This window comes from Bacillus niameyensis (assembly GCF_001375535.1).
GTDB lineage: Bacteria > Bacillota > Bacilli > Bacillales > Bacillaceae_C > Lederbergia > Lederbergia niameyensis.
In genome coordinates this window covers 1,968,530-2,026,200 of record NZ_LN831197.1, presented here as the reverse complement: position 1 = coordinate 2,026,200, position 57,671 = coordinate 1,968,530, and the positions used below count along the sequence as shown (strand labels likewise).

Annotated in this window: 44 protein-coding genes, 3 rRNA genes, 1 pseudogene and 1 riboswitch (1 of these 49 cut by a window edge); of the genes and pseudogenes, 36 read left to right on the top strand and 12 right to left on the bottom strand. The window is 38.1% G+C overall.

The window, feature by feature from the left end; translation table 11 throughout:
- Both BN1243_RS09665 and BN1243_RS09660 read left to right on the top strand, forming a co-directional pair.
- Window positions 1–489: the 3' portion of a sigma-70 family RNA polymerase sigma factor gene (locus tag BN1243_RS09665; RefSeq protein ID WP_062106329.1), read on the top strand. It extends 33 nt beyond the left edge of the window; 489 of the gene's 522 nt are visible here — the last part of the coding sequence; its start codon lies beyond the left edge, outside the window; its stop codon occupies window positions 487–489.
- Window positions 482–1,804, top strand: a complete 1,323-nt coding sequence (locus tag BN1243_RS09660; protein WP_062106327.1) for a DUF4179 domain-containing protein — start codon at window positions 482–484, stop codon at window positions 1,802–1,804. The genes BN1243_RS09665 and BN1243_RS09660 overlap by 8 nt, the downstream gene beginning before the upstream one ends.
- A gap of 514 nt (window positions 1,805–2,318) precedes the next feature.
- On the opposite strand, the gene BN1243_RS09655 is transcribed toward BN1243_RS09660, so the two are convergent.
- The gene (locus BN1243_RS09655) at window positions 2,319–5,420 is read right to left on the bottom strand and encodes a hybrid sensor histidine kinase/response regulator (protein WP_084781871.1); all 3,102 of its coding nucleotides are present in this window, start codon (window positions 5,418–5,420) and stop codon (window positions 2,319–2,321) included.
- 159 nt (window positions 5,421–5,579) lie between these two features.
- Window positions 5,580–5,741 (bottom strand): small, acid-soluble spore protein L, encoded by a 162-nt coding sequence (gene sspL, locus BN1243_RS09650; RefSeq protein ID WP_062106325.1) that lies wholly within the window; start codon window positions 5,739–5,741, stop codon window positions 5,580–5,582.
- Between the two features lie 166 nt (window positions 5,742–5,907).
- Here sspL and BN1243_RS09645 point away from each other — a divergent pair, with 166 nt between their 5' ends.
- Window positions 5,908–6,363 carry a GNAT family N-acetyltransferase gene (locus tag BN1243_RS09645; RefSeq protein WP_062106323.1) on the top strand — a complete coding sequence of 152 codons (456 nt, stop codon included), beginning with the start codon at window positions 5,908–5,910 and terminating at the stop codon, window positions 6,361–6,363.
- Window positions 6,364–6,550: 187 nt separating this feature from the next.
- Window positions 6,551–8,548 (top strand): bifunctional diguanylate cyclase/phosphodiesterase, encoded by a 1,998-nt coding sequence (locus BN1243_RS09640; RefSeq protein WP_062106321.1) that lies wholly within the window; start codon window positions 6,551–6,553, stop codon window positions 8,546–8,548.
- 58 nt (window positions 8,549–8,606) lie between these two features.
- Here the strand turns inward: BN1243_RS09640 and BN1243_RS09635 are convergent, their stop codons facing one another.
- Window positions 8,607–10,340, bottom strand: coding sequence for a hypothetical protein (locus tag BN1243_RS09635; RefSeq protein ID WP_154669833.1), 1,734 nt, complete (start codon window positions 10,338–10,340; stop codon window positions 8,607–8,609).
- Window positions 10,341–10,581: 241 nt separating this feature from the next.
- Between BN1243_RS09635 and BN1243_RS09630 the strand changes: the two genes are divergently transcribed.
- A complete protein-coding gene (locus BN1243_RS09630; protein WP_062106313.1) occupies window positions 10,582–10,815 on the top strand; it encodes a YkuS family protein in 234 nt (77 codons plus the stop codon).
- 36 nt (window positions 10,816–10,851) lie between these two features.
- Here the strand turns inward: BN1243_RS09630 and BN1243_RS09625 are convergent, their stop codons facing one another.
- Window positions 10,852–11,199, bottom strand: coding sequence for a winged helix-turn-helix transcriptional regulator (locus tag BN1243_RS09625; RefSeq protein WP_062106310.1), 348 nt, complete (start codon window positions 11,197–11,199; stop codon window positions 10,852–10,854).
- Between the two features lie 129 nt (window positions 11,200–11,328).
- Between BN1243_RS09625 and BN1243_RS09620 the strand changes: the two genes are divergently transcribed.
- Window positions 11,329–12,387 carry an LLM class flavin-dependent oxidoreductase gene (locus BN1243_RS09620; protein WP_062106308.1) on the top strand — a complete coding sequence of 353 codons (1,059 nt, stop codon included), beginning with the start codon at window positions 11,329–11,331 and terminating at the stop codon, window positions 12,385–12,387.
- Window positions 12,388–12,401: 14 nt separating this feature from the next.
- A complete protein-coding gene (locus BN1243_RS09615; RefSeq protein WP_062106305.1) occupies window positions 12,402–12,968 on the top strand; it encodes an NADPH-dependent FMN reductase in 567 nt (188 codons plus the stop codon).
- A gap of 148 nt (window positions 12,969–13,116) precedes the next feature.
- On the opposite strand, the gene BN1243_RS09610 is transcribed toward BN1243_RS09615, so the two are convergent.
- The gene (locus tag BN1243_RS09610; protein WP_062106303.1) at window positions 13,117–14,244 is read right to left on the bottom strand and encodes a 5-methyltetrahydropteroyltriglutamate--homocysteine S-methyltransferase; all 1,128 of its coding nucleotides are present in this window, start codon (window positions 14,242–14,244) and stop codon (window positions 13,117–13,119) included.
- Between the two features lie 78 nt (window positions 14,245–14,322).
- A riboswitch (SAM riboswitch) is annotated at window positions 14,323–14,421 on the bottom strand.
- A gap of 237 nt (window positions 14,422–14,658) precedes the next feature.
- A complete protein-coding gene (locus BN1243_RS09605; RefSeq protein WP_062106301.1) occupies window positions 14,659–15,210 on the bottom strand; it encodes a DUF420 domain-containing protein in 552 nt (183 codons plus the stop codon).
- Between the two features lie 402 nt (window positions 15,211–15,612).
- On the opposite strand from BN1243_RS09605, the gene wrbA reads away from it, so the two are divergent.
- Window positions 15,613–16,218: an NAD(P)H:quinone oxidoreductase gene (gene wrbA, locus BN1243_RS09600; protein WP_062106299.1), complete on the top strand. Its 606-nt coding sequence runs from the start codon at window positions 15,613–15,615 to the stop codon at window positions 16,216–16,218.
- A 217-nt stretch (window positions 16,219–16,435) separates the two neighbouring features.
- Window positions 16,436–16,729 (top strand): HesB/YadR/YfhF family protein, encoded by a 294-nt coding sequence (locus BN1243_RS09595; protein ID WP_062106297.1) that lies wholly within the window; start codon window positions 16,436–16,438, stop codon window positions 16,727–16,729.
- Window positions 16,730–16,856: 127 nt separating this feature from the next.
- Here BN1243_RS09595 and BN1243_RS09590 read toward each other — a convergent pair whose 3' ends face one another.
- On the bottom strand, window positions 16,857–17,351 hold the full coding sequence (locus BN1243_RS09590; protein ID WP_062106295.1) for a flavin reductase family protein: 495 nt from the start codon (window positions 17,349–17,351) through the stop codon (window positions 16,857–16,859).
- Between the two features lie 310 nt (window positions 17,352–17,661).
- Here BN1243_RS09590 and BN1243_RS09585 point away from each other — a divergent pair, with 310 nt between their 5' ends.
- Window positions 17,662–17,889 (top strand): hypothetical protein, encoded by a 228-nt coding sequence (locus BN1243_RS09585; protein ID WP_062106293.1) that lies wholly within the window; start codon window positions 17,662–17,664, stop codon window positions 17,887–17,889.
- A gap of 20 nt (window positions 17,890–17,909) precedes the next feature.
- On the opposite strand, the gene BN1243_RS22930 is transcribed toward BN1243_RS09585, so the two are convergent.
- A complete protein-coding gene (locus tag BN1243_RS22930) occupies window positions 17,910–19,646 on the bottom strand; it encodes an ABC transporter ATP-binding protein (RefSeq protein ID WP_062106291.1) in 1,737 nt (578 codons plus the stop codon).
- A 138-nt stretch (window positions 19,647–19,784) separates the two neighbouring features.
- Here BN1243_RS22930 and BN1243_RS09575 point away from each other — a divergent pair, with 138 nt between their 5' ends.
- The 6 genes from BN1243_RS09575 to BN1243_RS09550 all read left to right on the top strand — a co-directional run bounded on the left by BN1243_RS09575 (window position 19,785) and on the right by BN1243_RS09550 (window position 28,181).
- Window positions 19,785–21,224 carry an ABC transporter permease gene (locus BN1243_RS09575; protein WP_062106289.1) on the top strand — a complete coding sequence of 480 codons (1,440 nt, stop codon included), beginning with the start codon at window positions 19,785–19,787 and terminating at the stop codon, window positions 21,222–21,224.
- Window positions 21,225–21,240: 16 nt separating this feature from the next.
- Window positions 21,241–22,752 (top strand): ABC transporter permease, encoded by a 1,512-nt coding sequence (locus BN1243_RS09570; RefSeq protein ID WP_230200158.1) that lies wholly within the window; start codon window positions 21,241–21,243, stop codon window positions 22,750–22,752.
- A 22-nt stretch (window positions 22,753–22,774) separates the two neighbouring features.
- Entirely contained in the window at window positions 22,775–24,592 is a 1,818-nt protein-coding gene (locus BN1243_RS09565) for an ABC transporter substrate-binding protein (RefSeq protein ID WP_062106287.1), read from the top strand.
- 128 nt (window positions 24,593–24,720) lie between these two features.
- Window positions 24,721–25,539, top strand: a complete 819-nt coding sequence (locus tag BN1243_RS09560) for a histidinol-phosphatase (RefSeq protein ID WP_062106285.1) — start codon at window positions 24,721–24,723, stop codon at window positions 25,537–25,539.
- A 50-nt stretch (window positions 25,540–25,589) separates the two neighbouring features.
- On the top strand, window positions 25,590–26,519 hold the full coding sequence (locus tag BN1243_RS09555; protein ID WP_062106283.1) for an alpha/beta hydrolase: 930 nt from the start codon (window positions 25,590–25,592) through the stop codon (window positions 26,517–26,519).
- 153 nt (window positions 26,520–26,672) lie between these two features.
- A complete protein-coding gene (locus BN1243_RS09550) occupies window positions 26,673–28,181 on the top strand; it encodes a PAS domain-containing sensor histidine kinase (RefSeq protein ID WP_230200312.1) in 1,509 nt (502 codons plus the stop codon).
- A 59-nt stretch (window positions 28,182–28,240) separates the two neighbouring features.
- On the opposite strand, the gene BN1243_RS22855 is transcribed toward BN1243_RS09550, so the two are convergent.
- The 3 genes and pseudogenes from BN1243_RS22855 to BN1243_RS09540 form a co-directional block, all read right to left on the bottom strand.
- Window positions 28,241–28,369: a hypothetical protein gene (locus BN1243_RS22855; RefSeq protein WP_268258069.1), complete on the bottom strand. Its 129-nt coding sequence runs from the start codon at window positions 28,367–28,369 to the stop codon at window positions 28,241–28,243.
- A 19-nt stretch (window positions 28,370–28,388) separates the two neighbouring features.
- Window positions 28,389–28,646: pseudogene (locus tag BN1243_RS09545) on the bottom strand (aconitate hydratase); the annotation flags it as partial.
- A gap of 146 nt (window positions 28,647–28,792) precedes the next feature.
- Window positions 28,793–29,638, bottom strand: a complete 846-nt coding sequence (locus BN1243_RS09540; RefSeq protein WP_062106276.1) for an MBL fold metallo-hydrolase — start codon at window positions 29,636–29,638, stop codon at window positions 28,793–28,795.
- A gap of 252 nt (window positions 29,639–29,890) precedes the next feature.
- Here BN1243_RS09540 and BN1243_RS09535 point away from each other — a divergent pair, with 252 nt between their 5' ends.
- Window positions 29,891–30,073, top strand: a complete 183-nt coding sequence (locus tag BN1243_RS09535; RefSeq protein WP_062106274.1) for a hypothetical protein — start codon at window positions 29,891–29,893, stop codon at window positions 30,071–30,073.
- A gap of 69 nt (window positions 30,074–30,142) precedes the next feature.
- Here the strand turns inward: BN1243_RS09535 and BN1243_RS21695 are convergent, their stop codons facing one another.
- Window positions 30,143–30,250 (bottom strand): YjcZ family sporulation protein, encoded by a 108-nt coding sequence (locus BN1243_RS21695; RefSeq protein ID WP_084781870.1) that lies wholly within the window; start codon window positions 30,248–30,250, stop codon window positions 30,143–30,145.
- Window positions 30,251–30,436: 186 nt separating this feature from the next.
- Between BN1243_RS21695 and BN1243_RS22075 the strand changes: the two genes are divergently transcribed.
- The 19 genes from BN1243_RS22075 to rrf all read left to right on the top strand — a co-directional run bounded on the left by BN1243_RS22075 (window position 30,437) and on the right by rrf (window position 57,671).
- Complete coding sequence (locus tag BN1243_RS22075; RefSeq protein ID WP_154669832.1) at window positions 30,437–30,601, top strand: hypothetical protein; 165 nt, start codon at window positions 30,437–30,439, stop codon at window positions 30,599–30,601.
- A gap of 147 nt (window positions 30,602–30,748) precedes the next feature.
- Window positions 30,749–32,809: a catalase gene (locus tag BN1243_RS09530; RefSeq protein WP_062106272.1), complete on the top strand. Its 2,061-nt coding sequence runs from the start codon at window positions 30,749–30,751 to the stop codon at window positions 32,807–32,809.
- Between the two features lie 259 nt (window positions 32,810–33,068).
- Window positions 33,069–33,953: a glycoside hydrolase domain-containing protein gene (locus tag BN1243_RS09525; protein ID WP_062106270.1), complete on the top strand. Its 885-nt coding sequence runs from the start codon at window positions 33,069–33,071 to the stop codon at window positions 33,951–33,953.
- A gap of 97 nt (window positions 33,954–34,050) precedes the next feature.
- Window positions 34,051–34,782, top strand: a complete 732-nt coding sequence (locus BN1243_RS09520; protein WP_062106268.1) for a YqjF family protein — start codon at window positions 34,051–34,053, stop codon at window positions 34,780–34,782.
- A 107-nt stretch (window positions 34,783–34,889) separates the two neighbouring features.
- Window positions 34,890–38,018 (top strand): beta-galactosidase, LacZ type, encoded by a 3,129-nt coding sequence (locus tag BN1243_RS09515; RefSeq protein WP_062106266.1) that lies wholly within the window; start codon window positions 34,890–34,892, stop codon window positions 38,016–38,018.
- A gap of 2,018 nt (window positions 38,019–40,036) precedes the next feature.
- Window positions 40,037–40,600, top strand: a complete 564-nt coding sequence (locus tag BN1243_RS09510; RefSeq protein ID WP_062106264.1) for a cysteine hydrolase family protein — start codon at window positions 40,037–40,039, stop codon at window positions 40,598–40,600.
- Between the two features lie 13 nt (window positions 40,601–40,613).
- Complete coding sequence (locus BN1243_RS09505) at window positions 40,614–42,077, top strand: nicotinate phosphoribosyltransferase (RefSeq protein ID WP_062106262.1); 1,464 nt, start codon at window positions 40,614–40,616, stop codon at window positions 42,075–42,077.
- 15 nt (window positions 42,078–42,092) lie between these two features.
- Complete coding sequence (gene nadE / locus BN1243_RS09500) at window positions 42,093–42,920, top strand: ammonia-dependent NAD(+) synthetase (RefSeq protein ID WP_062106260.1); 828 nt, start codon at window positions 42,093–42,095, stop codon at window positions 42,918–42,920.
- Window positions 42,921–43,096: 176 nt separating this feature from the next.
- On the top strand, window positions 43,097–44,041 hold the full coding sequence (locus BN1243_RS09495; RefSeq protein WP_062110538.1) for an AAA family ATPase: 945 nt from the start codon (window positions 43,097–43,099) through the stop codon (window positions 44,039–44,041).
- On the top strand, window positions 44,038–45,252 hold the full coding sequence (locus BN1243_RS09490; RefSeq protein ID WP_062106259.1) for a DUF58 domain-containing protein: 1,215 nt from the start codon (window positions 44,038–44,040) through the stop codon (window positions 45,250–45,252). The genes BN1243_RS09495 and BN1243_RS09490 overlap by 4 nt, the downstream gene beginning before the upstream one ends.
- On the top strand, window positions 45,249–47,459 hold the full coding sequence (locus BN1243_RS09485) for a transglutaminase TgpA family protein (RefSeq protein WP_062106257.1): 2,211 nt from the start codon (window positions 45,249–45,251) through the stop codon (window positions 47,457–47,459). Before BN1243_RS09490 ends, BN1243_RS09485 begins: the two co-directional genes overlap by 4 nt.
- Window positions 47,460–47,674: 215 nt before the next feature.
- Entirely contained in the window at window positions 47,675–49,228 is a 1,554-nt protein-coding gene (gene guaA, locus BN1243_RS09480) for a glutamine-hydrolyzing GMP synthase (RefSeq protein WP_062106255.1), read from the top strand.
- Between the two features lie 520 nt (window positions 49,229–49,748).
- Entirely contained in the window at window positions 49,749–50,372 is a 624-nt protein-coding gene (locus BN1243_RS09475; RefSeq protein WP_062106253.1) for a TetR/AcrR family transcriptional regulator, read from the top strand.
- Between the two features lie 58 nt (window positions 50,373–50,430).
- On the top strand, window positions 50,431–51,390 hold the full coding sequence (locus BN1243_RS09470; protein ID WP_062106250.1) for an alpha/beta fold hydrolase: 960 nt from the start codon (window positions 50,431–50,433) through the stop codon (window positions 51,388–51,390).
- 9 nt (window positions 51,391–51,399) lie between these two features.
- Complete coding sequence (locus tag BN1243_RS22070) at window positions 51,400–51,540, top strand: hypothetical protein (protein WP_230200157.1); 141 nt, start codon at window positions 51,400–51,402, stop codon at window positions 51,538–51,540.
- A gap of 149 nt (window positions 51,541–51,689) precedes the next feature.
- Window positions 51,690–51,956: a hypothetical protein gene (locus BN1243_RS09465; RefSeq protein ID WP_230200156.1), complete on the top strand. Its 267-nt coding sequence runs from the start codon at window positions 51,690–51,692 to the stop codon at window positions 51,954–51,956.
- A 530-nt stretch (window positions 51,957–52,486) separates the two neighbouring features.
- Window positions 52,487–54,034: ribosomal RNA gene (locus BN1243_RS09460) — 16S ribosomal RNA — on the top strand.
- Between the two features lie 437 nt (window positions 54,035–54,471).
- Window positions 54,472–57,425 (top strand): 23S ribosomal RNA (locus BN1243_RS09455).
- A gap of 130 nt (window positions 57,426–57,555) precedes the next feature.
- Window positions 57,556–57,671: ribosomal RNA gene (gene rrf, locus BN1243_RS09450) — 5S ribosomal RNA — on the top strand.
- The 16S, 23S and 5S rRNA genes sit together here, the layout of an rRNA operon.

The following is a 57,671-nucleotide window of genomic DNA, read 5'->3' as shown; positions in this document are numbered from 1 at the left end:
AAGGGGAATGACGAAGCCTTTTTAATAATTATGAATGAATACAAAGTGGATTTATTTAAAACAGCCCTCGCTTTTTTAAAAAATGAGGGTGACGCACTAGAAGCTATTCAAGAAGTGACATTTCGCGCCTATAAAAATATCCGCAAATTAAGAAATGCTCAATATATTAAAACGTGGTTGTTTCGAATTATGATTAATTATTGCAATGATCAACTTAAAATAAAGAAACTTCATGTGTTCGCTGAAGACGAAATCGAAAATATTGCTTTTTCAGAATACTACGATGAGCTTGAAATAAAGGATGCGATGTTAAAACTAGATGAACGATCTCGTGAATTATTAACGCTGAAATACTTTAACGATATGAAGATAAAAGAAATTGCCGAAGCAATGCAATGCCCAGAAGGTTCGATAAAAACATGGTTGCATAAAGCACTGAAGCAATTAAGAGTCATATTGGATGAGGAAGGAGCGGATTCACGTGTTTGAAAAGGAAGAGAAGAAACTAACTGATTTTCGAAAAAAATATGAAGATGTATCGATTCCAGTGGAAGCATTAGATTTGGCGATTATGAATGGGTTCAAAAAGGCAAAGCATACAAAAAAGACTCGTTTTAAAAAATGGGGCTATGCCTGTGTAGCGACTTTTATTTTTTTTGGTGCCTTTTTTACAACGATACGAATTTCGCCCGCATTTGCATCTTACATTGCATCTATTCCGGGGATGGAAGGAATCGTTGAGTTAATTAGTCATGATAAAGGAAAGCTCGCTGCCATTTCAAATGAGTATTATCAAGAAGTTGGCGTTTCAGAAAAAAAGAATGGCGTTCAGCTCACAATAGATGGAGCGATTGCGGACGAAAATGGGATTGTTTTGTTTTATTCTTTAAAACCAGAAAAAAAATATGAATGGATGGGGATCGATAAAGTTAATTTAAAAAATTTGGATGGAGAGGAATTAAATCAAGCCTCTTTGAGTTATGGTCCCCCTTTTATTCCCGAAAATAGCTCGACTTACAATGGGATGATTGAATATTTCTTTAAGGAGCCTTATGACGCGCAAGATTTTCAGCTTGATTTAACTTTAGAAGCAGACGGTTACTCTCAGGAGCTTAGTATGCCTTTTAGTCTGAAAGAAAATATAAAGGCAGCAAAGCAGCTTCCTATTAACAAGGATGTAACGATGGAAGGCCAAAAAGTCACTTTTATCCGAGCTGAAATCTATCCGCTGAGAACAGCACTCCATATCAAGAGGGATCCAAATAACACAAAGAAAATACTAAATTTTGATGATTTACGCCTAGTTGATGAGAATGGCGAAATATGGAGTAAAATTAGCAATGGAATATCGGGTTCACGTATTTCTGATGATGAGGAAATCGTTTATTTACAAAGCAATTATTTTAACGAACCTAAGGAACTTTATTTAGAATTTAACAAAATCCAAGCCATCGATAAGGATGAGGCCGAGTTGGTCGTTGATATAGAGAGGGAAAGAATTATTAAACAGCCAAAAGGAAACTCCATCAATCCTCAAGTGTCGGTTTCCGGAAATGACTTGATTTTTTCGATGAGAACAAAAGAAGAGTTTTCATACTTTATGTTCAATACACCGAAAGATCGTGAGGGCAATGATTTGGATTCATATGCTTTTTCTACTAGCAATATAGGAGATGAGGATAATCCAACATATGAACAGCGGATTAATATTCAAAATCTTCATTCAGTGAAAGGCCCGATCTCCTTTGAACTTTCCTTTTACCCTTCATGGATAGTAGGCTCTGAAAAAATTAAAATTAAATAGACAAGGATTTTTAAGTTAAGGTGATAGAACCTTAAAAACTAATATAGACGCAAAGTAGCTTGAGGAATGAAAAAGGATATTCGGGCTAAGGGCTATTAAGTAAAATTTATAGAAACTAAAATGAGTCTGTAACATAACTAAAATTACTTCTTTATACGCGAACATTACACTAATATAGCGGAGGAAATATACGCAGACTCCTCGAAAATGCTATCGCATTTCCTTCGTGAGATGTGGATTCGAAGAAGCTTAATCTGGGTCCTGCGGGAAGTGGGAGATCGGTGAGACCCCACAGGGCGTTAGCCCAAGGAGGCTCACCACTCCCCCGCGGAAAGCGAAGTATATTTCCGGAGCGGGTAAATCCACACTCTACAATATTGTTCGGATTTATCGTGGGTGAAAAACTTTTGTCCCAATCTGCTATTCTCCATTTTTATTAGAATCTTTCATGCTCTTGTGACTTCCGAGCATGTTACAAGAAGGCTAGTAAAATCCGCTTTTAGTAATTTCTGCCTTATTTTGGAATCCTAAAACTTACAGTCGTTCCTTGATCAAGTTGACTGTTGATAATTAATTCAGTCCCAAAGAGTTGTTTTAACCGCCTGTGAGTATTTCGAATTCCAACTTGACTAGCGTAAGAATTACTTAAGATTTGATTAATTTGACTTTCTTCCATCCCCACCCCATCATCGATAATCGCTATTTCATAATGCGTAACATCTTCCACAATCCGAATGCAGATTGTTCCTCCTCCTACCTTTTGAAGTACTCCATGGTTAATCGCATTTTCTACAAGAGTTTGGATAGATAATGGAGGAATTTGGATGTTTATTTGTTCCGGAATATCCCATTTCACTTTTAACCTATCAGCAAATCGAACTTTCTCAATATATAAATAAGATTGTACTAGTTTAAGTTCGTGATCAAAAGGGACGAGTGTTTGAACATTTTGGATATCAAAACTTCTTCGTAAATAATGTCCAAATTCCTCCAGTAACTTAGACATCTGTTCTGGATCTATTTCACTAAGAGATGCGATCATATTTAATGTATTAAAGAGAAAGTGCGGTTTAATTTGTGCTTGAAGCCACGCTGCTTCCATCCCTAGTTGGTCTTTCACTGCTTGTTTTAAATCAGTTAATGCTTTTACGCGAGCTTGTAACTCAAGGGCATCGACTGGTTTGGACACGTAGTCATTGGCACCTGATTGAAAACCGGTATAAATATCCTCTAATTGATTTCTTGCTGTCAACAGCAAAATTGGTAGCTCAGACAATGTAAATTGCTGACGAATCTTCACCGCTAGTTCATACCCTGACATGTTAGGCATCATGACGTCAGAAATGACTAAATCCCAATCACCAGTTTGAATAGAGGCAAGGGCTTCTTTCGCGCTAGAGGCAGTCGCAATTTCATGAGCATTCCTTAATATTTGACTTAGGATTTTACGGTTGACAGGGTCATCATCTACAATTAAAATTTTGGACCGTTGAATATGAGAATTTACCGTTTCTTGATCCGTTAAGACAGGCTTCATTTCAAAGAGAGAGCTGTCATTCCTTTCCGCTGTAGCAGCTGCTTCATTTTCACCTTTAGGTTCGCTTGCTAAAGGTAGAGTGAAGGAAAATGTGGAGCCTTCGCCAAGTTTCGATTCCACTGAAATTTCCCCTCCGTGTAACTCCACAAGTTGTTTGCAAATCGAGAGACCTAAACCAATTCCGGTCCCAACAGAGGTTATCCCAGAATCTTCTTGCTCGTATGGAAGGAAAATTCTTTTCAACATTTTCTCGCTCATACCAATTCCAGTATCTTTTATAGAAATAATAGCCTCGCCATTTTTTTGTTCAGCACTAATAGCAATAGATCCTGCATGTGTAAACTTGATCGCATTATGGAGCAAATTGTACACAATTTGAATAAGGCGATTTTGATCTGCATAAACCAGTGGAAAGGAAGTTGGAATATCGACCTGAAATTGTACATTATTTTTGTCCTGCATTACGGAGAGCATATCATGAACACCAAATAGGATACTAGGAAGTTTTAGTCCCTTTCTGTTTAGCTGAATATAGTTTTCTTGTAATTTAGTAATATCAAGAAGATCATTTAATATAAAGTTCATTTGCTGTCCGATCCGCACGAGCAACTGTAGATCATCTTTATTTTTTGCGGTTAACAATTGACGATTTTCGAGTAGCAATGTTTGAGCAATACCAATCATTCCTTGTAACGGATTCCGTAATTCATGAGAAGTATTAGCCAAAAATTCATTTTTCTTTTGATCTGCTTTTTGCAGTTTCTTCGTTTGCTCTTCATTTTGCTGAACAATTTCCATATGGCGATTTAACAAGAGCAAGGCGATCATCATAATGGAAATAATAAAATCAAAAGGATAATAGGGGATATTTGTTAAGTTGGCGTTCCCCGCCGTTCCCCATAACATGTTTAGCGTATAACTTGTGATAAATAATAATATAAAAATGGCTCCAGAATGTCCTTTTCGAACAGCCTTAAACGTTTGTGTAAATAAGAAGTAAAATGCACTGAAATATACTATCATCATCCCGAAGGCTAAAAAGTAATAATATTGATAAGGAACAACCAGATAGGCAATAGATAAACTCGTATAAAGAATGAGAAATACTGAAAAAGACTTAGTTTTAGCTTGGAAATAGGCTTTTATAAATTGCATGAGAGCAAATAAGGTACTGATGAAAATCAATGACAATAATCTATGGTACCATTCATAACTAATGGGCAAAGCTACGATCATATCATCATCTATTAAATTAGTAAAAGCAGCTAAAACTAGCATTAAACCGTAATAAAAGAGTTCTTTTCGATATCTGCCTTTACCAAACCAAAACAAACCAAAGGCGTATATACCATGGAATAGGTAGATAACGAAAATAACCGTTTGCAATGTTAAGGACTGATGAGCTTCTTTATTAATGGCATGTTCTGTCCCAATCTTAATAGATTTTACGATACCGCCCTCATGAGGAGTTTCATGATTTGATACATGAATTGACAGCTCGACCTCATGGCTGTCTGGATGAAATAAGACCGCTATCGGTCTCTGTTTTGCTTCTGTACCACTAGAATCTTCAACAGCTTGGCCAGACTCGGCAATAAGTTTTCCGTTTATAAAAATATTGGCTGCAGTTGCGATTTCCTGAATACGAAATCCATAAAGAGATCTATCGTTTTCAGGAAGGATAATTTTTAAACGATAGGTACCGTATCCTAATGCCTGTTTTTGATTATCTGGTTCCAATATTCCCTTCCAATTTCCAGGAATATCAGTATAGACTTTCTCTATACTGTCTACTTTTCTATTATCTTCTAATAGAAAAGTATTTGGGTAAAACTCCCATTCCCCATCAAGCGGGATAGTCATTTTATCATCAAATTCCCAAGTGCTTAAATTGAGAATACCGTCCTTTGCTATAGGGTGTTCGGGAAGTTGATAATAGAGAATCCATCCAATCCGAAAACTAGTTAATAAAATTGTAAACAGGGTAATAATAAGAAAAATTCTCTTTTTCGAAAGTATCTTATTCGTATTCAACATACAATCAATCCCTTGAGTATTCTTTAGGTTTATCATACTCATTTGGTATGTAAATTGTAAGAGCCTAAATGGAAAATCTGAGGGAGTGAATGACTTTTACTTGAACTAGTAGTCATCGATTCATTCATCTAAAAGAAATAGCAGGGATCCATACAAATCCCCACAATTTCTATTTCCAAAATTAATAAATCCAAGTGCTAACTACTTTGTATTTTTCTTTTTAGCTGCGTTTTCTAATTTTGTTTTAGGTTGCTCGGCAGCAAATTCTGTATCGGCGTATCCTTGAGGATTGACACTTGGAGCTTGTTGCCCTCTATTCGATGAATCTGTTTTAGCACGTGGATTTCTTTTTTGCCTACTCATTTCATTTCACCTCACAGTAGATTTCAAAAGGTATTATGACCAAAAAGATGAAAACTACTCGCGGCCTTTCGAACTTATTTTATTTAAAAAATCTATCAATCTTGCAGAAGGCTATTAAGAAGATTATGATAATAGGGAATACAAATATAAAAGAGGAGAAATGACCATGAGTGACATGCTTGTCCCACTTTATAATTTGCCAGCACGCTCCCCATACAATAATGATAGCGTTACCATTCGGAGAGCACTTGCTCCAGAGAAACAAGTTGTGATTGATTGGGTAAAAGAAAAATTCAATCAGCGCTGGGCCGATGAATGTGAGGTTGCTTTTTCTCGTCAACCTGTATCCTGCTTTATCGCTATTGAAGAAGGGAAAATGATTGGATTTGCTTGTTATGAATCCACTTGCCGCAATTTCTTTGGACCAACTGGAGTAGACGAATTGGCCCGTGGAAAGGGAGTAGGTACCGAATTGCTACTAGAATGTATGGAGGCCATGTATGCAGAAGGTTATGCCTATGCAATAATTGGCGGGGCTGGTCCTAAAGAATTTTATGAAAAAACAATTGGTGCGATTGAAATTCCCGGATCCAAGCCAGGTATATATAAAGGAATGCTTTAATAATATTTTATTTGTTCAAAATAGCCTTGACTACAATAGTCAAGGCTATTTTGAATATTGGTCATAACTTGGAAACATTCTCTGATATCGGTCATATACATGAGAAAATTACATATACCTTGATCTCGAAGAATAGTATAATAAAATCGTTACACCATGATAAACACATCGGAGCGAGATTAAATATATGGTAGGAACTTATAATATTTATATTGTGTTACTCTCTGTCTTAATTGCTATTCTTTCCTCTTATTCCGCATTGAATATTGCTGCAAAGATTTCTTATGCAAGAAGGAAAGTTAAATTCTTTTGGCTTTTATCAGGTTCACTTGTTATGGGGAGTGGCGTTTGGTCGATGCATTTTATTGGGATGCTAGCAATCCATAGTCATATACAAATGAAGTACGATGTCCTTCTTACTATCGTTTCTATGTTAGTGAGCGTTGTTTCGTCCTTTATTGCTTTTTACTTAACAATGCAAAATATAATAAAACCATATAAAGTGGCTGTTGGAGGATTTGTTCTAGGCAGTGGCATTCTTCTCATGCACTATATCGGAATGGATGCCATGACGACTGTAGATATATCTTATTCTTGGGGCTTCTTTCTTCTTTCAGTAGCAATTGCCTATTTTGCTTCCTACGCAGCTTTACTATTGTTTATTCGCTTTAGAATGCAACAATCGTCTAGTTGGTTAAAGTGGTTATCAGCGATCATAATGGGCTTTGCTATTTGTGGGATGCATTATACGGGAATGGAGGCAGCTACATTCCATAGTATGGACATTGTAAATCACTCTAAGGCTTCCAATCATTTTCTTCTTTACGGAGTCACCGTTACCATTTGTTTTATTTTATTTATCTCATGGTTTGTAATGTTTTTGGAACGTCATTTACTTGAAAATATGGCTTTTCAAGATTCTATAACGAGGCTGCCTAACCGAAATGCGATGAATCGTTTTTTCGATAACTACCTTGGGGATGAGCAGATTGGGGTTATGTACATAGATTTAGATCATTTTAAAATTGTCAATGATACGTTAGGCCATGATATGGGAGACTTACTCGTTCATAAAGTAGGAATTCGTCTTAGACGATTTATTCAGAAGGATCAACAAGTTTTTCGAATAGGAGGCGATGAATTCCTACTTATTGTAAAACAATGTGACGAGAAAAGGGCTAAGCAATTAGCGAAAGAAGTTTTACAGCAACTGACTGAAATCTTTTATATTCATGGAAATGAATTGTTTGTCACCGCAAGCATCGGAATTAGTATAGGATGTTTACGGTCCGAGCGGTCGCACCTTCTAAAGAAAGCTGATACAGCGATGTATAAGGCAAAAAGTTTAGGGAAGAATCAATTTTTTGTTTATGATGAACAGATTGGTCAAACAGAACTGCGACGAATGGAAATAGAAAGGGACTTACAATTTGCCTTAGATAATCAGCAATTTTACCTCGTTTATCAACCGAAATGGAATGTCGGTAAAAATAGCTTGCATGGGTTTGAGGCATTGATTAGGTGGGAACACCCGCGTTTAGGATATATACCTCCAGGCGAATTTATTCCGATTGCGGAAGAAACAGGTATTATCGTTCCTATTACAAAGTGGGTTATGGAAGAAGTTTGCCGACAATCTAAACTATGGCAGCAAGAAGGTTTAGTTCAACCAATTTCTGTTAATATCTCAATCCGACTATTTCAAATAGATAATTTGGCTGAGAAGGTGCGCTCCATATTAGATCAAGAAAAATTAGATGCACAGTTATTGGAGTTGGAAATAACCGAGTCGATGCTTTTTACTGATTTGAATCAGGTATTTAATCAACTTAAAAGTATTCGCGCGTTAGGTGTGAAAGTATCTTTAGATGATTTTGGTTCTGGTTATTCTTCAATCGGTTTACTTGACCGTATTCCGATTGATACATTGAAATTAGACAGGCTGTTTACTAATGATTTAGATACTTCAAGTAAACGTGCAATTATCAATGCCATTATTTTAATGGCTGAAGAGCTTAATTTAGAAGTTGTTGCGGAAGGAATTGAAAATAAAGAACAGGTCGATTTTCTCTATCAACTTGGTTGTCGAGTTATTCAAGGCTACTATTATGGAAAACCAATGAAGGTAAAAGAAGTGAAAAGTTGGTTAAATGGGATTATTGATGATGAAGCTGTATTTACGTAAATTTGCTAAAAAGACAAAAAGTCGCCTTCAATGAAATGGCGACTTTTTGTATACAATATTATTCTTGATCACTATTAGGTAGTACTTTCTGTTTAATTCCAGCTAGTTTCTGCGTATTATCTGGTTTTGCTGCATTGATCGCATAGAGAGATTTTATGGATTCACCGTCTTGCTCAGACCCAGAAACAGCAATTAATTCGCGATTATCAAGGAATCCTTTTATTTGTTCGACCAATTGATTTAGCATTTCATCAGACTTATACATGCTTAAAATATAACGAGCACTGCTAAGAGTGTTTGTTCCAGATCGCGCTTGCGTGCTTGTTAATAGTTCAGTTACTAAAAACCAGCTACTATATGACGTTCTGACAACTGTATTTTCACTACGAACCGAGTCTGTAATTGCCATACCAACTGACAGCTTGGACTCTGAATAAGTTCCTTCTCCTTGAAATTGGATTAGGTAGCTCTTAAAAAGCATTTCTCCCCAATATAGATGCGCTAAAGTCAGCAGTGAAATCCCAATAATACTTAGAATTCCTGGGAAGAAGATAAGATTGAAAATAGCATGGATACTGAATCCATCATTCATTCCTTGGCTAAAAATAAATAGTAAAAGTGCTGATAATATAACAAAGCTATGTCCGACAACAGCAATGCCGAAGCGTAATCTTTCTAGTAATGGCGGATAATATTTTTCCTGAAAAATAGGTTGCGTTTCTTGGATCATATCTCCTTGAAAACTGCCTTTGTCCATACTGCCTTCCATATTTAAAGTCGGATTTAATTCGCGATAAACTCTATTGGGAATTTCTTTATAACGAAATTCGGCCATTTCCATATCTAGTGCACGGAAGAAATCTTTTGGATGAACATTTTCACTCCAATGATTTCTATCCTCAGATACTTCTGTAATAGGTTCCGTAATATTCGCTCTTAATTTAGCAAGCATAAATCCTACAGTACAAATGACAATACTTAAAAGTAAAATAGTGATAAGTGCTAATGTAGGATTAAATGGAGCCGCTGGGAATTTTACTCCTTGTCGCAATAACACTTCGGCAATGGCAGGTGCCAAAATAGCGATAATACTGACCCATACGATTTGCGAGTTTGATCCGAAAAATAGTTTACGATGAGTAACCTTTTTAACCGACAAAGGTGTTCTTAACCACATAAGTAATAAATAAATACAAACTCCAATACCTAAAAAATGGGAAAATGAAGATTCGGTTAATTTCGTAAGTCCTACTCCACCTGAAAGTAGAGCTAATAAATAAATGAACAGTACTATAATGGTTGATCCGGTATTTCGTATTAAGATATGTAGATAATTCCTCATCGAAATAGGCAGGAAAATAAATTTAGGAAAAACTCCATACACTAATCGTTCAAAGAGTGTAACTGGTTCATGAAAAGTTAGGTTTTTTCTTCCCATGATCATTTGTTCAATCTCATTTGAGTTATAGTAAACATTAGGCTCATCTGTATGCTTTTCACTGCGAGCCATATTTTTCGAAAGACTTGATGGCACACCTCTACCTACATAGAAACGAGAAATCTTAAACAAGCCTTTTGCAAGAAAGTTAACCCCTGCTGTCACGAGAATAAGTCCTACGACTAAGCTTTTCCAACCAAAGGCCAACCCGTTTTCAATAATATTGGAACGAACTGACAAGATGGCAAACAAACTAATTACTAAAACGACTGCTCCACCAATAAGATATAACAATCCCTCTTGTTTAAACGGGTTTTTTATATCTGGTGAATCTGATCCGTATTGAAATGACAAATACATCCAACCCCCAATAATTCAAAATATCCACATTAATTATAGCACGTTTTACCTATTTGAAATGATGATTATTTTGAGATCTTTATCAAGAATTAAAGAATGTAAAAAAATAGGTCAATAGTCCTTTATTTGAAATTTGTAAACAAATTCCTTCTAACAAAATAGATCGTTTAATTATATACTTTACGGGAAAAATACATTCTGAAAGATTATGAAATAAAAAGGGAAGGTGTTTATTTTGGCAAAAATTGCAGTAGAAAATCCACTAGATGAAGTAAAGCAGGCTTTGGAAGAAAAAGGACATCAAGTATCGATGTTTACTGTTAACGACGATATGAAAGGGTGCGATGTGGGTATTGTCCGTGCCATGACTGAAATGAACACAGAACAATACGATTTTCCGATTGTAAGCATGGAAGGAATGTCAGTACAAGACGTTGTGAATGATGTTGAACAAAGATTAAGCCGATAAAGGAGAGGACCGGTTAAAATCCGGTCCTATTATTATTTAAGAGCTCTTTTCAGTACTTTTTTGCAATTTGTGGAGCGCATGCCGGGTGCCCCATTCGTGCATAGCTTCTAGGATTGGTTCCAAACTCTTGCCATATTCAGTAATTGAATACTCTACTTTTGGCGGAACTTGAGGATAAACTACTCGAGCAACAATATCCTCTTCTTCCAATTCTCGCAATTGTTTTGTTAACATCTTTTGCGTGATACCAGGCAAACTACGTTTAAGTTCACTAAAGCGCTTTGTACCTTCCTGCAATAACTGTAGTAAAATAATCGGCTTCCATTTACCAACGAGAATACCTAATGCATCCTCTACACGACACTCTTCTGGTACTTTTTTCATTAAATCCACTCCAATAGTATCTATTTGTATACTATGCCACTTTTAAGTGCGTACTTATAGAAAGGGATATTATATTCTATAATAACATTACAAATTATAAAAAGCATTGAAAGATTGGTGATAAAATATATGGAAACACATCGAATGAATCTTAGTCAGGGACTTGAGTTTGGAATTTATACATTGGGGGACCATTTACCGAACCCTTTTACAGGAGAACGTATATCTGCCGAAGAACGTATCCAAGAGATTATCGAATACGCCAAATTAGCTGAGGAAGCAGGGATTGACTTTTTTAGTGTTGGTGAAAGTCATCAGGAATATTTTACAACACAGGCGCACACTGTTGTCTTAGCAGCTATTGCTCAAGCAACAGAGAAAATAAAAATAGCTAGCTCATCAACAATAATTAGTACATCAGATCCCGTCCGTGTATATGAGGATTTTGCAACGATTGATTTAATTTCGAAGGGTCGTGCTGAGATTATTGCTGGCCGCGCCTCTAGGGTCGGACTCTTTGATCTATTGGGATATAATCTTCGTAATTATGAAGAGTTATTTGAAGAAAAATTTGAGTTGTTGTTAAAAATTAATGAAGAGGAAGTTGTTAATTGGAATGGTGAATTCCGCGCTTCGTTAAAGAATGCGAAGGTGCTTCCGCGACCAAAAGGCGGCAAGCTTCCAATTTGGCGTGCAGTTGGCGGTTCACCTGCTAGCGCCATTCGAGCAGGGTATGCGGGTGTTCCAATGTTCATGGCTCACCTAGGTGGACCAGCTGTTGCTTTTAAGCAAACTGTGGACGCCTATCGTGAAGCGGCACGGCAAAGCGGATTTGACCCAGCTGAGTTACCTGTTGCAACAGCTGGATTTTTCTACGCTGCTGAAACGTCTCAACAAGCATTGAAAGAATATTATCCACATATCAATGAAGGAATGAAGCGAACGAACGGACAAGGTTTCTCTAAGCAACTTTTTGCCCAAGGAGCGGACCCGCATAATATTATGAATGTCGGAAGTCCACAGCAAATAATTGAAAAAATTCTTTATCAACATGAGGTATTTGGCCATCAGCGCTATATAGCACAAATGGATTTTGGTGGTGTTCCGTTTGAGCAAGTAAAGAAAAATATTGAACTTATTGGGACAGAAATATTGCCAGCAATCAAAAAATATACAGCAAAGAAATAGGGGGAAGATGAGAGATGAAGATTGTTGGATTATCTGGATCAAAAGTTGGATCGAAAACGAGAACAGCAATGGATTACACGATGAAGGCTCTTCATGAACAATATCCACATGTAGAAACGATTTTACTGGATTTAGCTGATTTTGATATTCAGTTTAGTGATGGAAGGAACTATTTGGAGTATGAAGGAGACACAGGATATGTGGTGCAAACGATCATGGAAGCTGATGCGATTATTATTGCCACCCCGATATTCCAAGCTTCGATACCAGCTACATTGAAAAATATATTTGATTTGCTTCCAGAAAAGGCGTTCCGCGATAAAGTTGCTAGTATCCTCGTTACAGCAGGATCAGCAAAACATTATCTAATTGTTGAACAACAACTAAAACCCATTTTGTCTTATATGAAAGCACAAATTGTTCAGACTTACGTTTTTATTGAGGAAAAAGATTTTTACCGTAAAGAAATTATGAATGATGATGTCTTGTTTCGTATCGACCGTTTAGTTGAAGATACTGTAGTGTTAACAGAGACTTATACGAAGATTCGTGAGGAGGAAGAGGCAAAATACGGTTTTTGATTAATAATCGATCCCAGTTTCCTTGCGAGTTTTCAATCGTAATGTTCAAATCTCAACAACGGCTTATGATCATGACGAATCCGGACAATAATTAAAAGGCTGTCTCCAAATAAGACAGCCTTTATCCTAGACAAATCTTATATCAAGTTTAGTCTTGCTCATCCCAAATATCATGTGCAATTTCCACAACATGACGAACTTTCGCCCATTGCTCCTCCTCGGTAATAAGGTTTCCCTCTTCAGTAGAAGCAAAACCACATTGCGGGCTTAGACAAAGCTGTTCAAGATCAACGTATTCTGCCGCTTGAGCCACTCTTATCTTAACATCTTCCGGATCTTCTAGTTCAGCTGTTTTAGAAGTGATTAAGCCTAAAACTACCTGTTGATCTTTAATATATCGGAGTGGTGTAAAGTCACCAGAACGTTCGTCATCAAATTCCAAAAAGAAAGCATCTACTGGAACACGGGAAAATAATTCTTTTGAAATAGCTTCGTAATCTCCTTCATATAACCATGAAGATTTGAAGTTGCCACGGCATACATGAAGTGTAATCACCATATCATCTGGTTTGTTAGTGAGTGCCTCAATTGTTATATCTGCAAACAATTTCATTAATTCATGAATGTTCCATCCGTTTGCTTCAATTTTTGCACGGAATTTTTCACTGAGAAAAGCACCCCAACTCGTATCATCGAATTGTAAATATCGACAACCCGCATCGTAAAATGCTTGAATAGCATCTTGATAAACTTTAGCGATATCTTTTGCAACAGCTTCAAAAGATGGATAAGCAGGATTATCTAAATACGGCTGACTACTAACAACACCGGAATGAAAAATCATATTAGGTCCAGGAATCGTGATCTTCGCTGTATGGTCCCCTGCTATACTATTCAAATAGCGAAAGTGATCTAAAAATGGATGATTTTCTGGAAACTTTAATGCAGATCCAACAGTGTAGGATGTTAAAGTTTTCATTTCTCCCTGAAAGAAACCAGGAACTTCAACTTCAAAGCTGTGAATGCCATCAATGGCACTAATAAAATCGGCATGCCAATATTTTCTGCGAAATTCTCCATCCGTTACTACTTGAAGACCTGTATCTTTTTGTTTTTCTACTAGTTTCGCAATTTCAGTATCTTCGATTAAACGCAGATCCTCCTTTGAAATTTCACCTTTCTGATAGCGTTCCCTCGCTTCTTTTAACACTTGCGGGCGTAGATAACTTCCTACAACATCTGCGCGAAACGGTGCTTTCGTTGCTGTTTTCGTCATTTCTTTCAAATCTCCTTTAAAATCAAAATAACCTCTTCATAACATAAGAAGAGGTTGGCCATACATGAAAAGCTACTCCTCTTATCTACAAGCTTTCCGCTTCTGGAATTAGCACAGTACAACTTGTCTGCTGCTGAGGCATCATTGGGCCAGTCCCTCTGCCTCTCTTGATAAGAAATAGGTATGTAATTGTTGCAATTCTATCTTGATAACGGAACAGTGTCAAGAGTTGTAATTTATAAAATACTCTGTTCGGTTTTATGGTGAATCTGAAATAGTTATTATTTTTCCGTTTTAACGGACTTCCGACAGAAGTCTCCATCTTCAATGGTGTGATGGGCAATGTCTCTAAACTATTAAACTACCTTTTCTTAATAAAACAAGGCTATCCCCCTTTAGGATAGCCTTGTTTTATTAATAATACGGAGAAATCATAATATAAACTAAAACACCAGACAAACTAACATATAACCAAATTGGCATCGTCCAACGCGCTATTTTCTTATGACGCGAATGCTCGAGATTCCATGCACGCGCAACACTAGTGAGAGCAAGTGGAACTATGACAGCAGCAAGGATAATATGTGTAATTAATAAGAAATAATACAATGCAGCCATAAACCCTTCACCACCATACGAAGTGGAAGGGGCTATATAGTGAAAGGTGACATATGTGATCAGAAATAGAAACGTTGTGACGAATGCGGCGTAAATAAAACGACGGTGTACCTTTACGTTTTTCTTTAAAATAGCAAATAAAGCACATAATAAAAACAAAAAAGTAAAGCTATTAAAAATCGCATTCATTAAAGGGAGAATGGTGACATCAAAGGCGTCGAAATCCTCTACACCTCTCATTCCCGAAAGAATACCGATAGCTCCTATTAAAATAATCGAAATCGTAATGATAGCAGGTTTATAATTGCGTTTCACATGGCCAATAGTTTCTTTTGGAAATTCACTCATACCTTATACACTCCAATATTTGATGTTATCCCGCATTATCTGGCTGTAAGACCCATACTTCAGGAATACGAGAAGGGGGGCAACAGCCAGTAAAAGCCCGATTCGTTCAACTAACATTCAGTTGGGAAAAACCACTGAATGAAGTTTCGCTTTATCACTCAAAATTAGTGTATCATAACTAAACTTCTATGACAGTTTTTCCATAAAAGATTCACAGTCTTTTCGATAAGTTTTTAAAAATTTCCTTTTATATGAGAGTTGATGTTGTTTCGCACAACAAATTAAATACTTGCCTACAAAATATTCTTTAGAAGCGTCCTAAAGAATGGTGGTTAATCTTCCTCATAATTGCTCAAAATATGAAATGCAATCCATAAAACAACTGTAAAGAAGGAGGAAAAAATGGGAAACGTTAAGATATCTATCATCTACTACAGTTCAACTGGTACGAATTATCAATTAGCGAAGTGGGCAGAGGAAGCTGCAAAAACGGCAGGTGCGGAAGTAAGACTGAGGAAGGTTGCGGAATTGGCCCCGGAAGCGGCTATTGCTTCTAATCCTGCTTGGCAGTCTCATTATGAAGCCGCAAAAGATGTACAAGAAGCAACTTCAGAAGATCTTGAATGGGCAGATGCGATTCTTTTTAGTACGGCTACAAGGTTCGGTGGCATGGCTTCCCAATTAAAGCAATTTATCGACATGCAAGGCGGTCTATGGGCAAAGGGTGCTTTGGTTAATAAAGTAGTAAGCGCGATGTCTTCAGCTCAAAATGATCATGGTGGACAAGAAGCAAGTATTCTTTCGTTATACACATCACTCATGCATTGGGGAGCGATTCTTGTTCCACCTGGATATACAGACCCTGCTCTATTCGGAACAGGAGGAAACCCATATGGGGCAAGTGCTACAGTAAATGGGGAAGGTAAGATGATAAATGATGTTAAACCGGCTGTTGAAATTCAAGCGAAACGGATGATTGATATAGCTGGCCGTCTGAAAAATAGTTAACAAAACTAAGCTGATTGGAAAACACCAGTCAGCTTTTTAATAATTTTTAGCTTCTTAGTCAAAACGCCGATAAGGGTTTAATTAGATTTGGTAAAATCCTGGAATTTCAAATAATTACGCAATTCCGCCTCTTTGTATATTATTGTTATTCGTTTCAAAAAGAGATCAAACTACGATAATATAGAATGTGTAACTGAAAAGCAGAAGAGGTGAAGACATGAAATTTACTGTCAGTAAAGAAGCTGCTCAATGGTTTATAGATGAAATGGACTTGGAACAAGGAGATTATGTTCAATTTTTCGTAAAAATATATGGGGGTATTCCAACTGCACACCCCAACTATTTCTTAGGAATTTCGGTAGGTAAAGAAAAGGACATCCTTATTCAGGATGAAGTAAATGGCGTGACTTTTTATTTCACTAGCCAAGATGCCTGGTTCTTAGAAGAGTATGAGATGGAAGTAGTTGGAGACACCAGCGAAGTGAAATATATATTCAACAAAATTAAATAAACTTGCTTAAAAATGAGCTTAGCGGATTCCCCCCAAGCTCATTTTTTGTTTGTGGTAGTTCGTTTCGTACCACTATCAAGATATTTAATTAGCTTACAACATAAAGAACAATATTTATTGAACTCACTTATTTACTAGAATAAAAGCTTTTGGGAATCTCCCCCATTTCGCGCTTATGATAAAGAAGGGGCGCTATATTTTCGTGATGAATATCGATGACTTCCCCAATAAAAATTGTATGGTCACCTGCCTCAACCGTTTTATATGTGCGACATTGTAATACACTTGCTGCTCCTGAAATAATCGGTAAATTGAGGGAAGAAGACTCCCATTGGCAATTTTGAAATCTGTCATTTCCTTTTCTAGCAAATAGAGCACAAATATCTGCCTGTTTACTAGATAAAATATTAATAGCGAATTTGCCAGTTTTCATAAAAACATCATACGACGAAACTTTTTTATCAATAGACCATAAAATAAGTAAAGGTTCTAATGATACAGATGAAAAAGAATTAACTGTAAGTCCGAGAGGAACATTATTTTCGTTTATTGTCGTTACAACTGTTACTCCACTCGGATAATTACCCATTACTTTTCTGAATAATGAAATATTATTTTCCATAACTAAACGCACCTTCCAAGACAAATGTACATTAAGCCTGTAAAAATTAGTTATGCTCATCATAACATGTTTATTTATTAATTAATAGTATCGGAATTGTCGGATTTGATATATATTATGAGAAAACCTCCTGCTTGTGTATAAACAGGAGGTTGTTTTATGGAGGAAGGAATAGAAGAAGGAACTTCCATATGGAAATGAAGGTGTCTTTGATTATTTTTTATTTTTTTGCAAAAATAAATTAAAAGGAACTTAATAGCGCATAAACGATTTTATTTGTATCATCCTAATCCCTAGGAGATGATAAGTAATGACTAGGGATGAGAGAAATGTCCACAATCAAACTACACCTCATTTAGATGGAAAGCGCGAGGGAGTCATTAATGACCCTGAAGGAAAAATGATGGGAGTAAGAACGGATAGCCTCAAAAAAGAAAATGTTTTTCATGTCACTAATTTAAAAAATGAAGAGATGAAAGAATTTCAGCAGATTATGCAAGGAGATTCTGTAAACGAAGAAAAACAGAACCCAGATTGAGATGGGTTCTGTTTCTACAGTTAACTTCTTGGTATGGCCACCCAATGACCTTTTGATACTTCAACAAGTTCAGAATTCCGCAAATTATACTTATCAGCACTTGTTTGTTCGGACATTAAAACTCTCTTTTTCTTTGCCTCCACTTTTGGATCAGGAATCGGAATTGCAGCAAGCAGTGATTTTGTATATTCATGCTGAGGGTTTGCATATAATTCTTCGCTTCCTGCCAGTTCAACAATTTTTCCAGAATACATAACAGCAACACGATCACTAATATGTTTCACCATCGATAAATCGTGGGCAATAAATAAATAAGTTAGTCCCAGGCGCTGCTGAAGGTCTTCCAATAGTTTAACGACTTGTGATTGAATTGAAACATCCAATGCGGATAATGGTTCATCACAAACGATAAACTTTGGATTAACTGCAAGTGCGCGAGCGATCCCGATTCGTTGACGTTGTCCCCCAGAGAATTCATGTGGGTAGCGTTGAGCATGGGCTGGTTCTAAGCCTACCATATCAAGCAACTCTTCGACCTTCCGCTTGCGTTCAGCTTTACTGGAAGTTATTTGGTGAATATCTAATGCTTCCCCAATAATGTCCATTACTTTAAAACGCGGATTCAATGATGAGTATGGATCCTGAAAAATCATTTGCATATGACGGCGCATCGTCTTCATTTCTGCTTTGGACATGCGATTAAGTGCCATCCCTTGGTAAATAACATCTCCATCAGTCGGTTCATAAAGACGTAAGATAGTTCTGCCTGTTGTTGATTTCCCAGATCCAGACTCACCGACTAGCCCAAGCGTTTCCCCAGGATTAATTTGAAAGCTAATGTTATCAACAGCTTTTAATGTATTCCCTTTGCCGATATCAAAATATTGTTTTAGCGAACGAACATCTAACAAAGGAGTTGAGTGACTGCCAGAACTCAATAGTGGTGCCGGCTTTGGTTTCTTCTTCTCATCTAATCGTGGTAATGCATTTAGAAGCTTTTTAGTATATGGGTGTTTTGGTTGGGCGAAAATATCTTCGGTTGTTCCAGTTTCAACAACCTCGCCTTCTTTCATAACAACTACTCGATCACACATACCAGCTACAACTCCGAGATCATGTGTGATCAGAATAATAGAAGTTCCAAAGCGATTTTGAATATCTTTCATTAAATTCAATATTTGTGCTTGGACAGTTACATCTAGAGCAGTCGTTGGTTCATCAGCTATAAGTAAAGTGGGCCTGCATGCTAAGGCAATGGCAATCATGACGCGTTGTCTCATCCCGCCAGAAAATTCATGTGGATATTGGTTATAACGCATTTCACTGTCCTTAATTCCCACAAGTTTCAACATTTCAATTGCTTGCTCTTTGGCAGCTTTTTTACTTAATTTTTGATGTTTCATTATACTTTCGGATATTTGTTTTCCTATTTTAATAGTTGGGTTAAGGGAAGTCATCGGGTCCTGGAAAATTATGCCAATATCACGACCGCGAATTGCTTCCATTTCTTTTTCACTTTTACTTGCGAGGTTTTCTCCTAAAAAGGAAATTTCACCTTGCTTCATATAAGATGGCGGGGAAGGGAGAAGCCGCATTATGGATCTCGCAGTGACACTTTTTCCACTTCCCGATTCACCAACAATTCCTATTGTTTCCCCTTTATGTACATCAAAACTAACTCCGCGGACTGCTGCGAATTCCTCATCCTTGGAAATAAAGGAGACATGGAGATCATTTACTTTTAAAATTGGCTCCAATCTTCCCACCTACCAATCGCAATTATTTGAAAATATGAAATATCATGATAGAATCAAATTAAACTTTACAAGTTTACCAGAGCAAAGTATACTACACTCATCGGAATTATGCAATTTAAAAAGGGAGGGGGCGACTTTATGGATGGAAGAGCTCCAAATCAACCCAAATTATTAAGTAATCTCAGTTATGTTTATGGTAAGATCATGAGTCATTCTTCCTATAAATTTTGGGTTATCCTTTTGGGTTTGCCTGTTCATGTTGTGGTGTTTTTTTACTACTTATATAAACAAAAACAAGATATGTACTTGTCTATATTAAGGGAAACACGTGCAAAATTATTAGAATCTGGCTACAAAGAACAGTTAGCCTCTGAATTTAAAGATGAGTACATTCGGAAGCAAACGTTCTTCGGTAAAAAGATTAATCAAAAGGAAATGGATCGACAGATAAAAAAATGGACGGATATAAAGTTTGCTAAGACATTGCAAGAACAAGTTGACGAACAATTAGACGTTCAAAAAGTACAAAAACTAACATTTACGAGTTGCTTTCAAGCTTTGCTGTCAACTCCGCTTTTTTTTGTTTTAACATTGATTCCAGGTTTGCCAATGTACTTATTGATCTTTTTATATAGTAATTCTTATTTAAAGTATATATTTGAAAGATTAATTATGAGTTTATTTGTCATAGTTGGAGTAGCTATATTTGTCTTTACTATTTTATATATATCACCATTTAATCCAGCTGCTAATATATTAGGTGAAACGGCGACAAAAGAACAGATTGCCTCATTTAACCAAATATATGGATTGGATCAGCCTTACCTCGTTCAACTTTGGGAAGCTGTAAAAGGGATCTTAACATTTGATTTGGGAAATTCATTCACAGGAAATGAGGATGTAGCAGCAAGTATAGCTAATAAATTTCCGATTACATTTACTTTAACAATGATTTCGCTTGTTATGGCAATTGTTATTGCTATTCCAATTGGAATTATATCAGCAACAAAACCAAACTCGTTCCTTGACTATTCATTTATGTTTTTAGCGTTAATTGGTTTATCGATACCTAATTTTTGGCAAGGATTAATCTTTATTTTAAACTTTTCTATTAAATTACAATGGTTACCTGCTACATATAGTCCGGGAAATAGTTTATCGATGATCATGCCTGTTGTTGTTCTTGGTACAGCCTTGACGGCTTCAGTAGCCAGAATGACTAGATCTTCTATGCTAGAGGTTATCAATGAAGATTATATTTTGACGGCAAAATCAAAGGGATTAGGTTATAACCAAGTTCTATGGAAACATGCGATTGGAAATGCCATTATCCCGGTTATTACCGTTATCGGCTTGCTTTTTGGCGGCATGCTTGGAGGAGCAGCAGTAACAGAGAAAGTCTTCAATATTAGTGGGATTGGAAGTTATATCGTTGATAAACAATTTATCCCAGATATTCCGAGCATTATGGGTGGGGTTGTTTACGTAGCTATAACGATTTCATTAGTAAATTTAATTATTGACATCTCGTATGCGTTTTTTGATCCACGCATTCGCTCGAAAATGAGACAGTATTAAAGCAGGTGTAGAAATGATGGCGAAAAACATGAATGAACTTACAAGTTTTAAAAAAGAACATGCCCTGAAATTATCATCAGAATATACGCAAGCCAATTTTTCTTGGATTTTGTCACTAATACTTACGGTTGTTTTGTTATTGACTAGTTTTGACTTTGCAACAAGCACCGTAAAACCAATCATATTTGTTATATTTTGTCTGTACGCGATTTTTACATTGCTGCAAATGGTCGTAACCTTGATTATTAAACAAAATCTCGGAAAATATGGGTATATTAAGCAGTCTACAAGAAAATGGGGATATCTTCTTTTGCTTAGCGTTTTTACTGGAAATATATTTGTAGTGTCCTTTGCTTTTAACTTGGTTAAGGAGAATAGGGAGACAGAGTATACTTTTTCAGTTTATATGCTGCTTAATCAAATTTTTATTATTGCGATTTCTGCATTAAATATATTCAAACCTTATGTTACAGATACTTTTCCATTAGCTATGCTTCTTTTTATCGGACTAGTTATTTTTGATCTTGTTGTTTTACTGCTAGTAGCTAAATATGTCCGGGGAAATGAAGCTCCAAGATGGATGCTATATATAGCGATTCCGTTATTACTTACAACACTTACGGGAAATCTATTTGCGTTATTACTAGGTTTAAACTTATTGGTTAAAATAAGAAACGATCAATCTACCATCGGGAAATGGAATGGAGTATGGGCAAAAATTACACGCAATAACACAGCGATGCTTGGCTTTTTCTTTATCGTATTGATCTTTTCAATCTCGATTTGTAGCCCATTTACCTTTGATTATGAAATGGCGGTTGAAAATAATTATGGTGCGATTTTACAAACGCCTAGTCTTGAATATCCGTTAGGCACCGATAATTTTGGAAGAGATCTATTTTCAAGAATTATTTTTGGAGCGAGAATCTCTCTAATTGTTGGTGTTGTTTCCACGTTAATCCCTGCACTATTAGGTGGTATTTTAGGTGCATTAGCCGGCTATTATGGTCCGAGGACAGATAATATCATCATGCGCTTACTTGATGTTTTATATGCTGTACCTGGTATTTTATTAGCGATCGCAATCATTGCTGCATTTGGAGCTAATACAGTTAACTTAATATTGGCGCTCAGTGTTGGTTCGATCCCGACATATGCACGGACTATGCGAGCGAATGTTTTGATGGTTTCGAATTTTGAATATGTTGATTCTGCACGTGCACTTGGATCCAGTGATTTTTCGATTATTTTTAAACATATTGTTCCTAATTCGTTAGCACCAATGATTGTTAAGGCAACTCTAACTATCGGTGGAGCAGTGATTGCAACGAGCAGTTTGAGTTATTTAGGTTTAGGTGTAGAACCGCATATTCCGGAGTGGGGAAATATTTTAAAACTAGGAAGTACGTATTTAGAAACAAATTCTTATTTGGCGATTTATCCAGGACTAGCGATTATTTTACTTGTACTATCTTTCAACTTTTTAGGTGATGCACTTAGAGATGCGCTAGATCCTAAATTAGATTAAATACTTCAAGGAGGAAACGAAAATGAAAAAAGGTCTGTTTGCCATTTTGTTGGCATTTGTATTAGTAGCAGCTGGTTGCGTCAATACAAAGTCGAATGTTGAAAAAGAAAAAAATCCTAGTAGCAATACTGCTACAGAAGGGGATCAAACACCGGTTGAAATAGAAATTCTTGGAATGAGCAGTGGAGAAGATGATTTAAATATTGTTCGAGATCAACTTGTGAAAAATGGATTTAAAGTAAAACTGAATATCCAACCAGATTACGGTAGCTTTAAGGCGCAAGAAGATGCTGGGAATTTCGATGTTTCTCTATCAGGTTGGACAACTGTAACAGGTAATCCGGATTATGCTGTCCGCTCACTCTTCATCTCCGGAGGGGATTATAGTATTATTTCAGATGAAGAAATTGATAAATTGATTGATAAGGCAAGTACAGAAACGCCAGAAGAATATGTTGAAACATATAAGCAACTTGAGCAACGTCTCGTTTTTGATAAAGCATATATTGCTCCGCTTTATAGCTCTTACAAAACACAAGCACTTAATAAAGATGTGTTAAAACCTGAATCTGTTAGACTGTCTAAGTCTCGTTCCTTTGCTTGGGAAACGGTAGACTTTAATGATGAATCTAAACGAGATACAGAACCGTTTATTATGTCACAGGCATCATCTACATTGACATCTCTTGACCCAATAAAAGGGAATGATGGTTCCATTAATATGATCAATACAAATATGTATGTTCGTCTTGTAAACTTAACGGATGATGATCAGGTTACTTCTGATGGCTCATTGTCCTATAACCATAGCATTGCTGAAGGAAATTCAGAATACTATTTCGTATTACGCGATGATATTAATTTTGCTAAAATCACTGATAAAAAGGTTGAAGATACCGGTGAGCTTGTAGGTGCGGAAGATGTTATTTTCTCATTAAATCGTGCGAAGGATAAAGACTCTGTTCCTGATCACCGCACATATAGCCTGCATGAACATATTAAAGATGTAGAAGCTGTAACAGATCTAGCTGAATTAGATAAACAGCAATCCAATGGTGAAGGTACAATAAAGGAAGCACTTGAGAATGGTCTAGATGCAAAAATTAGTGAACTTGTGACAGATAAATCAAAAGTTAACAATAAAGATGGAAAATACCAAGTTGTTAAATTAACGACAACTGAACCTTTCCCGCAAGTATTAAATTATTTGGCACACCAATCAGCAGGTATTGTTTCTAAAGATCAAGTTGAAAGTATTAACACTTATGATGTTGCTTCTTATGATCCGAATAAAGATATTGCTTATGGTGACCAAAGTACTGTTACAGAAGGCGATAAATACGATAATCACCTTTATGCAAGTGGTCCATATATTTTAGCTTATAAAAATGATTATGAAGCAATCCTTTATAAAAACCCTGGTTATATGAAAGGTACGGAAAGTGAAGCGAAAATTAGTACAGTTAAACTTCGCTTTATCGCAGATGCTGATAGCACTTTATCTGCTTTAAGAAATGGTGAAATTTACGTGTACTATGGTGTACCTGAAACAAAATATGATATTGTGGAAAACGATGCGAAATTACAATTACAATCAATCCCTAGTAACTCGGCGACTTACTTACTCTTTAACACGGAAAATCGTGAAGTAGCAAAGAGCGAGGATTTAAGAAAAGCAGTTCTTTACTCTATTAATCAGGATGAAATTTTAGATTTCTATCAAGGAAATAAAATTAAAGCTGTTTCAACTGTTAGTCCACTTGTAAACACAGGTAATGAGTTGAAGGCTGATCCTGAAAAAGTAAAGGAATACTTAAATAAATATAGGGAAAGTAAATAATTAAGAAAACCAGGGGTAATATTTATCTCTGGTTTTTCATATTAGTTTTAGATGATTTTGGAATAAAAGGAGGTATATTGCTCTATATGGAGTATTAATACAATATAAAACAAAAAAGGGTGGATTCAATGCAATCTGATTTAAAATTTGATTTTCATACGCATCATGATCGTTGTGGACATGCTCGAGGCAAAATTCGCGATTACATTGAAGCGGCGATCGATCGTGGTTTCAATATTATTGGGATTTCTGACCACTCTCCCTATTTTGCTAGTGAGCAAGATCACCTTCATCCTGGTATAGCGATGGCGAAGAGTAGTTTTGCAGAGTATGTAATAGAAGTTCTTCAATTAAAAGAGGAATATAAGGGAAAGATTGAAGTGTTATTGGGAGTAGAATCGGACTTCTTTCCAAAACATATTGACCTTTATCGAGAGCAGTTTAAACAATATCCGTTTGATTATATTATTGGATCTGTTCATCATGTTGGTGGAGTGTCTATTTTTAATAAAAATCGTTGGAATCGACTAACTGAAAAAGAAAAGGTTCAAACGAAAGAAGAATATTATGGGCTTATTGAACAATCTGCTAAAAGCGGCTTATTTCAAATTTTAGGTCATATAGATGCGATGAAAGGATATTATCCTTCTTTTTCATCGATCGAAACAGTCGCATTAGAAAGAACTTTACGGGTGATTGCTGAAAATAATGTAGCAATTGAAATTAATACGTCCGGAAAAACAAAGGACTGCGGTGGTTGGTATCCTTCCGATGAAATTCTAGCAATGGCTCACCATTATGGTGTAAACGTGACGTTTGGATCGGATGCTCATGATCCGGAAAGGGTTGGCGATGATTTCGAGAACGTTCGCAAGCGCCTGAAAGAAATTGGATTTAAAGAATGGGCTTATTTTTCACAAAAGGATATGTTTCTAACTCCGCTATGAAATGATGGGGATCACCTGTAAGTGCAACTAAATAATAGAGGAGATGAGCAATGGCAGTTCTATCGGAGTGGCTCGCAATGGATGATGGAGTCGATATACATTTAAAGTCATGGAAGGGCGAGGACCGCGCTCCAAAAGCTGTTTTACATCTCGTACACGGAATGGCTGAACACATTGAAAGATACGACCATTTTGCTAAATTCCTAGTCGGAAAAGGATTTGTAGTTTATGGGAACGATCATCGCGGACATGGACTGACAGGAGAAAGAACAGGAACTCTAGGTTTTTTTGCAGACGAAAATGGGTTTGATCGGGTAGTTAACGATTTGTACTCCATTAATCGAGTCATCCAGGCTGAGAATCCAGCTATTCCGATTTTCCTTCTGGGCCATAGTCTTGGTTCTTTTTTGGTGAGAAGATATATACAATGCTATTCAGAAACTGTTCAAGGGGTTATTTTATCAGGAACGAGAGGAAATCCTGGTTTAGCGGGAAAAATAGGTAAATTAATAGCAAAAATAGAAGTACGTACAAAGGGAGCTAAAGCTCCGAGTCCCTTACTAAATCGGCTTTCTTTTGGGGCCTTTAATAAAGGGATCGATTTACCAAGAACAGAATTTGATTGGCTTACCCGTAATAATATAGTTGTGGATGACTATATTCAAGACCCGCTTTGCGGTTTCATCTGTAGCTCGGGGTTTTTTCTTGATTTATTTTCCGGATTGGAAAAGATTCATGATTCCGAGAAAATAAATAAGATTAGAAAAAACTTACCTATTTTAATTTTCAGTGGTGAAAAAGACCCAGTTGGAGATAATTTATCAGGTGTTAAGAAAGTAATAAGCCAGTATAAACAAAATGGTCTTTTAAATCTTGAAACGTACTTTTTTGAGAATGCTAGACACGAAATGTTAAATGAACTAAATAGAGAAGAAGTGTATGATTTTGTCCATCATTGGCTAATTAAGCAGATCAACTAAACTAAATAACTAGATGCTTGACGAAAAATTTATATTTTTTCTATTTTTTAGTTATTTTTTTGCAATTTTCTGGTAGAATAGTATTGTTGAGATTTTGCAATTTCCATGGAATAAGAAAGGAAGCGGCAAAGGGGGACTGATTGTTTGGAGCAGGTGTTGAAGAAATCCCAAAGTTGGATGCAGGCTGTGGGACATTCCGTGGAGCAATCAACATATATGATCAATAATTTCAATATATCTTGGCGTTCTACTTTCTTTGATCAGTATGAAGAAGCAGCCGCAATTATGGATTTAACGGGTCAAATCCTTATAGTTAATCCAGCATTTGAATTGCTTTTTGGTCGTTCATTAACAGAAATAGAGGGACAGTTTATTTCCCTACAGTCCAAAAATGAGAAATGTGAATTTTACAGAACGATGCAGTATATTTTGAATGGGGAAAAAGCAACTTTTCGACGAATGGTGAAAGCAAATGGTGACATGTTTCCAGCAAAAATAACTGTAACACCCGTTTATGATGAAAATGAAGAGATTATGGCGTTCATGACTGTTATAAAAGATTTAACGGAAATCATGGAGTACAAGATGCTTATTAAAATGCAAAACGAAACACAAGAATTAGAAGAAAATCTATTATTAGACATAACAAAACATATTAATGAAATGATTGCTCTTTACGATCTAGAAAATCACAAATTTATATATATTAGTCCTACTATTGGAAAAAGACTAGGAGTTTCAGTTGAGTCTTATTATGGAAATCCTCGATTAATCTTAGAACATTTTCAAATTGCGGATAGTGATAAAGTATTATCCTTTTTTGATAATGGTGGAACAAGTCCAAGGTCGATGGAACTTAAGGTTAAAGAAAATGAAAGCGATTCCTACAGCTGGTATATTTTAGATATAACACCAATAGTTGAAGCAAACGGTAAAGTTAAAAGACATATAAGTATCTTGAAGGATATTACAGAATTAAAGGAAAAAAATGACCAAATTAAACAATTAGACCAGTTAGGTGTAGTTGGCCAATTAGCAGCAGGAATTGCCCATGAAATAAAAAATCCGTTAACAGCTGTCAAAGGCTTTGTACAATTATTATCTGAAGAATCAAGTAGCTCTTATAGTGACATTATTTTATCTGAACTTGAACGAATTGAATCAATAATGGGTGAATTTCTATACCTTGCTAAGCCACAAAAAGAAATCATATTTAAAAAGGAAAATATTAATCATATTCTTCATAAAGTTATATCCTTCATGAATCCGGAAGCTGTAATGAACAATGTAAAGTTCTTTTTTGAATTTCAAAAGGTGCCTTATGTTTATTGTGAATCTAAACAAATTAAGCAGGTTATTATTAACTTAGTAAAAAACGGAATCGAATCGATGCCAATGGGTGGGAAGATTAAAATTCGTACATTCATTGGAGAAGATGGATTTGTCATTATTGAAATTCAAGATGAAGGAAAAGGAATTTCAAAAGAAGGGTTGAAACGTCTTAGGGAGCCTTTTTATACGAACAAAGAAAAGGGAACAGGACTTGGACTCATGGTCAGTTATAAAATTATTGAAGACCATAAAGGAACAATCCGCTTTAATAGTGAAGAGGGGGAGGGGACTTGTGTTCAAATTCTGCTTCCGTATGAAGATGCCAGCTAAATGGAAAAGTGCCTTTGAAAGTGTAACGTCTACATTTTAAAGGCACTATTTGTTTTTTTTTAGTCCAACAATCGATTGTTTTCGTCAACAGACATAATCTTCGGTGACTGTTCATTATTTGGATGTAAGTTACCATCCCCATGACAAACGCTACAACCATATTGCCAACCTTCATCATCAGCTAACATGCCTGTTCCTTCGCACGCTTTGCACAGCACTTTCTAAGAAAAGATGTTCATCTGCATTTTTATTATCTACTTGAATAATGTTGTGGTCGACATATTGTGCTGAAGCCTCTGTTTTTGCTTGATCAATTCCCACTGCCTCTAGTTCAAGCATAACCATTGTTCCTGTCGCATCTTGCATAAGTGTTTGGTCGATTTTCAAGCCAATTTCATTACCTACTGTCATTTCTCCAGAAACAATGTGTGATTGGATGAGTCTTTGTGTAATATTTTGTGCCATATCCTTTCTCCTTCTATTTTTATACCGCATTAACTAGTCGTAATCCCCACTAGAAAAAATAGCGAGGGATTACGACTAGTAAGAGCAAAATTCAACTGACAATTTCGGGGTTGTTGCAGTTTGTGTTTGTTTCTTACTGAATAAAATTAATTAACAAATTTACCGTAATCCGGAATGGCAATTTTATCGAATTCATTTACAAGTTTTTCTAAACTATTTGTTAAAATGTCACCCTCCATCGGCAAACCGTGGCCTGTTACAGCTATAGATGGTTTGAGAGTTGCCAATTTTTTGACTGAATCCCATGCGGCATTCCAGTCAGGTGTTAGATATCGGGGTGGCCCATTAATTTCTTGTTTTTGGGTAAAGACTTTATATAAAGTATCCTGTTTTACTGTAATAAAAGCATCCCCAGCAATTAAGGCCCTGTCCTCATCTCTAAAAAACGAGACATGGCCTGGAGAGTGTCCGGGTGTATGAATCCAGCGGAAGCCTGGCATAAATGGGACACTTCCATCGTCAGGTAACTTTTTGATATGATTTCCGAGATTTACCGGTTCAATTGGAAACATACGTGACATTTTTGCAACTAGTCCGCCCTCAACCGTAGAATCAGGCTCGGGATAGCTTTTTTGCCCTGTTAAAAAGGGGAGTTCTAATTCATGCGCAAATACTGGTATATTCCAATGCTCAACTAATTCTACAATCCCACCAACATGATCAAAATGACCGTGGGTTAAAATAATTGCTTCAGGTCGTTTGTTTTCTCCAAAACGTTTCTCTGTGATAGCCATGATTTGGCTAGCCGAGTGTGGCATTCCCGCGTCAACCAATACAAACTTTTGACTATCTGGATGACCAACAAAAGCAATATTGACAATTTGAATCGTATAAGCGAACAAGTCTGGTAAAACTTCATGACCAATTAGATGATCTACCGAAGTTGCAGGGATGTATTTATAATCATTTCCATAGGTAATTTCTTTATCCAAAAGGGAAAACCCCTTCCTAATTATTTATTACACAATGCTTAGCTGTATGTTGGCGTCAATAGAGTAATAATCAGTGATGATAATTTCCCTCACTGAGCAGTGATAGTTTTCTCAATTCTAAAAAATTCATGCGTTTTCATTACGAAGGACACTAGTGTTTTATTACCTTTTTGGATATTTCTGCTTGGTAAAGTTCAAGAAATAAGACAAATACTAAAGTTGTTCCAAAAGCAAATGAAAGGGGACATAATAATGAAAAACAATATTCAAGTATTGCCTATTATCGCATCGATCGGTATCGGTGCTGCTGCCTATAGTATGATGACGGGGCGTGCTGGCCAACTTCAAAATATGATTCCGCAGTTATCTAATATGGGAGGGCAAACAGGGGGATCCCAAAATAATCAAGCTTCGGGAAGCTCCAGTATGCAATAAAAAAAGCACCAAAAACCCGGTTAAATCGTATTTTCGGGTTTTTGGTGCTTCATTTATATCAACATTTGATTAGTAAACGCCTCCGATAAATCCACCGGCACCTACAATAATCAGGAGGATAAATAAAACAACAATTAGCGCAAATCCTCCGCCAAAACCAACTCCGCCTGCGCTCATACAAAACCCACCTCCTAAGAATCATTCCGTAATACTTTATGTTACTGAAAGAAAAACGGAAGGATAAACGCCTATATTTTTAAAATAGATATGAAAATACTTTAAAGAATACTTTGTGGAAGAAACGGCACAATACGTTTAGGAATAGTAAAGTTATTAAAATGTAAATTTAAGGAGAGATTGACTATGGCTAGGGATAATAAAAAGAATGAACTTCATAATCGAAAACGTAAAGATGATCATAACCATAACCAAGAGCTAGATTTAGAAAATGTTAATGTAGAGTTTGGCCAAGATAACGAAATGGACAACATTAGCAATAATATTCACAAAAACAATAAGTGCCAATAATGTTAAAACTTTTGGCAGAGGCTTTACCCACTTTAAAAGACCCTTTCTTTTTAAGTCATTGTAAAGGAAAGATTTATAATAAACTTTCAGAAAATTCATATGTATATATGTAGTTGATCTAGTTTAAAAGTAAGGATGGGTGATAACATGGATGAAAAGTCATCAAGAAACAAAAAGCCTATTAACACAAATACTAAACAGGAACAATTGGATGAGTTTCGTGTAAACAATACAGGTAAGCCAATGACAACACAGGAAGGGAAGAAAAAGTCACAAGATCAGGATCAATTAAAAGCCGGAATACGAGGGCCATCATTACGTCAGGACTATGAGTTTTTTGAAAAAATGTCGCATTTTGTGCATGAAGAGATACCAGAAAGAGTGGTCCATGCAAGAGGTTATAGTGCACATGGGGAGTTTGAATGTTATCAGTCCATGAAACATGTAACAAAAGCGGGTTTTTTACAGGAACCGGGAAAAAAGACGCCATTAACTGTTCGTTTTTCTACTGTACAAGGAGCAAAAGGATCGTATGATACTGCGAGGGATTTACGTTGTAAAGGAGTGAAATTGTATACAGAAGAAGGAAATCTCGATTTGACAACAATTGCTATGCCTGTCTTGATTAATCAAGATGCTATGAAATTTCCGGATGCAATGCATGCGTACCAATCGAAACAGGATGATGATATACCAACAGCTAGCGGTGCGCACGATAGGTTTTGGGATTATGTAGCTAATAATCCAGAAGCGCTACATATGGTGCAATGGATTATGTCCGATCGAGGCATTTTACGAAGTTACCGAATGATGGAATCCTGGTCTATTAATACGTACCTATTTGTAAATGAACAAGGAGTAGCAACCTTTGTTAGGTATGTCTGGAAGCCAGTCCTTGGTGTTCATTCTCTACTTCAAGATGAGGCATTAAAAATTGGCGGACTTGACCCCGATTTTCACAGAAGAGATCTTAGAGAGGCAATTGACCGCGGTGCCTACCCTGAATATGAGTTAGGTGTCCAGCTCATTCCAATGGAAGATGAATTCAAGTATGATTTTGATGTTCTCGACCCTTCTAAATTTTGGCCGGAAGAGCTTATCCCTGTTCAAATAATTGGTAAGCTGACATTGAATCGAAACATTGATAATTATTTTACGGAATCTGAACAAGTTGCTTTTAACCCTGCAAATGTCGTTCCAGGAATTGACTTTTCCAATGACCCTGTGCTGCAGGGAAGATTAATGGCGTATAGAGATACCCAGCAACATCGACTTGGCAGTTCTAATTACGTTGAATTACCAATTAATCGTCCTCTCTGCCCATTTCATAATAATCAGAGACGCGGTTACATGAGACAGCGAATAGATGTAGATAAGGTTAACTATCATAACAATTCACTAGCAAATAACACGCCTTACACGACACCTCCTGAAGAAGGCGGCTACGAATCTTATCCGAAAAAAGTTGAGGGTCACGTAATACGTGCTAGAAGCGATTCTTTCAAAGATTATTTTTCGCAACCGAGGATATTTTGGAATAGTTTGACACCTGTTGAAAAGCAACACACCATTGAAGGGTTTAGCTATCAACTCGGAAAAGTAAAAAGCGAGTCTGTTCGCCAGCAAAACGTCGATTTATTAGTTAATGTCGATCAAGAATTGGCATATATCGTTGCTGATAATATTGGAGTAGCTCGGCCAAGTGGAACCCATGTACCTGTATCAGCAAGCTATCCTTCACTTAGCCAGTACAGTACCCCTCGTTCTGCCTATACACAAAAAGTAGGAGTTCTTATTGGCAATGGTTTTAATGGTAATGAGGTAACAAATGTACTAAATGTATTACAACAATCTGGAGTTTTTGTAGTCATCATAAGTGAAACGCTTGGTTCTGTCACAGCTTCCGATGGAACAAAACTTAAAATTGATGAGACGTTTATTACAACTAGCCCTTATCTAGTTGATGCCTTGTATGTCGTTGGTGGAAATTCTAGAAACGAAATGAAATTCAGGTCTGATGTTACCGAATACGTAAATGAAGCATATAAACATTTTAAACCAATTGGTGTTGCTTCGACAGGTCAGCCCTTTATTCAACCATCAGAAAATAATAATTTGGCTGGTGTTGTTTTTTCTAATAATAATCCAAACTTTGGAGAGGATTTCGTATCTGCGATCGCTCAGCAACGTTTTTGGGATCGGAAATAGTACAGTTGGTACAAGAAATTCAATAATGATTTTGAGTAATTAAGCCGTAAGAAATTATGAAAAATGATCGATTTAAAAGAAGTGGGACTCCCTCAAAACTTGTTTGGTGATATTGTAGTGAAAACATAAATGAGGAGCTTGCAAAAAATAATCTTGCCAATTAAGCCAATTGTTTGTAATTTACGATTGGCTTTTTCCTATTAGCCGTCTCCCTCTACTCCTTCAAAGCATATGAAGGTATTAGAGGGAGGGAAACTTAGTGAGCCAAAAGGGCAAGTTATATTTAAAAATTGCTATAGCTATATTCATAGTCCCACTATTTTTCTATATGCTCAGCATCTTAGAACGGAATTCAATTAGTGAGCATGATAATAATAATCAAGAACAGGTCGACAGTGAAGAAAAAGACAAAGAGAAGGAAAAAGAAAAGGACAAAGATAATAATAAGGAAGAAGATAAAGATAAAAATAAAGATAAAGAAAAGGACAAAGATAAAGAAAAAATATATTGGGGAGTCGATTCGGCAAATTTAACGGATGATAAGTTTTATTCGTGTGTTGTTGATCATTTTGATAAACCAGCAGTGTGGGGGAGATATTTAGGAGATATTGAAAATGTATCAACAGCTCTAACTAAAGATGAAATAAAGTTTTTACACTCAAAAGATATTAAAATATTAGTCATTTACAACTTAATAACCGACGCAAGAGGCTATGATCATGGTAAAGATCATGCAAATGAGGCTATTAAAATGGCTGAACAATTGGGTGTGCCTGAAGGAAAGGCTATTTTTGCTGACATTGAACCGGATTTTCAAGTCGATGCTGAATTTATAAAAGGTTGGTTTGATGAAGTTTCGAAGTCTAAATATGAGCCAGGAATCTATGGTGTCTTTTCAGAAGAACAAAAACTTTTTTCCGTATTCGGTGCAGCCGCTGAAGAAAATAAAGACTTAAAAAACAAGACAATTTTATGGACAGCTTACCCTCAAGAAGGAATAACATCTAAGGAAAAAGCACCTGAGTACAAACCGGTGGCTCCAGAAGGCAGCTTCGTATTGGGCTGGCAATATGGAATTGATGCAGAAACTTGTAATATTGACACAAATCTTTTTAAAGGAGAACTGCTTAATTATTTGTGGTAATTGGGACTGGTTATGCTAGTCCTTTTTTTGTTATAGTGGCGGATTGTCTTTTTTAGATAGGGAAAGCTAAGGATAATCCAGTCAGGAGGTTCTTACATTGCATAAGGAATTTTTAGAAATAACTCAGAGGCCGTTTCCAGTGCCTCAAACACCTTGGATCATGACACAGAAATGGCATCAATTACTTTTTTGCCATTGGATTGTACCGGAAGGAATATTACGTGCAGAGGTTCCTCCCCAATTTGAATTAGATTTATTTAATGGACAGGCATGGTTAGGTATTATTCCTTTTCGCGTTACTGGAATGAGATTTCGCTGTCAGCCCTCATTCCCATATATAGGTAAGTATTTAGAACTGAATATTCGGACGTATGTAAAATATAAAGGGACACCTGGTATTTATTTTCTGTCTATGGATGCTAATAAATGGATGGCTGTTTTAGGAGCGAAAATCGGTGCACTTTTACCGTATCGATATGCCCAAATGAAAATAGATCAGGATGGTGATATAACTCAATTTCATAGCAACAGGGGAGAAGAAGAGAAATTACAGATTCAATATCGTCCAACATCTCCCCTGTTTATTCCAAAACAAGGTAGTCTAGAATTTTGGTTATTTGAAAGGTACTGCTTTTTTGTCACGAAAAGGAATCGGGTATATCGAGGTGACATTCACCATGATCGTTGGAGGGTGGGTCACGCTGAAGCTGATTTCATCAAAAATACAATGGCGACCAAATTGCTTAATCAAAGTTATTTTAATAAACCATCCTTTCACTTAGCTGCAGATAAGCAAGTATTTGCTTGGTTATTGAAGGAATTAAATTAGGGGAGGGAATAATTTAAAGTTTGTTAATTAATTTACTTTAGACATTAGTGAAAGTTGTGTAAAATAAAAATAAGTAGAATTCGATAATGATAGAAAGGGGTATCAATATGTTAAAACAGTTAAAAAAGATCACCTATACACCACCGAAAAATGGCTATCCTGAGTGGAATAATAACCCGGAAATTTTTCAATTGAACCGAATGAAAGCGCATGCGACATTAATGCCATATAAAACAGTAGAGCAGGCGTTGAGAGCTAAGCGGGAAAGCTCTGAATACTATCGATCGCTTAATGGAAAATGGAAATTCGCTTTTTTTGAAACTCCAGATAAGAGAAATCTTGAATTTTATCAAAATGATTTTGATAGTAGTAGTTGGGATGAAATTATGGTTCCAGCACACTGGCAATTACAAGGTTACGATTATCCGCAATACACGAATGTCGTTTATCCTTGGGTAGAAAAGGATGATATAAAGCCCCCTTTTGCTCCAACTAATTACAATCCTGTTGGACAATATATTCAGAAATTCGTAGTACCAGAGTCATGGGAAGGTCTACCAGTATACATAAGCTTTCAAGGGGTAGAATCTGCTTTTTACGTTTGGCTAAACGGAGAACTTGTTGGATATAGCGAAGATACTTTTACACCAGCAGAATTTGATTTGACACCTTATTTGAAAACGGGTGAGAATAAACTGGCAGTTGAGGTGTATCGTTGGTGTGATGCAAGTTGGTTGGAGGATCAAGATTTTTGGAGAATGAGTGGAATTTTCCGAGACGTGTATTTATTCTCAACGCCAAAATTTCACATTCAAGATTTCTTTGTCAATACAGAATTAAATGAGCAGTACGAAGATGCAGAGTTGAATATTAAAGCTACGATCGGCAACTATTTCGAAGGGAAAAACGGGAAGATTACTTTTGAGGCAATGCTGTACGATCATGAAAAAAATCCAGTTTTACTTGACCCCGTAACTGCGGCTGTAGATTTGTCTGAAAAAGATGAAATCGATATTAATCTTTCTACTCATATAAATAGTCCATTGAAATGGAGCGCGGAGCAACCCAATTTATATACACTTGTTTTAAGTTTAAAGGATGAAAATGGCAACCTGATTGAAACGGAAAGCTGTAAAGTTGGGTTTCGAAAATTTGAAATCAAAGATGGGTTAATGAAAATAAATGGCGAGCGGATTGTTTTTAAAGGTGTCAACCGTCATGAATTTACGGCTGATAAAGGACGTGCTATAGACTACGAAGATATGGTACATGATGTTCAGTTGATGAAGAAGTATAACATTAATGCGGTTCGAACATCTCATTACCCGAACCATCCATATTTTTATGAATTATGTGACGAATACGGTTTATATGTGATTGATGAAACCAATTTAGAAACCCATGGCACTTGGCGCTACGGTCAGAAGGAATTGGAAGATACGCTTCCAGGAAGTAAACCAGAATGGACGGAAAATGTTCTTGACCGTTGCAACTCCATGTTTCAACGGGATAAAAATCATCCCTCGATTGTTATGTGGTCACTTGGTAATGAATCATTTGGTGGCGATAATTTCTTAAAAATGCATCAGTTTTTTAAAGAAAATGACCCATCCCGTCTTGTTCATTATGAGGGAGTATTTCATTATCGCCCCTCTGAGGCAGCCTCAGATATTGAAAGTACGATGTATAAAAGTCCAAAAATGATCGAAGAGTATGCTCTAAAAGCAATGGAATCAAGTGAACAAGCAAAGCCATATATTATATGTGAATATATGCATGCAATGGGCAACTCGTGTGGAAACCTGTTCCAATATACTGAGATGTTCGATAAATATCCAATCTTACAAGGCGCTTTTATATGGGATTGGAAAGATCAAGCGCTTCGCACAAAAACAGCTGATGGCATAGAATATCTTGCGTACGGTGGGGATTTCGGGGAATCACCCCATGATGGGAATTTCTCTGGTGATGGGGTTATTTTTGCAGATGGTACAGTTTCACCAAAATTATATGAAGTGAAAAAATGTTATCAAAATATCGAGTTTGAAGAAGCTGATCTTGCGAATGGCCAACTAAAGATCGTGAATAAACATTTGTTTACAAATTTGGATGAGTATGAATTGCGCTGGGAAGTCATGGCTACTGGGGAAGTTATTAAAACTGGCAGCAGTGAAGTTTCCCTGAAACCTAGTAAAAGTAAACTGGTTCAACTTGATTTTGCGATCGATGAATTTGATGATTATTTAGGGGAATTGATTTTGACTATTGGATTTTACTTAAAAAAAGAGCAAATATGGGCTGAAAAAGGTCATGAAATTGCCTTTGAACAGTTTATTCTTCGGGATGCTCAATTGAATTGGGAAGTAACCGCTAGTATCGGCGAAATAAGTATTGAAGAAGATGGAACAGAATACAATTTGTCTGGTGCTAACTTTACAATCCGCTTTAACAAACAAACTGGCGACCTTGTTTCCTATGTGTATAAAGGGACAGAAATGTTAAAATCGCCGATTATTCCAAATTTTTGGAGAGCGATGACAGATAATGATAGAGGAAATAGGTTAAATGAACGGAGTGCTACTTGGAGGGAAGCAGGTGAGAATCGTCAACTGCAATCGATTCATCTTGAGTCAAAAGACGGGAAAGCAGAAGTATTAGTAAAATACGAAATACCAACAACGACATTATCTGTTTGCGAGATTCATTACTTAATTGACTTAACGGGAAAAGTAGAAATTAACTTTAACTTGTCACCAGGTGCTAATTTACCAGAAATTCCAGCTGTAGGATTGCTCTTCACAATGGAGAGCTCATTTGAAAATCTGGAATGGTACGGAAAAGGTCCGCATGAGAGTTACTTTGATCGGGCGAAAGGTGCAAAAATTGGCGTTTATAGTGGGAAAGTTGCAGATCAGTATGTCCCTTATTTAAAACCGCAAGAGTGTGGAAATAAAACAGAAGTAAGATGGGCGACAATTAGAAATGACGCTAGTTACGGATTAAAGGTTTTGGGCGAACCAAATGTTGAATTGAATGTACTTCCTTATAGACCTGATGAATTGGAAGAAGCAAGCCACAGTTATAAACTACCTAAAATTGAAAAGACAGTTGTCCATGTGAATGCGAAACAAATGGGTGTCGGTGGCGACGATAGTTGGGGAGCGAAAACGCACCCTGAATTTACACTATACGCGGATCGTGAATACCGGTATTCATTTACAATTATCCCATTTTGAAACGAGAAAACGCCGTTCACTTGGTGAACGGCGTTTTCTCGCTCATAAAATCCGAATCTCGCTCATAAAATCCGAATCTCGCTCATAAAATCCGAATCTCGCTCATAAAATCCGAATCTCGCTCATAAAATCCGAATCTCGCTCATAAAATCCGAATCTCGCTCATAAAATCCGAATCTCGCTCATAAAATCCGAATCTCGCTCATAAAATCCGAATCTCGCTCATAAAATCCGAATCTCGCTCATAAAATCCGAATCTCGCTCATAAAATCCGAATCTCGCTCATAAAATCCGAATCTCGCTCATAAAATCCGAATCTCGCTCATAAAATCCGAATCTCGCTCATAAAATCCGAATCTCGCTCATAAAATCCGAATCTCGCTCATAAAATCCGAATCTCGCTCATAAAATCCGAATCTCGCTCATAAAATCCGAATCTCGCTCATAAAATCCGAATCTCGCTCATAAAATCCGAATCTCGCTCATAAAATCCGAATCTCGCTCATAAAATCCGAATCTCGCTCATAAAATCCGAATCTCGCTCATAAAATCCGAATCTCGCTCATAAAATCCGAATCTCGCTCATAAAATCCGAATCTCGCTCATAAAATCCGAATCTCGCTCATAAAATCCGAATCTCGCTCATAAAATCCGAATCTCGCTCATAAAATCCGAATCTCGCTCATAAAATCCGAATCTCGCTCATAAAATCCGAATCTCGCTCATAAAATCCGAATCTCGCTCATAAAATCCGAATCTCGCTCATAAAATCCGAATCTCGCTCATAAAATCCGAATCTCGCTCATAAAATCCGAATCTCGCTCATAAAATCCGAATCTCGCTCATAAAATCCGAATCTCGCTCATAAAATCCGAATCTCGCTCATAAAATCCGAATCTCGCTCATAAAATCCGAATCTCGCTCATAAAATCCGAATCTCGCTCATAAAATCCGAATCTCGCTCATAAAATCCGAATCTCGCTCATAAAATCCGAATCTCGCTCATAAAATCCGAATCTCGCTCATAAAATCCGAATCTCGCTCATAAAATCCGAATCTCGCTCATAAAATCCGAATCTCGCTCATAAAATCCGAATCTCGCTCATAAAATCCGAATCTCGCTCATAAAATCCGAATCTCGCTCATAAAATCCGAATCTCGCTCATAAAATCCGAATCTCGCTCATAAAATCCGAATCTCGCTCATAAAATCCGAATCTCGCTCATAAAATCCGAATCTCGCTCATAAAATCCGAATCTCGCTCATAAAATCCGAATCTCGCTCATAAAATCCGAATCTCGCTCATAAAATCCGAATCTCGCTCATAAAATCCGAATCTCGCTCATAAAATCCGAATCTCGCTCATAAAATCCGAATCTCGCTCATAAAATCCGAATCTCGCTCATAAAATCCGAATCTCGCTCATAAAATCCGAATCTCGCTCATAAAATCCGAATCTCGCTCATAAAATCCGAATCTCGCTCATAAAATCCGAATCTCGCTCATAAAATCCGAATCTCGCTCATAAAATCCGAATCTCGCTCATAAAATCCGAATCTCGCTCATAAAATCCGAATCTCGCTCATAAAATCCGAATCTCGCTCATAAAATCCGAATCTCGCTCATAAAATCCGAATCTCGCTCATAAAATCCGAATCTCGCTCATAAAATCCGAATCTCGCTCATAAAATCCGAATCTCGCTCATAAAATCCGAATCTCGCTCATAAAATCCGAATCTCGCTCATAAAATCCGAATCTCGCTCATAAAATCCGAATCTCGCTCATAAAATCCGAATCTCGCTCATAAAATCCGAATCTCGCTCATAAAATCCGAATCTCGCTCATAAAATCCGAATCTCGCTCATAAAATCCGAATCTCGCTCATAAAATCCGAAACTCAGCAGTAAATCTTGATATCGTTTCTTTTTAAAAATCCAAATTTCAACGCAAAAATATTTTTTTAAAGTATAATAGTAAATAAATTAACAGTCTATGCCTATAGAATGGAGGTAGGAAGATGTCGAAAAAAGCATTGTTAAATGTAGATTATACCGTTGATTTTGTGGCGGACAATGGAAAATTGACATGTGGATTACCAGGTCAACAAATTGAACAGGCGATTGTAAACATTACACGCAAGTTTATCAGTGCAAATGATTTTGTTGTCTTTGCCATTGATAAACATAAAGAAAATGACCTTTATCATCCAGAGGCTAACCTTTTTCCTGTTCATAATGTTGAAGGAACCTCTGGTCGAAATTTGTATGGCTCACTGCAACAACTATACGAACAGAATAAACAAGCTGAAAATGTTTATTATATGGATAAAACGAGGTATAGTGCATTTGCTGGAACAGATCTGGAAATAAAGTTGCGTGAGCGTGAAATTGATGAGCTTCATATCGTTGGAGTGTGTACGGATATATGTGTCTTGCATACGGCTATTGAAGCTTATAATAAAGGTTTCAAAATTGCGATTTACAAAGATGCAGTGGCAAGTTTTAATCAAGCGGGCCATGAATGGGCACTTGGCCATTTTACAAATACACTAGGTGCAAAGGTAACCGTAGTATCTGAATAAGGGAGTTAGTGATATGAATAACCACTATAGGGATGACAGTTTAACGTTACATACAGATTTATATCAAATAAATATGGCAGAAGCATATTGGCGCGATGGAATTCACAATCGGAAGGCTGTGTTTGATCTATACTTCCGCAGACTGCCATTCGCAAACGGCTATGCCATTTTTGCCGGTCTAGAAAAAGTCATTCGCTTTATTAATGATTTCCGATTTAGTGAAACAGACATTGCCTATTTACAAGATCTTGAATATGAACCCGATTTTATTGCCTTTCTGCGGGATTTGCGTTTTACAGGGACTATTCGTTCAATGAAGGAAGGGGAAGTTGTTTTTAACAACGAACCGATTATCCAAGTAGAAGCACCAATCATAGAGGCACAACTTATTGAAACAGCGATGCTTAACATTGTGAATTACCAAACATTAATTGCAACGAAGGCTTCCCGAATCAAGCAAGTAGTTGGGGACGAAGTAGCTCTCGAGTTTGGAACGAGACGAGCACAAGAAATGGATGCAGCAGTATGGGGGACAAGAGCCGCATTTATCGGCGGTTTTGACGGTACAAGTAATGTGAGGGCTGGAAAATTATTCGGAATGCCTGTTGCTGGTACACATGCACATTCGATGGTTCAAGCGTATCGCGATGACTACACAGCTTTTGTAAAATACGCCGAGGCCCATAAGGACTGCATTTTCCTAGTCGATACATATGATACGCTAAGATCAGGCGTTCCAGCGGCCATTAAAGTAGCAAAAGAATTTGGGGATCGAATCAATTTCAAAGGAATCCGTTTAGACAGTGGAGACATGGCTTTTCTATCGAAAAAGGCGCGAAAACTGCTTGACGATGCAGGATTTACAGAAGCGAAAATTTTTGCTTCAAGTGACTTGGATGAATATACGATCCACCACTTAAAAGCAGAAGGGGCAAAGATCAATTCTTGGGGTGTTGGAACTAAGCTCATTACCGCCTATGACCAGCCTGCTTTAGGAGCAGTTTATAAATTAGTTGCGATTGAAAATGAAGATGGTGAACTAGTCGATACGATAAAAATTTCAAGCAATGCTGAAAAGGTTTCTACACCTGGGAAGAAAAAAGTTTATCGAATTATTAATCGCTTAAATCATAAATCCGAAGGGGATTATATTACGCTTTGGGATGAAAAGCCGGAAGAAGAAAGCCGGATTAAAATGTTCCACCCTGTTCATACATTTGTCAGCAAATTTGTAACGGATTTTGATGCTATCAATCTGCATGAAACGATCTACGAGGACGGGAAACTTGTTTATGAACTTCCTGAGCTGACCGAAATTCAGCAATATGCGAAAGCTAATTTAAACTTGTTGTGGGATGAATACAAACGTTCACTTAATCCGGAGGAATACCCTGTCGATCTTAGTCAAAAATGTTGGGATAATAAAATGAAAAATATTGAGGATATTAAGGAAAAGGTGAACCGTTTAAGAAAGTGAAAAGAGGTGGTTTAAATGGCCGGACTTCAGAAGAAAATTATTGAAGAGCTAAAAGTGAAACCGCAAATTGATGTAAAAGAAGAAATTCGAAAGAGTATCGATTTTATGAAAGAATACTTACAAAAGTATGAGTTTTTCAATGGGTACGTTCTTGGAATTTCCGGTGGGCAGGATTCTACTCTTGTAGGGAAGTTGGCTCAATTAGCTATAGATGAACTAAACAAAGAGAATAATACAGACAAATATAAATTCATTGGAGTGCAAACGCCATATGGCATTCCTAAAGATGTAAGTGATATGGTAGATGCTACTAAGTTTATTGATCCTTCAATCACATATGAAGTGAAAATAAAAGACGCTGTCGATGCGAGTGTAAAAGCGTTGCTAGACGCAGGAGTGCCGATTTCTGATTTTGCAAAAGGAAACGAAAAAGCACGTGAGCGGATGAAGGTTTGGTATAGTATTGCAGCATTCCACAATTGTGTTGTACTCGGGACTGATCATGCCGCTGAAGCAGTAACAGGTTTTTACACGAAGTACGGTGACGGAGGAACAGATTTGGTTCCGATCTATCGTTTAAATAAAAGACAAGGGCGAGAATTGTTAAAGGAGTTAGGGTGTCCTGAACATCTGTATTTTAAAGTACCAACTGCTGACTTAGAAGACAATCGTCCCATGCTTCCTGATGAAGTGGCCCTCGGTGTCTCCTATAACGACATTGACGATTACTTGGAAGGTAAACAAGTTTCGGAAACAGCAAAGAATACAATTGAAGCTCTCTATCAAAAATCAGCCCATAAACGGCATATGCCGATTAACTTATTTGATGATTTTTGGCGCTAAAATACTAGCAAAAGAAAATACAGGTGAAAAGCACTCACAAAAGTGACTTTTTACCTGTATTTTTTGTTATAATTAAAATAAACGAAAAAATCAAAACAGAGGTTATCATGTATATGAATAGAAAACATCTCTGTTAAAAAAATAGATAGTAGGTGCTTTCATTGGCGGATGGGGATATGATGCAGCAGGTTAAAAATATTATTCAAAATATAGAAAAAGTCATGATTGGAAAAACGGATATTGCAACACTTAGCTTAGTAGCTCTTTTAGCTGAAGGACATGTTCTGCTTGAAGATGTACCTGGAGTCGGGAAAACGATGATGGTTCGTGCTCTTGCTAGATCTGTCAATGCTTCGTTCAAACGGATTCAGTTTACACCTGATTTACTGCCATCCGATGTACTTGGAGTATCTGTTTACAATCAAAAAGAGATGGAATTTACCTTTAGACCAGGACCAATTGTTGGAAATATTATCCTAGCAGATGAAATAAATCGGACTTCGCCTAAAACGCAATCAGCCCTGTTAGAAGGTATGGAAGAAAAAAGTGTGACAGTTGATGGTGTAACACTTCAACTTGAAAAGCCATTCTTCGTTATGGCTACACAAAATCCGATTGAATATGAGGGGACATACTCACTTCCAGAAGCCCAGTTAGATCGTTTCCTTTTAAAAATGAAAATGGGTTATCCGAATCAGATGGAAGAAGTAGAAGTATTAACTAGATCGCAAATGCTACCACCTATCGATGAGTTGGAACCTGTTATATCCTTGCAGGATTTACTCGCAATGCAGCATCAAGTTAAAACTGTCTATGTGGATGAGGCAATAAAATATTATATTGTTGAACTTGCAAGACAAACAAGAGAAAACGAGAATGTGTACTTGGGTGCTAGTCCACGCGCCTCTATTGCTTTGATGAAAGCTTCCCAAGCATATGCTTTTATATCAGGCAGAGATTTTGTAATTCCGGATGATGTTCAGTTCCTTACGCCGTATGTTTTTTCTCATCGCCTTATTTTAAATTCTGAATCTAAATATCATGGAATCACTCCTGAACAAATTATAGATTGGATCATTCAAAATACGCATGTCCCCGTAAAAAAGGGTGTTATAAAATGATGAAAGGGAAATACGGCCCTTTTTATAGGCGGATACGTCCTTTTCTTATGGTGGCTTTCTTACTTATTTTGTTAAGTTTGAGTTATACGTATGCCATGTTTCAGGGGGGATTTGTCAGTTGGTTTCTATTCTTTAGCTTTTTACCATTTGCTATCTACTCCTTATTATTTTTTGGATATCGGATTCAAACATTTCAAGCCGAAAGAATGATTCGCTCCCAAGTCTACCATGATGGTGATAACGTTAATGTCACAATTGTTATTAAGAGGGTAATCCCCTTTCCCTTGATTTTTCTAATAGTTGAGGAGCTTTTGCCTGATTCATTGGAAGGAAAACAAAAAAAGCTTTTGTTTCCCGGAATGAAAAGAAAAATAAAAGTTTCCTACAATATGAAAGTGCCGAGGGGAGAACATGTTTTAACTGGTTTTCGCATTGCAACGGGAGATATTTTAGGTTTTATAGAAAAAGAAGCCTTCCTTCCGGTCCGGCAAACAATACTTGTTTATCCACGCTTTGAGGATATTCTTTATCGGCCGCTTGAAAGCAGGTATGAGCATGGTAATGCAGCAAAAGCTTTACAATTTCAAAAGGATACGTCTCTTGTTGCGGGCGTGAGGCAATATCAGCCTGGTGATCGATTTTCCTGGATCGACTGGAAAGCTACAGCTCGAACAAACCAAATGATGGCAAAAGAATTTGAAATTCGGCAAACTCATGATCTTATCATTGTGCTCGATCAAAGTCACTCAGAGCATTTTGAAGAAGCTGTTAAATTTTCGGCATCTTTGACAAAAGCGATTTTGCAATATGGTGGACAAGTTGGCTTTTTTTCAGCAGGAAAGGAAAGGACTTTGATTCCAATTCGAGCAGGAGAATTGCAACTACAGAAAATCCTTATCCACCTTGCAAAAATAAAAGCTGATGGTGAAGTTCATTTAGCAAAGGTTCTGGTTGAAGATGTAACTCTCTACGCTCAGCCAGCTACTAAAATCATTGTTACTTCATTTTTAGACAGAAAACTGATCGAAGCTGTTAGTGCAGAATTACAAAGAAAGGGCGGTGTCATCATCTTTAATGTAAAAAAAGATCACACACCTGCCACTAATGAAGAATTACAATGTAAATTGATGGCGGATCAAAGGGGAATCACAGTCAAAACGCTACAAGAAAATCAATTTAGAACAGCCCTTTCAGAGGTGAAGCAAGCATGATAAAGAGGGGAAGCATATCAACTTTTATCGTCTATAGCTTAGGTTTCTTACTTTTATGGGAATGGCTTCGCCCGCTAGACCAGATTACGGATATAGGGAAAATTCACTATTTTGTCTTCTTTATCGCGTTCATCCTGTTGCTAAACCTTTTAAAAATACACAGTTCGGTTGGATTCATTCTAAAATGTGCAGCGCTGTACTATTTTCTTTTCGCTATTTTTGGAGCTAAAGAGAGTTCTGTATTTTTATGGGGAAAGATTCTAATAAAGGATACTTATGGAAATATCCTTTTGTTACTAAAGGGACAAATCTATGGGCTTACAGATTTATTTCGTTCTTTGCTCTTCTTTATATTGCTTTGGATTATGACTTATTTGCTACAGTATTGGCTTGTCATTAATAAGAGGGTTTTCATTTTTTATATAATGACGATCATATATGTTGGCGTGTTAGATACATTCACTAGTTATAATGGAGAAACGGCCATAATGAGAATTGTGGCAATTGGTTTCATCTTACTCGGTATCTTATTTTTTCAACGATTGTTAAATAAGGAAGATATAGAAAATCGGAAGCGGCTGTTTTTTAAATGGATGATCCCGCTTACGACGATGATCATAGTTAGTGTATTAGTTGGTTATATGTCTCCAAAAGCTGGTCCAATATGGCCAGATCCTGTCCCATTTATTCAGTCGAAAGCAGAAAATGTCTTACCAAGAGATGGAAAAGTCTCAAAAATAGGTTACGGACAAGATGATACTAAGCTTGGTGGTCCATTTTTAAGTGATGACACCGTCGTGTTTGAAGCAATAACCTATGGAAGGCAGTATTGGCGAGTGGAAACGAAGGATGTTTATACTGGAAAAGGATGGACAACTTCAACTAAAGAAGATCCACAGGGAGAGATTCGATCAGGAGATATAATTCCACTTGATATTCAATCCGATAATGATGAGCCGATAAAATCTGCTTTATTATCAATGAAACTACAATATCCTCATATTGTCATTCCGTATGGATTTCTTTCGGTGAATGGAAATGAAAACGGATTTTTCCGATATGATCCAACTTTGACTAAACTACTATCTTATCAATCAGACGGAACTCCAAATGAGTTGGAAGAGTATGAGGTTCAATTTAATAAAACAGCATTTAGTTTAAATGAATTACGTAATACAAATAGACTTCCGAACACTTCACAATTTGATGGTATGAATATGGTGGAACAATATACTCAACTTCCTGAAAACTTTCCATCAAGAGTGAAGATGTTGGCTGAGGAAATCACTGCAGAAGTTGATGATAATTGGTTTGATCAAGCAAAGGCGATTGAGAAGTATTTCAAAAACGGCGAATTTACTTATGATGATACAGATGTAGCAGTGCCAGAAAAGAATCAAGATTATGTCGAACAATTTTTATTTGAGACGAAGCGTGGCTACTGTGATAATTTTTCGACCTCGATGGTCACGCTGTTACGTTCAATAGGAATACCCGCAAGATGGGCAAAAGGCTATGCTCCAGGTAATTATGTCGGTGTTGTAGATGCTCAACATAGCCTTTATGAAATTACGAATAATGATGCCCACTCATGGGTGGAAGTGTTTTTTCCAACAGAAGGATGGGTGCCATTTGAACCTACGATCGGCTTTAGTAACACTGTTCACTATCTTTATGATGAGGATCGTTCCGATGCACCGGTTACTTCGAACGAAAATAATAATGAGCCTGAAGCATTAGAAAAAGAAGAGAAAAATGAAGTGGTGGATAAAGAAGAAACGAAAGAAAAAGAAGAAGCTACTTCTACTACGGCTCCAAAAAACAATACTCTCTCTTTTAATTACTGGATTTATTTGCTGATCATTTTAGGCGGAATAATCATGATAACTAGCCTAGTTTATTGGAAACGAGCTAAATGGATTCCTTATTATTTAATTTGGAAGTTTAAAAAGAAAAATAATAAAGAGACATTAATCATAGCGTATGATAAATTATCAAGACAATTAGAGCGTATTGACTTGAAACGGGGAAAGGGCCAAACGTTGAGGGATTATGCTTTTCATGTGGATAACCATTTTAATACACAAGAGATGAGTATTTTAACGGAACGCTATGAGCGGGCAATTTATCGGGGTGATCTATCAGAATCTGATTGGAGTTACACGAGAAAGTTATGGGAAAATTTAGTAAAAAAATCTACAGGTTGACCATGTTTAAAAACAAGGATAAAATGTAGAAAATTAAGGTTGATCATTTGTTTAAGCTGATAAGCACTTGTTATTTACAGTTTGTTATCATTAAGTAGATGACTCCTTCGATTTTTCGGGGGAGTTTTTTGAAGCAAAAAAGCTAATAGTACTTATTATTAGGGAACTGTGAGCAATTTCGGTGCATATTAGATTAAACTGACGGAGGATTAGACATGTCAAATAGACTAGAATTACATAACCAAGAAATGATTGTTGTCCTTGACTTTGGTAGTCAATATAATCAACTCATCACAAGAAGAATCCGGGAATTTGGTGTTTATAGTGAACTTCATCCTCATACACTTACAGCTGAGGAAATAAAAGCTCTAAATCCAAGCGGAATTATTTTATCAGGCGGGCCAAATAGTGTTTATGGAGAGAATGCTTTTCGGTGTGATGATCGTATATTTGATTTAGGAATTCCTGTGCTGGGAATTTGCTATGGTATGCAATTAATGACAGCTCATTTTGGTGGGGTTGTTGAACGGGCAAAAGGAAGAGAGTATGGAAAAGCAACATTGGAGATTAAAGGAGACTCGGCTCTTTTTCAAGGATTACCTAACGAACAGCTCGTTTGGATGAGCCACGGGGATCTAGTAAAAGTAGCTCCAGAAGGATTTACTGTTGATGCAACGAATCCATCCTGTCCGATAGCAGCAATTAGTCATGCTGAAAAACAATTCTACGGAGTTCAATTTCACCCAGAAGTTCTTCATACAGTCCATGGGAATGATATATTAAAAAACTTTGTATTCGGAGTTTGTGGATGTAAAGATGAATGGACAATGGAAAACTTCATCGAAATTGAGATGGAGAAAATTCGCCAAGAAGTTGGGGACAAGAAGGTTTTATGTGCCTTAAGTGGCGGAGTGGATTCCTCTGTTGTCGCTGTTCTTATTCATAAAGCGATTGGTGATCAATTAACTTGTATTTTCGTTGATCATGGACTTTTACGTAAAGGCGAAGCTGACAGCGTCATGAAGACCTTTAGTGAAGGCTTCCACATGAACGTGATCAAAGTAGATGCTAAAGATCGCTTCTTAAGTAAGTTAAAAGGAGTTTCAGATCCTGAGAAGAAACGTAAAATTATTGGAAATGAGTTCATTTATGTATTTGATGATGAAGCGACAAAGTTGGAAGGAATCGACTTTCTAGCTCAAGGGACACTTTATACCGATATTATTGAAAGTGGAACAGCTACAGCTCAAACGATTAAATCTCACCATAACGTTGGTGGCTTACCTGAAGATATGCAATTTACATTAATCGAACCACTTAATACATTATTTAAAGATGAAGTCCGAAAACTTGGTACGGAACTAGGAATTCCTGATGAAATCGTTTGGCGTCAGCCATTCCCTGGTCCTGGTTTAGGTATCCGAGTTCTTGGTGAAGTAACGGAAGAAAGCTTGGAAATCGTTCGTGAATCAGATTTTATTTTAAGAGAAGAAATTAAAAATGCTGGATTAGATAGAGATATTTGGCAATACTTTACAGTTCTTCCTGGTATCCGAAGTGTTGGTGTAATGGGAGATGCTCGAACTTACGATCATACAGTGGGTATTCGTGCCGTAACATCTATTGATGGAATGACTTCTGACTGGGCGAGGATTCCGTGGGAAGTGCTAGAAAAAATATCAACGCGAATTGTAAATGAAGTGGATCATGTCAATCGAGTGGTGTACGATATTACAAGCAAGCCGCCTGCTACGATTGAGTGGGAATAGGATTCCAATTTTCGAATGATTATAAGTGCCAAAACGCACTGTTTCAATGGTTTTAACTTTTTGTGTGTGAGTAGGAGCTATTCACCTGCAACAATTGTAATTTAAAATGAGACTCTCTTTTATTCATTATCTGTGAATAAAGGAGGGTCTTTTTTTATGTCTAAAAATTACAGAATTACTAGATGATTTTAATCTTAATTAACAAATTGAAGGGAGAGAGCTAAAGTAGTCTTTTATTACCTAGATGAGGAGGGTTTTTCGAATAAACTAGAAAATCATATGTGACGAATAAAGAGTTTGAGGGGGAAAAGTGGCTCATTATCACGTTTTACGAAAGTGAAGTGTAACGATTCAGCAATGATTTATGTAGCATAGGACAATAAATCTTGGTAGAAGATCTAAGCAACGGTTAGTTTATATCAGTAAAACAACTCGAAAGTCCATTTACCTTTTAGGTAAATAATGTTAGACTGGAATTGACCTAAAAGGTAAATTTAATATATATGTAAAGGTGGTTATCATGCAATTAAAGATAATGAAGATGGACCCCAAAAGAAGAGATGTTATTTTAAATGCTGCGCTTAAGGAATTTTCCATGAAAGGATTTGATGGTGCCTCGACAAATGTTATTGCAAAAGAAGCTGGGATCTCAAAGGGACTAATGTTCCACTATATAAATAGTAAAATGGATCTTTTTCTATTCCTATATGATTACTGTACTGACAAGATCAATAAAGAATATCTTGATGCGATGAATTTTAATGAAAAAGATATTTTTGAAAGACTTCGGAAATCATATATACTCCAGATTGAATTATTACAACAGCATCCTTGGATATTTGATTTTATTAAGATTACTGACAGTACGAATTCCGATGGCATCAATAAAAAGCTAGAAGAAAGAGTGAGTGAAAAGCTATCACGATGCCATGAGGAAATGTTTGAAATTGTTGATGAAACAAAATTCAGAGAAGGATTAAATCTTGAAAGATGCAAACAGCTTATTTTTTGGGCGAATGTTGGTTTTACAAATCAGATACTGGAAAATATTCGTAACTCAGAAATTACTGATTTAGATTATGACAAAATTCTTGCAGATCTAGATGGTTATCTTACTGAACTCGAGGAAATATTTTATAAATAAATGTAACTGCTCTTTTAATCTACAAACATATGAAAAAAATAACTATAGGAGGTCTCAAATGGTAATTCATAAAAAGAAACTGCAAATTAATATGTCTGATTCTTTAGAAAGTGAGTCGCCGATTGGAAGTTTCTACAACGTTGAGGGAAGTCGTTTGTTGCTTGATCGTTCAGGATCAGGAAGTCCAGCAGTAGTATTTTTACCAGCTGCAGGGATGGTTGGACTTGATTACCTGAATCTACATCTTAAAATTAGCAAGTGTGCAACGTCAGTGATTTATGATCGATTGGGAACAGGTTGGAGCGATCATGTTAAACTTCCTCGTAGTGCCCTTGAGGTCACTAATGAATTGCGGAATGTATTGCATACTGCTGGTGTTCCGGCTCCCTATCTATTCGTCGGTCACTCATTAGGTGGAATTTATGCACATCGGTATGCACAACGATTTCCAGAAGAGGTTGCTGGGATGATTTTGTTAGAACCGCCTCACGAGGACTTTCTCACCAATACACCAAAATTTAAAAAACGTTACCTCCTTCAGCAGACTATTACTATCATTCGGTCACTCTTAACCTACAAAAAATCCTTCCGTGTTTTGTATAATCAAATGTTTGCAACTTGGCCAGACGAAATCCGTGAATCACTAATTGAATATCATCTCAAGACATTATTGAAAACGGTTGCGGAGAGAAAAAACTTAAACAGCAAACTCTATGAAGAGATACGTAAAGGAGGAAACCTGCCAGATATTCCCTTGATCGTGTATACAGCGATGGGAATCGACCCATTCATGACTCCAATCACGAGTAAATCATTTCTTCGCGATACACTCGATCCATTCAACAATATTAAAAATGCCGTTTACAGGAAATTAGCAAATTCCGTTCCGCGAGGAGAACATCGTATCCTTAAAAGTGCTGGACATACTACAATCCATACTGACTGTTCAGATGAGGTAGCCGAAGCGATCAGTAATTTAATTGAATTAATTAATACACATGGAGAAGGTACATCTTAAGAAAGAAATATGATGGATCATCCAGGTATTAAAGATGACCTGGATGGCGGAATGAGGGATGAAATGGTTCGTCAATCAATAATTCAAAAGTTTGATAAGCGAATCAATTTCATAATTGCCTTTTGGAAAAAAACGATCCGTTCAATATAATTTGTATTAAAGCATGTAAACACAACGTTAGAGCTTATATACCTGATTTCCGTTGCAGGCGGGGGGCGGTGAGCTTCCTCGTCGCTACACTTCTGCGGGATCTCACCTGTCACGCCAATCCCCCAACATGTTTCGGTATTATAAAAAATATGATTCAATCAACAAGATATGAACTGGTTGAAGATTTAGCTGTAAAATGGTGTGTGAATGAAGATAATCTAGAATTTGTCGTTTCCAATTATAAACCTAATCATAAACGTCAAAATGGTGAATCTGAGCTGAAAAACACCAGTGATTATAGTAAATATAAAGAAACCAACGCTAATCCAGTAAGTAAATTGCAGTATTGGAAAACCTTTCGTCAGGATTTAGACGCATTAATGGAAAAAGAAATATTGCCGCTAAGAAAGAAGTAATATTTATGAAATAAATATTTTAAAGGGAAGAAAATAAAACTCTGATTTTCCTCTTTTAGAGAGAGACGAGATTGATATTTTTCCCATATACGCTTCATTAATTATATGGCTGATATTTTTGTTGTGTATTAATTAAAAGTGAACTATCAATATCCTTGAGCATATTCTGTATTAGTATTGTTCTGGGGGGGAAGTTTAATATAACTTTACTATATTTTAGAATAGCTCCATCTATTGAAATAGCTCTAGAGGGAGCTATTATTTTTTTAAAATAATAATTTCTATATAATTTAGATAGTCGAGCATTGACGAATGCAAGCTATAATGATAGAATATATTCATCGTCAACGAAGGAAATATTATTTTTAAAATAACATTTAAGTGTTGACACTGTTTTTAAAACATGATATATTAATAAAGTCGCCAATGAGCGCGGCAGAATTTGATCTTTGAAAACTGAACGAAACGAACGTCAATAATAAATAGATGATCATTTGATCATCGCCAGCTTTATATGAGCTAAACAAACTTTAAATGAGAGTTTGATCCTGGCTCAGGACGAACGCTGGCGGCGTGCCTAATACATGCAAGTCGAGCGAATGGATGGGAGCTTGCTCCCTGAAGTTAGCGGCGGACGGGTGAGTAACACGTGGGCAACCTGCCTGTAAGACTGGGATAACTCGCGGAAACGTGAGCTAATACCGGATAATTTCTTTCTTCACATGGAGAAAGGTTGAAAGACGGTTATGCTGTCACTTACAGATGGGCCCGCGGCGCATTAGCTAGTTGGTGAGGTAACGGCTCACCAAGGCGACGATGCGTAGCCGACCTGAGAGGGTGATCGGCCACACTGGGACTGAGACACGGCCCAGACTCCTACGGGAGGCAGCAGTAGGGAATCTTCCGCAATGGACGAAAGTCTGACGGAGCAACGCCGCGTGAGTGAAGAAGGTTTTCGGATCGTAAAACTCTGTTATCAGGGAAGAACAAGTACCGTTTAACTGACGGTACCTTGACGGTACCTGACCAGAAAGCCACGGCTAACTACGTGCCAGCAGCCGCGGTAATACGTAGGTGGCAAGCGTTGTCCGGAATTATTGGGCGTAAAGCGCGCGCAGGCGGTCTCTTAAGTCTGATGTGAAATCTCGCGGCTCAACCGTGAGCGGTCATTGGAAACTGGGGGACTTGAGTGCAGAAGAGAAGAGCGGAATTCCACGTGTAGCGGTGAAATGCGTAGAGATGTGGAGGAACACCAGTGGCGAAGGCGGCTCTTTGGTCTGTAACTGACGCTGAGGCGCGAAAGCGTGGGGAGCGAACAGGATTAGATACCCTGGTAGTCCACGCCGTAAACGATGAGTGCTAAGTGTTAGAGGGTTTCCGCCCTTTAGTGCTGCAGCAAACGCATTAAGCACTCCGCCTGGGGAGTACGGCCGCAAGGCTGAAACTCAAAGGAATTGACGGGGGCCCGCACAAGCGGTGGAGCATGTGGTTTAATTCGAAGCAACGCGAAGAACCTTACCAGGTCTTGACATCCCGCTGACCGGTCTGGAGACAGGCCTTTCCCTTCGGGGACAGCGGTGACAGGTGGTGCATGGTTGTCGTCAGCTCGTGTCGTGAGATGTTGGGTTAAGTCCCGCAACGAGCGCAACCCTTGAAATTAGTTGCCAGCATTTAGTTGGGCACTCTAATTTGACTGCCGGTGACAAACCGGAGGAAGGTGGGGATGACGTCAAATCATCATGCCCCTTATGACCTGGGCTACACACGTGCTACAATGGATGGTACAGAGGGTTGCGAGACCGCGAGGTTTAGCCAATCCCTTAAAACCATTCTCAGTTCGGATTGTAGGCTGCAACTCGCCTACATGAAGCCGGAATCGCTAGTAATCGCGGATCAGCATGCCGCGGTGAATACGTTCCCGGGCCTTGTACACACCGCCCGTCACACCACGAGAGTTTGTAACACCCGAAGTCGGTGGGGTAACCTTTTGGAGCCAGCCGCCGAAGGTGGGACAGATGATTGGGGTGAAGTCGTAACAAGGTAGCCGTATCGGAAGGTGCGGCTGGATCACCTCCTTTCTAAGGAATAAACGAAAAGCGGAGGCGCCTGTCCATCGACGTACAAATATCATAGATTCTGACGAGATAAAGGAAACACGATGAGCCATTAGGCGAATCGATGTTGACTTATCGTAGGAAGAAGCGTAGATATTTGCTAGTCGATAGGCGCCAGAGCTAGACATCGTAAAAAAGACGTTTCGTTTCGTTCAGTTTTGAGAGTTCAAACTCTCAAAAGTTTGTTCTTTGAAAACCAGATAAAATGAGAAGATATAAACCGAGAAACATTCACCTTACGGAGAATTCCGTAAGAAAACTAGTAAGACCTTATTAAGGTCGAGCAAGGAGAAGCGAGAAGATCAAGGAAGCAAATGAGTGAGCGCCGGAGCGTATATAATACGTGAGGATGCGAATGAATGAAGCTGACGCAGAGATTCGAAGCTTATCATTGCACGAACGATTAAGTTAGTAAGGGCGCACGGTGGATGCCTTGGCACTAGGAGCCGATGAAGGACGGGACTAACACCGAAATGCTTCGGGGAGCTGTAAGTAAGCTTCGATCCGGAGATTTCCGAATGGGGAAACCCTCTGCTCGTAATGGGGCAGAATCCATTTCTGAATACATAGGAAATGGAAGGCAGACCCGGGGAACTGAAACATCTCAGTACCCGGAGGAAGAGAAAGAAAAATCGATTCCCCGAGTAGCGGCGAGCGAAACGGGAAAAGCCCAAACCAAGAGGCTTGCCTCTTGGGGTTGTAGGACACTCTATACGGAGTTACAAAAGGATGATGTAGACGAAGCGGTCTGGAAAGGCCGGCCACAGAAGGTAACAGCCCTGTAGTCGAAATGTCATCCCCTCCTGAGTGGATCCTGAGTACGGCGGGACACGTGAAATCCCGTCGGAAGCTGGGAGGACCATCTCCCAAGGCTAAATACTCCCTAGTGACCGATAGTGAACCAGTACCGTGAGGGAAAGGTGAAAAGCACCCCGGAAGGGGAGTGAAATAGATCCTGAAACCGTGTGCCTACAAATAGTCAAAGCATGGATGCGTATTTCCCTATGGGAAAACGCTGTGTGATGGCGTGCCTTTTGTAGAATGAACCGGCGAGTTACGATTTCATGCAAGGTTAAGTTGAAGAGACGGAGCCGCAGCGAAAGCGAGTCTGAATAGGGCGCATATAGTATGAGGTCGTAGACCCGAAACCAGGTGATCTACCCATGTCCAGGGTGAAGGTAAGGTAACACTTACTGGAGGCCCGAACCCACGTACGTTGAAAAGTGCGGGGATGAGGTGTGGGTAGCGGTGAAATTCCAATCGAACCTGGAGATAGCTGGTTCTCTCCGAAATAGCTTTAGGGCTAGCCTTGAGAAAGAGTCTTGGAGGTAGAGCACTGTTTGGACGAGGGGCCCTCATCGGGTTACCGAATTCAGACAAACTCCGAATGCCAAAGACTTGATTCTCAGGAGTCAGACTGCGAGTGATAAGATCCGTAGTCGAGAGGGAAACAGCCCAGACCGCCAGCTAAGGTCCCCAAGTATCCGTTAAGTGGAAAAGGATGTGGAGTTGCTTAGACAACCAGGATGTTGGCTTAGAAGCAGCCACCATTTAAAGAGTGCGTAATAGCTCACTGGTCGAGTGACTCTGCGCCGAAAATGTATCGGGGCTAAACGGATCACCGAAGCTGCGGATTGACACCGTAGGTGTCAGTGGTAGGAGAGCGTTCCAAGGGCTGTGAAGCCAGACCGGAAGGACTGGTGGAGCGCTTGGAAGTGAGAATGCCGGTATGAGTAGCGAAAGAAGGGTGAGAATCCCTTCCACCGAATGCCTAAGGTTTCCTGAGGAAGGCTCGTCCGCTCAGGGTTAGTCGGGACCTAAGCCGAGGCTGAAAAGCGTAGGCGATGGATAACAGGTCGATATTCCTGTACCACCTCCCCGCCGTTTGAGTAATGGGGGGACGCAGGAGGATAGGGTAAGCGCGCTGCTGGATATGCGCGTCCAAGCCGTTAGGCTGAAGAGGAGGCAAATCCTTCTCTTTAAAGCGGAGCGGTGATGGCGAGGGAAATATAGTACCGAAGTTCCTGATTCCACACTGCCAAGAAAAGCCTCTAGCGAGGCGGGAGGTGCCCGTACCGCAAACCGACACAGGTAGGCGAGGAGAGAATCCTAAGGTGATCGAGAGAACTCTCGTTAAGGAACTCGGCAAAATGACCCCGTAACTTCGGGAGAAGGGGTGCTCTTTTGGGTGAAAGCCCGAGAGAGCCGCAGTGAATAGGCCCAGGCGACTGTTTAGCAAAAACACAGGTCTCTGCGAAGCCGCAAGGCGAAGTATAGGGGCTGACGCCTGCCCGGTGCTGGAAGGTTAAGAGGAGTGCTTAGGCGCAAGCCGAAGGTACGAATTGAAGCCCCAGTAAACGGCGGCCGTAACTATAACGGTCCTAAGGTAGCGAAATTCCTTGTCGGGTAAGTTCCGACCCGCACGAAAGGCGCAACGATCTGGGCACTGTCTCAACGAGAGACTCGGTGAAATTATAGTACCTGTGAAGATGCAGGTTACCCGCGACAGGACGGAAAGACCCCGTGGAGCTTTACTGCAGCCTGATATGGAATGTTGGTGCAGCTTGTACAGGATAGGTAGGAGCCGTCGAAGCAGGAGCGCCAGCTTCTGTGGAGGCATCGGTGGGATACTACCCTTGCTGTACTGACATTCTAACCCGCACCCGTGATCCGGGTGGGAGACAGTGTCAGGCAGGCAGTTTGACTGGGGCGGTCGCCTCCTAAAGAGTAACGGAGGCGCCCAAAGGTTCCCTCAGAATGGTTGGAAATCATTCGCAGAGTGTAAAGGCACAAGGGAGCTTGACTGCGAGACCTACAAGTCGAGCAGGGACGAAAGTCGGGCTTAGTGATCCGGTGGTTCCGCATGGAAGGGCCATCGCTCAACGGATAAAAGCTACCCCGGGGATAACAGGCTTATCTCCCCCAAGAGTTCACATCGACGGGGAGGTTTGGCACCTCGATGTCGGCTCATCGCATCCTGGGGCTGTAGTCGGTCCCAAGGGTTGGGCTGTTCGCCCATTAAAGCGGTACGCGAGCTGGGTTCAGAACGTCGTGAGACAGTTCGGTCCCTATCCGTCGCGGGCGCAGGAAATTTGAGAGGAGCTGTCCTTAGTACGAGAGGACCGGGATGGACGCACCGCTGGTGTACCAGTTGTCTCGCCAGAGGCATAGCTGGGTAGCTATGTGCGGAAGGGATAAGTGCTGAAAGCATCTAAGCATGAAGCCCCCCTCAAGATGAGATTTCCCTTGGTTTATACCATAAGACCCCTGAAAGATGATCAGGTTGATAGGTCTGAGGTGGAAGTGTGGCGACACATGGAGCTGACGGATACTAATCGGTCAAGGGCTTAATCAAACAAATGTTTTTCAATTACTACTTCTCTTTTATCTGGTTTTGAGGGAATGAACCTCATTAAAAGGATCTTCTGCTAAGATCGCTCACGTCCTGTGAGCAACGCAGAAGTCAGCACATCCTGTGCAAGTAGTCTGGTGACGATAGCGAAGAGGTCACACCCGTTCCCATCTCGAACACGGCAGTTAAGCTCTTCAGCGCCGATGGTAGTAAGGGGCTTCCCCTTGTGAGAGCAGGACGTTGCCAGGC

Bases quoted from the DNA above. Each gene is read 5' to 3' on its own strand.
- guaA (WP_062106255.1), top strand. From the start codon at position 47,675: ATGTCAAATAGACTAGAATTACATAACCAAGAAATGATTGTTGTCCTT.
- BN1243_RS09505 (WP_062106262.1), top strand. From the start codon at position 40,614: ATGAATAACCACTATAGGGATGACAGTTTAACGTTACATACAGATTTA.
- BN1243_RS09645 (WP_062106323.1), top strand. From the start codon at position 5,908: ATGAGTGACATGCTTGTCCCACTTTATAATTTGCCAGCACGCTCCCCA.
- BN1243_RS09465 (WP_230200156.1), top strand. From the start codon at position 51,690: ATGATTCAATCAACAAGATATGAACTGGTTGAAGATTTAGCTGTAAAA.
- nadE (WP_062106260.1), top strand. From the start codon at position 42,093: ATGGCCGGACTTCAGAAGAAAATTATTGAAGAGCTAAAAGTGAAACCG.
- BN1243_RS22070 (WP_230200157.1), top strand. From the start codon at position 51,400: ATGATGGATCATCCAGGTATTAAAGATGACCTGGATGGCGGAATGAGG.
- BN1243_RS22075 (WP_154669832.1), top strand. From the start codon at position 30,437: ATGGCTAGGGATAATAAAAAGAATGAACTTCATAATCGAAAACGTAAA.
- BN1243_RS09560 (WP_062106285.1), top strand. From the start codon at position 24,721: ATGCAATCTGATTTAAAATTTGATTTTCATACGCATCATGATCGTTGT.
- BN1243_RS09595 (WP_062106297.1), top strand. From the start codon at position 16,436: ATGAAATTTACTGTCAGTAAAGAAGCTGCTCAATGGTTTATAGATGAA.
- BN1243_RS09585 (WP_062106293.1), top strand. From the start codon at position 17,662: ATGACTAGGGATGAGAGAAATGTCCACAATCAAACTACACCTCATTTA.
- BN1243_RS09530 (WP_062106272.1), top strand. From the start codon at position 30,749: ATGGATGAAAAGTCATCAAGAAACAAAAAGCCTATTAACACAAATACT.
- BN1243_RS09515 (WP_062106266.1), top strand. From the start codon at position 34,890: ATGTTAAAACAGTTAAAAAAGATCACCTATACACCACCGAAAAATGGC.
- BN1243_RS09640 (WP_062106321.1), top strand. From the start codon at position 6,551: ATGGTAGGAACTTATAATATTTATATTGTGTTACTCTCTGTCTTAATT.
- BN1243_RS09590 (WP_062106295.1), bottom strand. From the start codon at position 17,351: ATGGAAAATAATATTTCATTATTCAGAAAAGTAATGGGTAATTATCCG.
- wrbA (WP_062106299.1), top strand. From the start codon at position 15,613: ATGGGAAACGTTAAGATATCTATCATCTACTACAGTTCAACTGGTACG.
- BN1243_RS21695 (WP_084781870.1), bottom strand. From the start codon at position 30,250: ATGAGCGCAGGCGGAGTTGGTTTTGGCGGAGGATTTGCGCTAATTGTT.
- sspL (WP_062106325.1), bottom strand. From the start codon at position 5,741: ATGAGTAGGCAAAAAAGAAATCCACGTGCTAAAACAGATTCATCGAAT.
- BN1243_RS09610 (WP_062106303.1), bottom strand. From the start codon at position 14,244: ATGACGAAAACAGCAACGAAAGCACCGTTTCGCGCAGATGTTGTAGGA.
- BN1243_RS09535 (WP_062106274.1), top strand. From the start codon at position 29,891: ATGAAAAACAATATTCAAGTATTGCCTATTATCGCATCGATCGGTATC.
- BN1243_RS09485 (WP_062106257.1), top strand. From the start codon at position 45,249: ATGATAAAGAGGGGAAGCATATCAACTTTTATCGTCTATAGCTTAGGT.
- BN1243_RS09555 (WP_062106283.1), top strand. From the start codon at position 25,590: ATGGCAGTTCTATCGGAGTGGCTCGCAATGGATGATGGAGTCGATATA.
- BN1243_RS09615 (WP_062106305.1), top strand. From the start codon at position 12,402: ATGAAGATTGTTGGATTATCTGGATCAAAAGTTGGATCGAAAACGAGA.
- BN1243_RS09565 (WP_062106287.1), top strand. From the start codon at position 22,775: ATGAAAAAAGGTCTGTTTGCCATTTTGTTGGCATTTGTATTAGTAGCA.
- BN1243_RS09495 (WP_062110538.1), top strand. From the start codon at position 43,097: ATGATGCAGCAGGTTAAAAATATTATTCAAAATATAGAAAAAGTCATG.
- BN1243_RS09470 (WP_062106250.1), top strand. From the start codon at position 50,431: ATGGTAATTCATAAAAAGAAACTGCAAATTAATATGTCTGATTCTTTA.
- BN1243_RS09490 (WP_062106259.1), top strand. From the start codon at position 44,038: ATGATGAAAGGGAAATACGGCCCTTTTTATAGGCGGATACGTCCTTTT.
- BN1243_RS09655 (WP_084781871.1), bottom strand. From the start codon at position 5,420: ATGAGTATGATAAACCTAAAGAATACTCAAGGGATTGATTGTATGTTG.
- BN1243_RS22855 (WP_268258069.1), bottom strand. From the start codon at position 28,369: ATGTTAGCTGATGATGAAGGTTGGCAATATGGTTGTAGCGTTTGTCAT.
- BN1243_RS09620 (WP_062106308.1), top strand. From the start codon at position 11,329: ATGGAAACACATCGAATGAATCTTAGTCAGGGACTTGAGTTTGGAATT.
- BN1243_RS09625 (WP_062106310.1), bottom strand. From the start codon at position 11,199: ATGAAAAAAGTACCAGAAGAGTGTCGTGTAGAGGATGCATTAGGTATT.
- BN1243_RS09510 (WP_062106264.1), top strand. From the start codon at position 40,037: ATGTCGAAAAAAGCATTGTTAAATGTAGATTATACCGTTGATTTTGTG.
- BN1243_RS09475 (WP_062106253.1), top strand. From the start codon at position 49,749: ATGCAATTAAAGATAATGAAGATGGACCCCAAAAGAAGAGATGTTATT.
- BN1243_RS09605 (WP_062106301.1), bottom strand. From the start codon at position 15,210: ATGAGTGAATTTCCAAAAGAAACTATTGGCCATGTGAAACGCAATTAT.
- BN1243_RS09570 (WP_230200158.1), top strand. From the start codon at position 21,241: ATGGCGAAAAACATGAATGAACTTACAAGTTTTAAAAAAGAACATGCC.
- BN1243_RS09575 (WP_062106289.1), top strand. From the start codon at position 19,785: ATGGATGGAAGAGCTCCAAATCAACCCAAATTATTAAGTAATCTCAGT.